41 protein-coding genes (1 of these 41 cut by a window edge) are annotated in these 46,726 nt (G+C 72.8%); 21 read left to right on the forward strand and 20 right to left on the reverse strand.

Annotation, left to right across the window (positions count from 1 at the left end):
• Nucleotides 1-2,055: the 5' portion of a chromosomal replication initiator protein DnaA gene (dnaA, locus tag ACWEPF_RS20825; protein ID WP_452173696.1), read on the reverse strand. It extends 12 nt beyond the left edge of the window; 2,055 of the gene's 2,067 nt are visible here — the first part of the coding sequence; its start codon is at nt 2,053-2,055; its stop codon lies off the left edge, out of view.
• A 505-nt stretch (nt 2,056-2,560) separates the two neighbouring features.
• On the opposite strand from dnaA, the gene rpmH reads away from it, so the two are divergent.
• From rpmH to ACWEPF_RS20870, 9 genes are all read left to right on the forward strand, one after another.
• A complete protein-coding gene (gene rpmH, locus ACWEPF_RS20830) occupies nt 2,561-2,698 on the forward strand; it encodes a 50S ribosomal protein L34 (RefSeq protein WP_148643823.1) in 138 nt (45 codons plus the stop codon).
• Nucleotides 2,699-2,720: 22 nt separating this feature from the next.
• Nucleotides 2,721-3,149 (forward strand): ribonuclease P protein component, encoded by a 429-nt coding sequence (gene rnpA / locus ACWEPF_RS20835; protein WP_345290531.1) that lies wholly within the window; start codon nt 2,721-2,723, stop codon nt 3,147-3,149.
• Nucleotides 3,146-3,466, forward strand: a complete 321-nt coding sequence (yidD, locus tag ACWEPF_RS20840) for a membrane protein insertion efficiency factor YidD (protein ID WP_345290530.1) — start codon at nt 3,146-3,148, stop codon at nt 3,464-3,466. The genes rnpA and yidD overlap by 4 nt, the downstream gene beginning before the upstream one ends.
• Nucleotides 3,463-4,638, forward strand: coding sequence for a membrane protein insertase YidC (gene yidC / locus ACWEPF_RS20845; RefSeq protein ID WP_452173697.1), 1,176 nt, complete (start codon nt 3,463-3,465; stop codon nt 4,636-4,638). Before yidD ends, yidC begins: the two co-directional genes overlap by 4 nt.
• An 84-nt stretch (nt 4,639-4,722) precedes the next feature.
• A complete protein-coding gene (locus ACWEPF_RS20850; protein ID WP_345290528.1) occupies nt 4,723-5,238 on the forward strand; it encodes a Jag family protein in 516 nt (171 codons plus the stop codon).
• A gap of 216 nt (nt 5,239-5,454) precedes the next feature.
• Nucleotides 5,455-6,246 carry a 16S rRNA (guanine(527)-N(7))-methyltransferase RsmG gene (gene rsmG / locus ACWEPF_RS20855; protein WP_452173698.1) on the forward strand — a complete coding sequence of 264 codons (792 nt, stop codon included), beginning with the start codon at nt 5,455-5,457 and terminating at the stop codon, nt 6,244-6,246.
• Between the two features lie 152 nt (nt 6,247-6,398).
• The gene (locus tag ACWEPF_RS20860) at nt 6,399-7,484 is read left to right on the forward strand and encodes a ParA family protein (RefSeq protein WP_452173699.1); all 1,086 of its coding nucleotides are present in this window, start codon (nt 6,399-6,401) and stop codon (nt 7,482-7,484) included.
• A complete protein-coding gene (locus tag ACWEPF_RS20865) occupies nt 7,481-8,584 on the forward strand; it encodes a ParB/RepB/Spo0J family partition protein (protein WP_345290525.1) in 1,104 nt (367 codons plus the stop codon). The genes ACWEPF_RS20860 and ACWEPF_RS20865 overlap by 4 nt, the downstream gene beginning before the upstream one ends.
• Before the next feature lie 146 nt (nt 8,585-8,730).
• Nucleotides 8,731-9,366 carry a GNAT family N-acetyltransferase gene (locus ACWEPF_RS20870; protein ID WP_345290524.1) on the forward strand — a complete coding sequence of 212 codons (636 nt, stop codon included), beginning with the start codon at nt 8,731-8,733 and terminating at the stop codon, nt 9,364-9,366.
• 128 nt (nt 9,367-9,494) lie between these two features.
• Here ACWEPF_RS20870 and trxA read toward each other — a convergent pair whose 3' ends face one another.
• The 7 genes from trxA to ACWEPF_RS20905 all read right to left on the reverse strand — a co-directional run bounded on the left by trxA (nt 9,495) and on the right by ACWEPF_RS20905 (nt 19,801).
• Complete coding sequence (gene trxA, locus ACWEPF_RS20875) at nt 9,495-9,821, reverse strand: thioredoxin (RefSeq protein ID WP_345290523.1); 327 nt, start codon at nt 9,819-9,821, stop codon at nt 9,495-9,497.
• Between the two features lie 65 nt (nt 9,822-9,886).
• The gene (trxB, locus tag ACWEPF_RS20880; RefSeq protein ID WP_345290522.1) at nt 9,887-10,855 is read right to left on the reverse strand and encodes a thioredoxin-disulfide reductase; all 969 of its coding nucleotides are present in this window, start codon (nt 10,853-10,855) and stop codon (nt 9,887-9,889) included.
• Nucleotides 10,856-11,063: 208 nt separating this feature from the next.
• Nucleotides 11,064-11,951, reverse strand: a complete 888-nt coding sequence (locus ACWEPF_RS20885; protein WP_452173700.1) for a zf-HC2 domain-containing protein — start codon at nt 11,949-11,951, stop codon at nt 11,064-11,066.
• On the reverse strand, nt 11,948-12,673 hold the full coding sequence (gene sigM, locus ACWEPF_RS20890; protein ID WP_452173718.1) for an RNA polymerase sigma factor SigM: 726 nt from the start codon (nt 12,671-12,673) through the stop codon (nt 11,948-11,950). Before sigM ends, ACWEPF_RS20885 begins: the two co-directional genes overlap by 4 nt.
• Nucleotides 12,670-14,646 (reverse strand): protein kinase family protein, encoded by a 1,977-nt coding sequence (locus tag ACWEPF_RS20895; protein ID WP_452173701.1) that lies wholly within the window; start codon nt 14,644-14,646, stop codon nt 12,670-12,672. The genes sigM and ACWEPF_RS20895 overlap by 4 nt, the downstream gene beginning before the upstream one ends.
• 221 nt (nt 14,647-14,867) lie before the next feature.
• Nucleotides 14,868-17,273 (reverse strand): murein biosynthesis integral membrane protein MurJ, encoded by a 2,406-nt coding sequence (gene murJ / locus ACWEPF_RS20900; protein WP_452173702.1) that lies wholly within the window; start codon nt 17,271-17,273, stop codon nt 14,868-14,870.
• Between the two features lie 44 nt (nt 17,274-17,317).
• Complete coding sequence (locus tag ACWEPF_RS20905; protein ID WP_452173703.1) at nt 17,318-19,801, reverse strand: DUF6049 family protein; 2,484 nt, start codon at nt 19,799-19,801, stop codon at nt 17,318-17,320.
• 487 nt (nt 19,802-20,288) lie between these two features.
• On the opposite strand from ACWEPF_RS20905, the gene ACWEPF_RS20910 reads away from it, so the two are divergent.
• Entirely contained in the window at nt 20,289-21,749 is a 1,461-nt protein-coding gene (locus ACWEPF_RS20910; RefSeq protein WP_452173719.1) for a CCA tRNA nucleotidyltransferase, read from the forward strand.
• Between the two features lie 214 nt (nt 21,750-21,963).
• On the forward strand, nt 21,964-22,647 hold the full coding sequence (locus tag ACWEPF_RS20915; protein WP_452173704.1) for a restriction endonuclease: 684 nt from the start codon (nt 21,964-21,966) through the stop codon (nt 22,645-22,647).
• On the opposite strand, the gene ACWEPF_RS20920 is transcribed toward ACWEPF_RS20915, so the two are convergent.
• The 3 genes from ACWEPF_RS20920 to ACWEPF_RS20930 all read right to left on the reverse strand — a co-directional run bounded on the left by ACWEPF_RS20920 (nt 22,620) and on the right by ACWEPF_RS20930 (nt 25,904).
• Nucleotides 22,620-23,906, reverse strand: coding sequence for an MFS transporter (locus ACWEPF_RS20920; RefSeq protein ID WP_452173705.1), 1,287 nt, complete (start codon nt 23,904-23,906; stop codon nt 22,620-22,622). The two genes, ACWEPF_RS20915 and ACWEPF_RS20920, sit on opposite strands and share 28 nt — an antisense overlap.
• A gap of 119 nt (nt 23,907-24,025) precedes the next feature.
• The gene (locus ACWEPF_RS20925) at nt 24,026-25,108 is read right to left on the reverse strand and encodes an inositol-3-phosphate synthase (protein ID WP_345290514.1); all 1,083 of its coding nucleotides are present in this window, start codon (nt 25,106-25,108) and stop codon (nt 24,026-24,028) included.
• A gap of 130 nt (nt 25,109-25,238) precedes the next feature.
• On the reverse strand, nt 25,239-25,904 hold the full coding sequence (locus ACWEPF_RS20930; RefSeq protein WP_345290513.1) for a PadR family transcriptional regulator: 666 nt from the start codon (nt 25,902-25,904) through the stop codon (nt 25,239-25,241).
• Nucleotides 25,905-26,224: 320 nt separating this feature from the next.
• Between ACWEPF_RS20930 and ACWEPF_RS20935 the strand changes: the two genes are divergently transcribed.
• Together ACWEPF_RS20935 and ACWEPF_RS20940 are read left to right on the forward strand one after the other, a co-directional pair.
• On the forward strand, nt 26,225-28,882 hold the full coding sequence (locus tag ACWEPF_RS20935) for a transglycosylase domain-containing protein (RefSeq protein ID WP_452173706.1): 2,658 nt from the start codon (nt 26,225-26,227) through the stop codon (nt 28,880-28,882).
• Nucleotides 28,883-29,084: 202 nt separating this feature from the next.
• Nucleotides 29,085-30,716 carry a glycosyltransferase family 87 protein gene (locus ACWEPF_RS20940; RefSeq protein ID WP_452173707.1) on the forward strand — a complete coding sequence of 544 codons (1,632 nt, stop codon included), beginning with the start codon at nt 29,085-29,087 and terminating at the stop codon, nt 30,714-30,716.
• 15 nt (nt 30,717-30,731) lie between these two features.
• Here ACWEPF_RS20940 and ACWEPF_RS20945 read toward each other — a convergent pair whose 3' ends face one another.
• From ACWEPF_RS20945 to ACWEPF_RS20955, 3 genes are all read right to left on the reverse strand, one after another.
• Complete coding sequence (locus ACWEPF_RS20945) at nt 30,732-31,757, reverse strand: alanine racemase (RefSeq protein ID WP_452173708.1); 1,026 nt, start codon at nt 31,755-31,757, stop codon at nt 30,732-30,734.
• 32 nt (nt 31,758-31,789) lie between these two features.
• Nucleotides 31,790-32,908 (reverse strand): lipid II:glycine glycyltransferase FemX, encoded by a 1,119-nt coding sequence (locus ACWEPF_RS20950; RefSeq protein WP_449797526.1) that lies wholly within the window; start codon nt 32,906-32,908, stop codon nt 31,790-31,792.
• A gap of 212 nt (nt 32,909-33,120) precedes the next feature.
• Nucleotides 33,121-33,423, reverse strand: a complete 303-nt coding sequence (locus ACWEPF_RS20955; protein WP_345290508.1) for a hypothetical protein — start codon at nt 33,421-33,423, stop codon at nt 33,121-33,123.
• A 282-nt stretch (nt 33,424-33,705) separates the two neighbouring features.
• Here ACWEPF_RS20955 and rpsF point away from each other — a divergent pair, with 282 nt between their 5' ends.
• The 4 genes from rpsF (at nt 33,706) to rplI (ending at nt 35,485) form a co-directional block, all read left to right on the forward strand.
• Nucleotides 33,706-33,996, forward strand: coding sequence for a 30S ribosomal protein S6 (rpsF, locus tag ACWEPF_RS20960; protein ID WP_345290507.1), 291 nt, complete (start codon nt 33,706-33,708; stop codon nt 33,994-33,996).
• A gap of 102 nt (nt 33,997-34,098) precedes the next feature.
• Nucleotides 34,099-34,716 carry a single-stranded DNA-binding protein gene (locus ACWEPF_RS20965; RefSeq protein WP_345290506.1) on the forward strand — a complete coding sequence of 206 codons (618 nt, stop codon included), beginning with the start codon at nt 34,099-34,101 and terminating at the stop codon, nt 34,714-34,716.
• A 68-nt stretch (nt 34,717-34,784) separates the two neighbouring features.
• Entirely contained in the window at nt 34,785-35,021 is a 237-nt protein-coding gene (gene rpsR, locus ACWEPF_RS20970) for a 30S ribosomal protein S18 (protein WP_030270170.1), read from the forward strand.
• A 17-nt stretch (nt 35,022-35,038) separates the two neighbouring features.
• Nucleotides 35,039-35,485 (forward strand): 50S ribosomal protein L9, encoded by a 447-nt coding sequence (rplI, locus tag ACWEPF_RS20975; RefSeq protein ID WP_345290505.1) that lies wholly within the window; start codon nt 35,039-35,041, stop codon nt 35,483-35,485.
• 83 nt (nt 35,486-35,568) lie between these two features.
• On the opposite strand, the gene ACWEPF_RS20980 is transcribed toward rplI, so the two are convergent.
• Nucleotides 35,569-36,894, reverse strand: a complete 1,326-nt coding sequence (locus tag ACWEPF_RS20980; RefSeq protein WP_345290504.1) for an MATE family efflux transporter — start codon at nt 36,892-36,894, stop codon at nt 35,569-35,571.
• A 271-nt stretch (nt 36,895-37,165) separates the two neighbouring features.
• Here ACWEPF_RS20980 and dnaB point away from each other — a divergent pair, with 271 nt between their 5' ends.
• A complete protein-coding gene (gene dnaB, locus ACWEPF_RS20985) occupies nt 37,166-38,758 on the forward strand; it encodes a replicative DNA helicase (protein WP_380149527.1) in 1,593 nt (530 codons plus the stop codon).
• Nucleotides 38,759-38,776: 18 nt separating this feature from the next.
• Here the strand turns inward: dnaB and ACWEPF_RS20990 are convergent, their stop codons facing one another.
• Together ACWEPF_RS20990 and ACWEPF_RS20995 are read right to left on the reverse strand one after the other, a co-directional pair.
• Nucleotides 38,777-39,985 (reverse strand): GNAT family N-acetyltransferase, encoded by a 1,209-nt coding sequence (locus ACWEPF_RS20990; RefSeq protein ID WP_452173709.1) that lies wholly within the window; start codon nt 39,983-39,985, stop codon nt 38,777-38,779.
• Nucleotides 39,986-40,107: 122 nt separating this feature from the next.
• Complete coding sequence (locus ACWEPF_RS20995; protein WP_345290502.1) at nt 40,108-40,827, reverse strand: GbsR/MarR family transcriptional regulator; 720 nt, start codon at nt 40,825-40,827, stop codon at nt 40,108-40,110.
• Between the two features lie 211 nt (nt 40,828-41,038).
• Here ACWEPF_RS20995 and ACWEPF_RS21000 point away from each other — a divergent pair, with 211 nt between their 5' ends.
• A complete protein-coding gene (locus tag ACWEPF_RS21000; RefSeq protein WP_345290501.1) occupies nt 41,039-41,704 on the forward strand; it encodes a DUF4097 family beta strand repeat-containing protein in 666 nt (221 codons plus the stop codon).
• 56 nt (nt 41,705-41,760) lie between these two features.
• Nucleotides 41,761-42,597, forward strand: a complete 837-nt coding sequence (locus ACWEPF_RS21005) for an alpha/beta fold hydrolase (RefSeq protein ID WP_452173710.1) — start codon at nt 41,761-41,763, stop codon at nt 42,595-42,597.
• 23 nt (nt 42,598-42,620) lie between these two features.
• Here ACWEPF_RS21005 and ACWEPF_RS21010 read toward each other — a convergent pair whose 3' ends face one another.
• Complete coding sequence (locus ACWEPF_RS21010) at nt 42,621-43,550, reverse strand: oxygenase MpaB family protein (RefSeq protein WP_452173711.1); 930 nt, start codon at nt 43,548-43,550, stop codon at nt 42,621-42,623.
• A gap of 123 nt (nt 43,551-43,673) precedes the next feature.
• Entirely contained in the window at nt 43,674-44,588 is a 915-nt protein-coding gene (locus ACWEPF_RS21015; protein WP_452173712.1) for an NADP-dependent oxidoreductase, read from the reverse strand.
• A gap of 136 nt (nt 44,589-44,724) precedes the next feature.
• Here ACWEPF_RS21015 and ACWEPF_RS21020 point away from each other — a divergent pair, with 136 nt between their 5' ends.
• Nucleotides 44,725-45,300 (forward strand): class I SAM-dependent methyltransferase, encoded by a 576-nt coding sequence (locus ACWEPF_RS21020; RefSeq protein WP_452173713.1) that lies wholly within the window; start codon nt 44,725-44,727, stop codon nt 45,298-45,300.
• A gap of 35 nt (nt 45,301-45,335) precedes the next feature.
• Here the strand turns inward: ACWEPF_RS21020 and manA are convergent, their stop codons facing one another.
• Nucleotides 45,336-46,532, reverse strand: coding sequence for a mannose-6-phosphate isomerase, class I (manA, locus tag ACWEPF_RS21025; protein ID WP_452173714.1), 1,197 nt, complete (start codon nt 46,530-46,532; stop codon nt 45,336-45,338).
• Nucleotides 46,533-46,726: the final 194 nt, after the last annotated feature.

Here is a 46,726-nt window from a genome sequence, read left to right on the forward strand (position 1 = left end):
GCGGTTGGTGAGCTCGGTGACCTGGTTGTAGATGGAGCGCCGCTCGGCCATCAGCGAGCGGATCTTCCGGTCCGCGTGCATCACCGTGGTGTGGTCCCGGCCGCCGAACTGCGCGCCGATCTTCGGCAGCGAGAGGTCGGTGAGCTCCCGGCAGAGGTACATGGCGATCTGGCGGGCCGTCACCAGCACCCGGCTGCGGGAGGATCCGCAGAGGTCCTCCACGCCCAGCCCGAAGTAGGCGGCGGTCTGCTGCATGATGACCTGCGCGGTGATCTCCGGCCCGGCGTCCTCGTCGCCGCCCGGGATCAGGTCCTTGAGGACGATCCCGGCCAGCTCCAGGTCGACCGGCGCCCGGTTCAGGTTGGCGAACGCGGTGACCCGGATCAGCGCGCCCTCCAGCTCCCGGATGTTCCGGGTGATCCGGGAGGCGATGAACTCCAACACGTCGGCGGGGGCGTTGAGTTGCTCCTGGATCGCCTTCTTGCGGAGGATCGCGATCCGGGTCTCCAGCTCCGGCGGGGTGACGTCGGTGATCAGGCCCCACTCGAAGCGGTTGCGCAGCCGGTCCTCCAGGGTGGTCAGCAGCTTGGGCGGCCGGTCCGAGGAGAGCACGATCTGCTTGTTCGCGTTGTGCAGGGTGTTGAAGGTGTGGAAGAACTCCTCCTGGGTGGACTCCTTCGACGCCAGGAACTGCACGTCGTCCACCAGCAGGATGTCCATGTCCCGGTACCGCTTGCGGAAGGTGTCCGCCTTGCCGTCCCGGATCGAGTTGATGAACTCGTTGGTGAACTCCTCCGAGCTCACGTAGCGCACCCGGGTGCCCGGGAAGAGGCTGCGCGAGTAGTGCCCGATGGCGTGCAGCAGGTGGGTCTTGCCCAGCCCGGACTCCCCGTAGATGAAGAGCGGGTTGTACGCCTTGGCCGGAGCCTCGGCGACCGCCACCGCGGCCGCGTGCGCGAAGCGGTTGGAGGCCCCGATCACGAAGGTGTCGAAGAGGTACTTGGGGTTCAGCCGGGCGGCCGGCTCGTCCTTGCGCGAGCTGCTGCCGGCCGGCGGCGCACCCGGCGGCGCGGGCACCGGCACGGGGGAGCGCTCGGCCGGCGAACCACCCGACTGCGGCCTGACGTCCGGGAGTTGACCGCCCGTCGGCTCCGGCCGTCCGTCCGGACGCGGCCCGCCCCGCCGGGCCGGGGGAGCCCCCGCCGCCGGGCGGTAGGCGCCGCCGAACAGGTCGTCCTGGCCCGAGCCGCCCTCGGACCCCTGGTAGGACGGGCCCTCCTGGTACGAGGTCGACTCGGGGTACGACGGGCTCTCCCAGGGGCGGCCCTCCGACCGGCCCTCGGCCTGCGCCCCCCAGCCACCGGACTGCTCCGTCCCCGCGCCGCTGCCGTACGGCGCGGGCCGCTGCTGGTACCCGGCGGTGTCGTACCGGCCGGGCCGCTCGTAGCTCTGCTCCGGGCCGGCCTCGTAGGAGGGCCGCTGCCCGGCCGGGCCGTACTCGGCGCCGGACGGCTGGTAGGACTCGGGCTGCTGGTAGTCGTCCTGGTACTGCTCCGGCGCGGACGGGTACGGCTCCGCCACCGGCCAGCGCCCGGGGCCCGACTGGCGCTCCGGGCGGTCCTGCCGGTCCTGGTGGCCCTGGCGGTCCTGGTGGTCCTGCCGCTCCGGGTAGCCGGACGGCTCGTCGCGGTACTGCGGCCGGGGCGGCCACTCCTCGGCCTGGTGCTGCGGCGGCTGCGGGGCCGGAGCCTGCTGCGGCTCGGCGGGGGAGGGGGCGGGCGGCGGCGTGGCGTTGGCGTCGACCATCACGGCGATCCGGACCGGGCGGCTGAAGGCCTTGCTCAGCTCCTCGGTCAGCGGCGGCAGCAGCCGGCCCTCCAGCACCTGCTTGGCCCGCTCGTTGGGGGCCGCCAGCAGGGCGGTGTCGTGCATCATCCACATCGGCTGGGTGCGCTTGAGCCACATCTTGTCGCTGTCACCGACACCCGGGTCGTTGACCAGCCGCTCGACGACCCTCGTCCAGACCGCGACGAGATCGCTGTTGACATCAGCCACTGGTGCACGCTTTCTCGTTCCCCGCGACGGGGGGTGTCAAGGGACTCCCGTGCCGGCCCGATCAAGACGAACAAACCCGACAAGTCCTGCAACGGTAGTCAGCCGACTGGGATGGTTCAAGTTTCTGTCCACAGGCTGTGGGCAGGCTCGCCGGGAGGGTGCCGGGTCGGCGACGGTGCCGGGACGGTCCTTGTGCCGCTTGGCCTCTATCATGATCGGGTCGCTTCCGGTGGGTACTTCCCGGAGCTCCCCGGGCGGGGTCCGGTTTGACCCTCCGCCCCCGTCCCGCGTACCGTAACCAGGTCGAGTTGTCGATGGCCGCTGCCGCATGTCCGCGGGTCCCCCCGCATTCCGAAGGCGCGCAGCACGGGCGCCGTGGATTGCCTCAACCCCAGCCGACCTGGGCGTTAGGGGCCGGATTTCCCAGCGAGGGGAGATCACGCGGACGCACGGTGACGGCCAAGCGACCTCCCGTCACCCTACGATTCACCTCAGGAGCCCCCGAGTGAGCAAGCGCACCTTCCAGCCGAACAACCGTCGTCGCGCCAAGACCCACGGCTTCCGGCTGCGGATGCGTACCCGCGCCGGCCGCGCCATCCTGGCCGCCCGCCGTGGCAAGGGCCGCAGCGCCATCTCCGCCTGATCCGCGTAGTACAGGGTCTGCAGTGCTGCCCTCCGAGAATCGGCTGCGGCGGCGCCAGGACTTCGCGACCGCGGTGAAACGCGGTCGCCGGGCCGGCCGGCCCCTGCTGGTGGTCCATCTCAACAGAGACGGATCCGCCGGGGGCCGCGCCGACCGGAACAGCGACACCAGCCCGCACGTCGCCGAGGGGTCTCCTTCGGCGCGTGCGGGTTTCGTCGTGAGCAAGGCCGTCGGCCCCGCCGTCGTGCGCAATCTGGTGAAGCGTCGGCTGCGCCACCTGGTCCGTGACCGTCTGGCGCTGCTGCCCGCAGGTAGCCTGATCGTGGTGCGCGCGCTTCCCCCCGCGGGGGCGGCCTCGTACCTCGATCTCGAACAGGACCTGGACGCGGCGCTCCGCCGGCTGCTCCGGGCGGAGCCGACCGGCAGCGCGCCGACGGGAGCAGGGCGATGAAGTACCTGCTGATGGGGCTGATCAGGCTCTACCAGTGGACCATCAGTCCCCTGCTCGGACCGGTCTGCCGCTACTACCCCTCGTGCTCGCACTACGGGTACGAGGCGGTCAGGACGCACGGCGCGATCAAGGGAAGCGGTCTGACCGCCTGGCGCATCCTTCGATGCAATCCGTGGTCCCCCGGTGGGGTCGACCATGTACCGCCGCGCAAGCACCCGGTCTGGCACCGTCGGCTGCGCGATCTGCTGAGCCCCCCGAGCGGGACCGCCGGGCCAGAGCCGGTGGCTAGCCCGATGTCCAAGGAGTCTGACCGGTGACCTTCGGTTTTCTGAGTCCCCTCTACACAGCGGTGTCCTGGATCATCGTCCAGTTCCACTCGCTGTACAGCCACGTCTTCGACCCGGACGGCGGCTGGGCCTGGGGCCTTGCCATCGTCTCGATGGTGATCGTCATCCGGATCTGCCTGATCCCGCTCTTCGTGAAGCAGATCAAGGCGACCCGGGCCATGCAGGCGATCCAGCCGAAGATGAAGGCCATCCAGGAGCGCTACAAGAACGACAAGCAGCGCCAGTCCGAAGAGATGATGAAGCTGTACAAGGAGGCGGGCACCAACCCGTTCTCCAGCTGCCTTCCCATCCTCGTGCAGGCGCCGTTCTTCACCGCCCTCTACGGCGTGCTCGCCTCGGTCGCCGACGGCAAGACCATCGGCGTCATCAACTCCACGCTCCTGGTGAGCGCCCAGAAGGCGCACATCCTGGGCGCCCCGCTCTCGGCGACCTTCCTGAAGAGCGACGAGGCCAGCGTCAAGGTCGTCACCGCCGGGATGATCATCCTGATGTCGCTGTCGCAGTTCATCACGCAGCGCCAGCTGATGACCAAGAACATGGACCTGACGGTCAAGACGCCGTTCATGCAGCAGCAGAAGATGCTGATGTACGTCTTCCCGATCATGTTCGCCGTGATGGGCATCAACTTCCCGGTCGGTGTGCTGCTCTACTGGCTGACCACCAACGTCTGGTCGATGGGCCAGCAGCTGATCGTCATCCGCAACAACCCGACGCCCGGCTCCCAGGCCTTCGCCGAGCGCCAGGAACGCCTGAAGAAGGCGGGCCGGCTCAACCCGGACGGCACCGTGAAGAAGGGCTCGCTGATGGCGATGCTCACCGGTGGCGGTGCGAAGAAGGGCGCCGAGGCGCAGGCCCAGACGGCGGTGCAGGACGCGGTGCAGGTCCGCCGGCAGCAGCCGAAGAAGACCACCAAGGCGCAGCGTCAGCACACCGGTGCCCAGACGGCCGCGGTCGAGGAGACCGAGCCGACCGCAGCGGGCGACGCGGCTGCGGCGGCCGAGCCGAAGGCCAGCCTGGAGAAGGACGCCGGCGCCGGCGCCAAGGGCGGTGCGGCCAAGCCGGCCGCAGCCCGCGGCGGCCAGCGGCAGCAGCCGAAGCGCGGTGGCCAGCAGGGCGGCCAGCGGCCGAAGAAGAAGTCCTGACCCGGCTCCATCCCCGGCCGTCAGCGGCCCCCTGAACTTCGTTCTCGGCCCCACCCGAGGGCCCATTCCCGAAGGAGTCCACCAGTGACGGAAGGCACCACCTCCGCCGCCGAGTCCTCGACCGACACCCTGGTCTCGCGCCTGGAGCAGGAGGGCGACATCGCGGCCGACTACCTGGAGGGTCTGCTCGACATCGCCGACCTCGACGGTGACATCGACATGGACGTCGAGGGCGACCGCGCCCTGGTCTCCATCGTCAGCGAAGGCAACGACCGCTCGCTGAGCCGGCTGGTCGGCCAGGACGGCGAGGTGCTGGAGGCGCTCCAGGAGCTGACCCGGCTGGCGGTGCACCGCGAGACCGGCGAGCGCAGCCGCCTCATGCTGGACATCGCGGGCTTCCGGGCGCGCAAGCGCGCGGAGCTGGCGGAGCTGGGGGCCGAGGCGGCCGAGAAGGCGAAGTCGACGGGCGAGCAGGTGAAGCTCCGTCCGATGACGCCGTTCGAGCGCAAGGTGGTGCACGACGCGGTGGCGGCGGCCGGCCTGAGCAGCGAGTCGGAGGGCGAGGAGCCCCAGCGCTGCGTGGTCGTGCTGCCGCGCTGACCGCGGCGCGCAGCTGGTCCGGTCCGACGACCCCGTCCGCCTCGTGCGGGCGGGGTCGTCGTCGCTGGGAGCGGCTGAGCGGCGGAGCGGGCGAGCGGCGGACTGGCCGAGCGGCTGAGCGAGTGTCAGAAGGGTGCTGTTTCACGTGAAACGGCGCCCTCGTGACAGAGTGTCCGGTAGCGCGGGTGAGTGGAGACGGTGAGCGGAGAGGCTGAGATGGACACGGACGGCGTGGCGACCGAGGGCACCCCGGAGGAGAACGGTCCGCAGGGACCGGGCGAGGCTCCGGCGGTGGCGCAGCAGATCTTCGGGGACCGGCTCCCGGTGGCCGTGCGCTACACCGAGCTGCTGGCCACCGCGGGCGTGCAGCGCGGACTGATCGGTCCGCGCGAGGTGCCCCGGCTTTGGGACCGCCACGTGCTGAACTGCGCGGTGCTGGCCGAGCTGCTGGCGCCCGGCGCCTCGCTCTGCGACGTCGGCTCGGGGGCCGGGCTGCCCGGCATCCCGGTGGCGATGGCCCGCCCGGACGTCTCGGTGACCCTGCTGGAGCCGCTGCTGCGGCGGACCACCTTCCTGGAGGAGGTGGTCCGCGAGCTGGGGCTGACCAATGTCACGGTGCTGCGCGGCCGGGCCGAGGAGATGGTCGGCAAGCTGGCGGTGGACGTGGTGACCGCCCGGGCGGTGGCGCCGATGGACCGGCTGGCCGGCTGGGGGCTGCCGCTGCTGCGTCCGTACGGACAGATGCTCGCGCTCAAGGGCGACACCGCGGAGCAGGAGCTGGCCGACTCGCGGTCGGCGCTGACCAAGCTCGGTGCGGTGAAGTGGTCGGTCATCGCGGTCGGCGAGGGCACCCTGGAGACCTCGACCCGGGTGGTCCGGGTGGAGGCGGGGGAGAGCCCGGGTGGCGTCAAGGCGGCCACCCGGCGGGCCAAGGCGGCCCGGGCCGGGCGCGGTGCCCGGGCCGGCGAGTCCGGTGGCCGGAGCGGCGGAGCGCGTCGCCGGCGCTGACACGGGGCCGGGGCGGGCCGGGGTTCGCCCAGTGTTCACTTCCGCGGAGCGGGTACCCGATTGGGTGCCCGCTCCGTCGCGTTCGGGGGGCGCACGGGGGCACGGGGCCGGGAGTCGGAGTGTCGCACCGTCAGATTTCCGACATTGCGGGCATGGTGTTTCACGTGAAACGTCGCTCACTGCTTTCCGGAATCCTCGGCCGCAGCCGGGCGGTGACTGTTGCCGCTCCGGTTTCACGTGAAACACTGACCCCCATGCAGGAGTCGGAGACCATCGATCACGTCGATGACACGCCCATCGCACGGGCCGCCATGGCTGCGGTGGAGGCCGCCGGACGGGCCGGCGAAGGACTGCCCCGCCCGGACACCACCCGCGTGATCGTGGTGGCCAACCAGAAGGGCGGCGTCGGCAAGACCACCACCACCGTGAACATGGCCGCCGGGCTGGCCATGCACGGGCTGCGGGTCCTGGTGGTCGACCTCGACCCGCAGGGGAACGCGTCCACCGCGCTGGGCATCGACCACCACGCCGAGGTGCCGTCGATCTACGACGTGCTGGTCGAGGGCAAGCCGCTGGCCGACGTGGTGCAGCCGGTCCGGGACGTGGAGGGGCTGTTCTGCGTGCCCGCCACCATCGACCTGGCCGGCGCGGAGATCGAGCTGGTCTCGCTGGTGGCCCGGGAGAGCCGGCTGCAGCGGGCGATCGCCGCCTACGAGCAGCCGCTGGACTACATCCTGATCGACTGTCCGCCCTCGCTCGGGCTGCTGACGGTCAACGCCCTGGTGGCCGGTCAGGAGGTGCTGATCCCGATCCAGTGCGAGTACTACGCGCTGGAGGGACTCGGCCAGCTGCTCCGGAACGTCGAGCTGGTCCGGGCGCACCTGAACCAGGCGCTGCACGTCTCCACCATCCTGCTCACCATGTACGACGCCCGGACCAGACTGGCCGCCCAGGTGGCCGAGGAGGTCCGGACGCACTTCGCCCAGGAGGTGCTGAGCACGGCGATCCCGCGCTCGGTCCGCATCTCCGAGGCGCCCAGCTACGGACAGACCGTGCTGACCTACGACCCGGGTTCCACCGGGGCGCTCTCCTACCTGGAGGCGGCACGCGAACTCGCCCTGCGCTCGGCGGGGCCGGCGGTGGCCGGGCAGCAGTCCGGCGCCGCCCTGGGCCAGCAGCGCACCGGCGCGCCGGCCCCGATGGCACAGCACGGCAGCACGATGGAGGACAACCGGTGAGTGGTGGGCGCAGGGGCTTGGGACGCGGGCTCGGAGCACTGATCCCGGCGGCGACGCCGGCGGCGGCTCCGGCCGTGGCGGCCGGTACCGGTGTCCCGGAGCGGTCGGCCGGGGCGCTCTCGCCGAGCGCGCTGCCGGCCCTGCCCACCGACCGGGGCACGGTGGCCGCCAAGGTCGCGGCCGAGCTGGCCCGGGACGCCGCCGTGCCCGCGGGCCGGAGCGCGCTGGAGGACGAGCTCACCGCGCTGGCCCCGGTGGACGGTGCCCGGTTCGCCGAGCTGCCGCTGGACTCGATCACGCCGAACCCGCGCCAGCCGCGCGAGGTCTTCGACGAGGACAAGCTGGCCGAGCTGGTCGCCTCCATCAAGGAGGTGGGCCTGCTCCAGCCGGTGGTGGTCCGTCAGACCGCGGTCGGCCGCTTCGAACTGATCATGGGTGAGCGGCGCTGGCGCGCCTCCCGGGAGGCCGGACTCGACGTCATCCCGGCCATCGTCCGGGCCACCGACGACGACAAGCTGCTGCTCGACGCGCTGCTGGAGAACCTCCACCGGGCCGAGCTGAACCCGCTGGAGGAGGCGGCCGCCTACGACCAGCTGCTGCGGGACTTCTCCTGCACCCACGACGAGCTGGCCGACCGGATCGGCCGGTCACGCTCGCACGTCTCCAACACCCTGCGGCTGCTCAAGCTCTCGCCCACGGTCCAGCGCCGGGTCGCCGCCGGGGTGCTGACGGCGGGTCACGCCCGGGCGCTGCTCGGCGTGCTGGACGCCGAGGCGCAGGACCAGCTGGCCCGCAGGATCATCGCGGAGGGGCTCTCGGTGCGCACCACCGAGGAGATCGTCGCGGTGATGGACCAGGACCAGAAGCCGCAGCGGGCGGCGCGGCCGCAGGCCGGCAAGCTGATCTCGCCCGCCTTCAACGACCTCTCGGCGCGGCTCTCGGACCGCTTCGAGACCCGGGTCAAGGTCGAGGTCTCGCAGCGGAACGGTCGGCTCGGCAAGGGCAAGGTGGTGCTGGAGTTCGCCTCGGTGGAGGACCTGAACCGGATCCTGGACAGCCTGGCCCCGGGCGAGGAGGGGCTCCGCCTCTCCGGCGGCTGACCCTCCCGGCCTCCGGGCGGAGACGGCGACGCGGGTGCATGTTTCACGTGAAACATGCACCCGCCGCCGTTTCGGGTGAGAGTGTTCCGGTGGGCTGACGGACCGTCGGGAGCGTGCCGGCGGGGGAGCGCTGAGGAGGCGTGGGCGTGGGGCGAAGGATCGTTCCGTTGACGCTGGACAATCTGGCGGACCTTCCGCTGCCCTGCCGCTCCTGCGTGTTCTGGGAGCTGGACCCGGTGAGTGGCAGGGCGGCCGAGGACGGCGGCAAGCCGGAGCTGGAGAAGGAGGGCTGGATCTCCGCGGTGCTGCTGGAGTGGGGCTCCTGTGGCCGGGTGGTCTACGTGGACGAGCGCCCGGTCGGCCACGTGCTCTACGCGCCGCCCGCGTACGTGCCGCGCTCGGCCTCCTTCCCGACCAGTCCGGTCTCGCCGGACGCCGTTCAGCTGATGGTCAGTCGGCTGCTGCCGGGCTACCAGCGGCAGGGGATCGGGCGGGTGCTGGTGCAGACCGTGGTGAAGGACGTGGTGGCCCGGGGCTTCAAGGCGGTCGAGGCCTTCGGCGCGGCCGGCCGGGACGTGCCCAGCTGCCTGCTGCCGGCCGACCACCTGAGGGCGGTCGGCTTCAAGACCGTCCGGCCGCACCACCGGTACCCGCGGCTGCGGCTGGAGGCGCGCTCCGCGCTCTCCTGGAAGGGCGACGTGGAGACCGCGCTGGAGCGGCTGCTCGGGGGCGCGCGGGCACGGGGCGGCCCGCGCAAGGAGCCCGCGCTGCGGCCGTTCTGACGGTCCTGCCGGACGGTCCGGGCGGACGGTCCAGGCGAACGGTCCGGGTGAACGGTCCGGGCGGACGGACGGCGAAGGGCCTCCCGGTGGGTACCGGGAGGCCCTTCGCCGTCAGGGCGTGGTGAGCCCTAGAGGTACTCGGCCAGCTCGCGGAGCAGCGCGGCCTTCGGGCGGGCGCCGGTGATGCTCTTCACCAGCTCGCCGTTCTGGTAGACGTTCAGCGTCGGGATGGAGATCACGCCGTACTGGGCGGCGGTGCCCTGGTTGGCGTCCACGTCCAGCTTGGCCACGGTGAGCTTCTCACCGTGCTCGGTGGCGATCTCCTCGAGGATCGGGGCGACCTGGCGGCACGGGCCGCACCAGGTGGCCCAGAAGTCGACCAGGACGGGCTTGTCGCTCTTCAGGACCTCGGCGTCGAAGGTCGCGTCGGTCACGTTGATGGTGGCGCCGGCCACGGGAACTCCTCAGGGTCAGAACGGGGGTGTGCTGGTGAGAACAACGCGCTGCGCTGTTCTGTTTCTCAGACCGCGACGGCGGCGGTGGCCTGGGCGGCCTCGTGGTCCAGGGCGGCCAGGTAGCGCTCGGCGTCCAGCGCGGCGGCGCAGCCGGTGCCGGAGGCGGTGATGGCCTGGCGGTAGGTGTGGTCCACCACGTCACCGGCGCCGAAGACGCCGGGGATGTTGGTCCGGGTGGAGGGGGCCTCGACCTTGAGGTAACCCTCGGCGTCCAGCTCCAGCTGGCCCTTGAACAGCTCGGTGCGCGGGTCGTGGCCGATCGCGATGAACAGGCCGGTGACCGGGAGCTCGCGCAGCTCGCCGGTGGTGGTGTCGCGCAGCGTCAGGTGGCTCAGCTTCGGGTCGCCGTGGATCTCCTCGACCGCGCTGTCCCACGCGAAGGTGATCTTCGGGTCGGCGAAGGCGCGCTCCTGCATCGCCTTGGAGGCGCGCAGGCTGTCGCGGCGGTGCACCACGGTGACCGACTTGGCGAAGCGGGAGAGGAAGGTCGCCTCCTCCAGGGCGGTGTCGCCGCCGCCGACCACTGCGATGTCCTGGTCGCGGAAGAAGAAGCCGTCGCAGGTCGCGCACCAGGAGACGCCGCGACCGGAGAGCTTGTCCTCGTTCGGCAGGTTGAGCTTGCGGTGCTGCGAGCCGGTGGTGACGATCACCGCGCGGGCCCGGTGCACGGTGCCCTCGGAGTCGGTGACGGTCTTGATCTCACCGGTGAGGTCGACCGCGACGATGTCGTCCGGGATCAGCTCGGCGCCGAAGCGCTCGGCCTGGGCCCGCATGTTGTCCATCAGCTCGGGGCCCATGATGCCGTCCCGGAAGCCGGGGAAGTTCTCGACCTCGGTGGTGTTCATCAGCGCACCGCCGGCCGTCACCGCGCCCTCGAAGACCAAGGGCTTGAGGGAGGCACGGGCGGTGTAGAGCGCAGCGGTGTACCCGGCGGGGCCGGAACCGATGATGATCACGTTACGGACGTCGCTCACTGCTTCTCCTGGTTCGCATCGCGGCCCCGCGCTGTGCGGGAGGGCGGTCCTGCCCCGCCGCCGGGGACAACGACTGACCAGTCTCCCTCATTCCCGCTCCCTGCCGTGACAGGCGCCCGGAGTGTGGGCGGTCCGGTGGGACAACGTCACCTGGGCGCGCGTTCTCCGGCGGACGGGAGCCCCGGGGCCGTCGGCCGTCCGGGGCCCGTCAGCGGGCCGGGACGGTGCGGTGCAGCAGGGTGCGGCAGTCGGGGGTGACCAGGTAGGTGTCGTAGCGGTCGGGGCCGAGCGGGAAGACCAGCGCCGTCACCCGCTCCGGCCCGTACCGGCCGGCGGTCCGGGCGAGCGGCTGCCCGGCGGGGAGGCCGGGGCAGGAGGGCTGCGCGGTGGCCCCGGTGGCGGTCTCGGCGCCGGTACCGCTCCCGGAGGCCTCGGGGCTCCCGCCGCCGGGGGAGGAGGGGAGCAGGCCGCCGTCGCCGGCGCCCGGGACCTCGGGGGGCCGGCTGGAGGGCGAGCCCTTCCCGCCGGCGATCGCGGGGGCCCCGGTGCCGACCAGCTGCCGCACCTGTGCGGCCAGCCCCTCGTCGGTGAACAGCGGACCGGAGCCGTCGGGCCCGATCGCCGCGGTGTCCGCCTTCGCGGCGCCGGAGGAGGCGGTCACGGTGCCGCCGTCCGTCGGCAGGCTCCGGAGCAGCGCGCCGGCCAGGCCGGTCCCGAGCACCGCCAGGACGGCGCCGACCAGCACCCGGCGGGGCAGCCGCGGTCGCCGCGGTGACCGGGGCCGCTGCCGGGTGCGGGCCCGGGCGTCCGACCGGCCGGACGGGAGCACCACCGGGGCGGCCGCCTCGGCGGCCAGCGCGGCGTCGAGCCGCCCGGCCACCTCGGGGGGCAGCTCCTCGGCGGGCAGGGAGCCCAGCAGCTCGCGCACCTCGTCCAGGGCGGCGAGGGTGTCGGTGCACTCCGGGCAGCCGGCCAGGTGGGCCCGGAGCTCCGCGGCCGGGGCGGGGTCGGTGAGGCCCTCGGCCAGGTCGGCCAGCAGGTCGACGTCGGGGTGGTCGGTGCCGGACCAGGGCTCGGTGGGGGAGGAGTGGTTCATCGCGGGGTCACGTCTCCTCTCATGGCCTGGCCGGGGCCCGGCTGCTCTGGGACGGGCGGGGCGGCGTTCCGGTTCCCGTCGGCCGTTTCACGTGAAACAGCGGCGCCGGGGGCGGGCTCGGTTTCACGTGAAACCGAGCGCAGGTGCCGCACCAGCGGCAGCAGCCTGGCCCGGCCGCGGGCGCAGCGGCTCTTCACCGTGCCGACCGGGACGCCCAGCACCTCGGCCGCCTCGGCCACCCCGTAGCCCTGCATGTCGACCAGCACCAGTGCGGCCCGCTGGTCCGGCGGCAGGGCGGCCAGCGCGGCGGTCACCTCCCGCCGGAGCTCGGCCCGGACCACCACCGCCTCGGTGGCCTCGGCGCTGCCCAGCAGGCGGTCCAGGCGGTGCTCCTCCTGGTCCAGCGGGGTGGCCGGGCGGCTGGCGGAGCGGCGGGCCCGGTCCAGGCAGGCGTTGACCACGATCCGGTGCAGCCAGGTGGTGACGGCCGAGCGGCCCTCGAAGGTGTGGGCGGCCCGGAAGGCCGACACCAGGGCGTCCTGGAGGGCGTCGGCGGCCTCCTCGCGGTCGCCCAGGGTGCGCAGCGCGACCGCCCAGAGGCGGTCGCGGTGGCGGCGGACCAGTACGCCGAAGGCGTCCGGGTCGCCGGCCGCGTGCCGTGCCAGCAGGGTGGCGTCGGGGAGCTCCTCCTCCGTCACCGCCACCCCCTCTCCGTCCGTCAGCCGGTGACCTTCACCTCGGCGATCCGGCCGCGGTACCGGCCGTCCGCCCCATCCTTGGGGATGCTGGTGAGCCAGAGCAAGAGGTAACGGGTGGTCAGCGGCTGGCCGGGCTTGAGCTCCACCTGGGGGCCCTGCTGGGTGGCCACCGGGCTGCCGAAGGAGGTCAGGCCGTTCCTGTCCACGCGCGGTGCGGAGGCGGTGCCCTTGGGCTGCGCGTAGAGCTCCATCTTGCTGCTGCCGCCGGCGAACTGGACCTCGACGGAGCTCACCTGCTGCTCGCTGCCGAGGTCGACCAGCAGGCCGGTGCCGGCCTTGTAGGCCCCGCCCAGGTCATCCTCGTAGCCCGAGGTGGACCAGTTGGTGGCCGGGTCGCCGTCGAAGGACCTGGGCACCTCACTGGTGTGCTCCGGGCCGGTGCCGAGCGGGTTGAAGTCGGAGACGCCGGCGATGGTGAGGGGCTTGCCGGGCGGGGCGGCCGGGTTGCCGGTCGCGGTCGGGCCGGTGGTCGTGCCCTTGTCGTGCACCTCGGTCCCGGACCGGTCGTTGTAGTAGCTGACGAGCTGCCAGGAGGCCACCCCGATGACGGCCAGCGCGACCACCGAGGCGGTCAGCCGGACCAGCCGCCGCAGGCGCGGGCGGCGGGGGCGGGGCTGCGGCGCCTCGTGCGGCAGCGGGTGCGGGTGCGGGGCGGTGTGGGCGGGGGAGTTCTGGGGGGCGTGCTGCTGGGCCCGGCCGTGCGGCTGCTGGGGCCGGTGCGGGCGGGGCGGCAGCGGCGGCGGCGCGAACGACGGTGCGGGCTGCTCGGGCTGACGGACCTTCGGCATCAGCGCGATCGCCTTGGCCAGCTCCTCCGGCGTGGTGATCGGGTCCAGGTGGTGCGGCGGGTGCTCGCACAGCGCCCGGGCGGCCAGCTCGGAGAGGCCCTTGTGGACGCCCGCCTTGACCTGCTCCGGCGGGGCGCAGTCCAGCCCCTTCGGCACGCCCTGGAGGTCGTAGCGGTCCTCGGGGTAGGGCCAACGGTGCGTCAGGGCGGCGAACAGCAGCGCCCCGATGGCCCGGGTGTCGGTCCGGGAGGCGTCCTCGTCCGGGAGCCCGCGCAGCGCGGCGTCCACCGCGATGCCGTTGATCCGGTACTGGCCGCTGTCGGTGCGCAGCACGCACCTCGGGGTGAGCCGCAGGTGCGCCTGGCCGCGGCGGTGCGCGGCCGCGATGGCGTCGGTGACCTGACGGACCATCTGGTAGGCCTCGTAGGGCTCCATCGGGCCCTCGGCGAGCAGCTGGGCCAGGTCGGAGGCGCCGGGCAGCCACTCCCGGACGACGTAGACGTGGTCGCCGTCCTGGACCGCGTCGAGCACCTGGACGAAGCGCGGATCGCCGAGCAGCGCGGCCGACTTGGCGGCGGCCAGCACCCCGCGGGCCCGCTGGTGGCCGGCCGAGAGCAGGTGCACGCCGACCGGACGGCGGAGCTTCTCGTCCACCGCCCGCCAACTGCTGAAGTGCTCGGACTGGGTGATGCACTCCTCCAGCCGGTACCGGTCGGCGATCCGGTCGCCGCTGTGCCGGACCGGGGCGGGGCGGAGCAGCGGCAGTTCGCCGGTGGGCTGGTCGATGGTGGCGGCCAGCTCCTCGGGGGTGGCCGCAGGCGGGTCGGTGGCCCGCACCGCCGCGCGGGCGGCCTCGGCGGCCGCCCGGGCGGGGTGCGGGGCCGCGCCCCGGGACGCGCCCGCCGGGACGTCGTCGTCGGCGTCCCCGTCCGGGGCGTCGTCCCCGTCGGGCAGGTCGGTGCGCTCCGACAGCGGTGGCCGGTCGGCGAGTTCGGCGGCGAGTTCGGCGGTGGAGAGCGGTGCGGTGGCCTCGGCCGCCCGCTCCCTCGTGCCGTCGGCGCGCAGGTCGGAGACGCCCCCGAGAGCGGTGGCCACCGCCGTGTCGTCAGCCGTGGACGTGTCGACTACCGCCTTGGTGCCATCAGCCACCGTTGTCCTGCCTCCCCTTGCGTCGCCCCGGGCTCCGGAAAGTCGGCCGTCGTCCCGGCCCCGGAGGGCGGCGGCGTGCCAGGACAATTGTGCCCACTCTTCCTCCCCTGCTACGACCGCTGGGCGAACCGACCGGTTGCGTTCCGGCCGTGTCGGGCCGGAGTTCACCGCTCGGTGGGTTGCGCCGTCGCCGGGAGGACCCCGGCCCGGCTGACGGTGGGTCAGCGTCCCAGCCTGCTGCGCACCATACCGATCATCGCGTTGAGCTCCTCGATCCGCATCCGACGGGCGATCAGACCGAAGACGGCCAGTTGCAGCCCGCCGGCCACCACCAGGGTGACCACCGAGCCCGGCCAGTCGCCGAGCACGCCGGTGAGCGCGTCGTTCAGCAGCAGTCCGGTGCCGGCGCCGACCGCGGCCGCGGGCACCGAGGCGATCGCCAGCCGGACGTAGGTCTTGGCGATCCGTCCGGTGTCCAGCCCGCCGATCCGGGCCTTCAGCTTGGGCACCGCCACCGCCACGCCGACGGCGTAGGCCAGCCCGTAGCCGAGGGCCATCCCGGTGACCGCCCACTGCGAGGGCAGGAGGTACCAGCAGAGCACCGCGAAGGCGGCCTGGCAGCCCGCCACCCAGACGGTGTTGGCGAACGGCGTGCGGGTGTCCTCGTAGGCGTAGAAGCCGCGCAGCAGCACGTACTGGACCGAGTAGGGGATCAGCCCCAGGGCGAAGGCGGAGAGCATGTAGCCGATCGCGGTGGTGCCGTGGGCGACCGCGCCGCCGTTGCCGAAGCCGTAGATCGCGCTGCCGATCACCGGGCCGAGGGCGAGGAAGAGGAAGGCGGCCGGCACGATCGCCACCGCGGAGGTGCGCAGCCCGTAGGAGAGGTCGTCGCGGACCGCCCCGGCGTCGCCGTCGGCGGCCGAACGGGAGAGCCGGGGGAGCACCGCGCTCATCACCGAGACGGTGATCACGGCCATCGGCAGCTGCCAGATCAGCAGCGCGTTGGAGTACGCGGCCAGGCCGACGCCCAGGTGTCCGGTGGCCTCGGCGGCCGAGCCGGCGGCGGTGGCCAGCTGGGTGATCACCAGGTACCCGGCCTGGTTGGCCAGGACGAACAGGAAGGTCCACTTGGCCAGCCGGGCGGCCTTGCCCAGGCCGTGGCCGCGCCAGTCGAAGCGCGGCCGGAAGCGGAACTCGGCGGCCCGCAGGTAGGGCACCATCGCCAGGGCCTGGACGGCCAGGCCGAGCAGGGTGCCGATGCCGAGCAGCCGGATGCCCTCGGGAGCGATGGTCCCCGGGGTCACCTCGCTGTGCTGGAAGGTGCCGTAGACCCAGATGTACATCCCGAAGGTGGCGATCACCACGACGTTGTTGAGGACCGGGGTCCACATCATCGCGCCGAACCGGCCCCGGGCGTTGAGGATCTGACCCATCACCACGTGGATGCCCATGAAGAAGATGGTGGGCAGGCAGTACCGGGCCAGTGCCACGGTGGTGTCCGCGCTGGCCGGGTCCTTCATCAGCGAGTGCGAGATCAGCTGCACCAGCAGCGGGGCGCCGAGCACGGCCAGGAAGGTCACCCCGGCCAGGCCGACCATCACCACGGTGAGCAGCCGGTTGGCGTAGGCGGTGCCGCCGTCCTCGTCGTTCTTCATCGCCCGGACCAGCTGCGGGACGAAGACCGCGTTGAGCGCGCCGCCGCCGATCAGGATGTAGAGCAGGGTCGGCAGGGTGTTGGCCGCGTTGTACGAGTCGCCCATGGTGCCGACGCCGATCGCGGCGGCGATCACCATGGTGCGCAGGAAGCCGGTGCCCCGGGAGACCAGGGTGCCGGCCGCCATCAGGGCACTGGAGTTGACCAGGCTGGCCACCTTGCCGCCGGCCGCCGGCCTGGCGGGGGCGGCCGCGGCGGGCTGCTCGGCCGCCACCGGGGGCGTGAGGGGGGTGGCCGGCGGGCCGATGGCCTCCGCCTCGGAGAGCGGCGGGTCGAACTCGATCGGCGGGACGTAGGGCTCCTCGCCGTCCGGGCCGCTGCCGCCGTCCCTGCCGGGCGCGGCGGCCGCCGTGGTCGCGGGGGTGCCCGCCGTCGTCGCTCCGGCGGTACCGCCGCCGGCGGCCGCGAGCAGGCCGTCCACGCCGACGTACTCGGCGGTCGGGTCGGCCGGGTCGGCGGCGGGGGCGGCCGGGGCAGACGGGGCGGCGGGGTCCGTGAGCGGTTCGGCGGCCAGCGAGGCCCAGCGCGGCGCGGGGGCGGTCAGGCCGGTCTCGGCCGGCCGCTGCCCGGACGGCTGGAGCAGCCGGAGGGTCTGCGGGTCGTCCGCGGCGGCGAGGGGGTGCAGGGGGTGGGCCGGGAGCGGCGGGTCGGCGTCGGTGGACGGTCCGGTGGCGGCGGCCTCGGTCCCGGCGGGTTCCTCGGGGGCCGGGTGCTGCGGCGGGACGGCGGCCGCCGGGGTGCGGGTCCCGTACGGGTCCGGACCGGGCTCGGTCGGGTACGGGTCCACCGCGTAGGGGTCCTGGGCGTAGGTGTCCGTCAGGTACCAGTCGGCGGGCTGCGCCGCCGGGCCGTCCTGCCCCGCGGCGCGTCCCTGCTCACGGCCCTGTGCTCGGTCCTCGCGCGGCCCGCTCATGCCACCTCATCGCTGGTCGGGTACGTCCGCCCGGGCGGGGCGGCTCAGTGACCCACCTTCTCATCACCGGAGGCGTGTTCCCCGGCACCTGCGCCGCTCTCCTGCGACGTGCCTCCGGCCGCCGGTCCCGTCCCGGCGGCCGCGTCGGAGGCGGTCCCGCCGGGCCCGCTGCCCGCGGTGTCCCCGGCCTCCGCGCCGTCCGTGCCGGAGGTGCCGTCCGTGTCGGAGGTGCCGTCCGTGCCGGAGGTGCCGTCCGTGCCGGACGGCGCGGTGGTCTCGTCGAGGAGGGCCTCGGGGTCCTCGTGCGGCTCGTCGGCCCGCTTGCGCCGCTGCAGGGTGAAGCGGACGGCGGCCAGCAGCATCAGGATCACGCCGCCGCCGATGACGTACAGCACGCCGGAGGTGACCGAGGTGACCTCCACGGTGAAGGACATCGGCTCGCCGTACGGGTAGCCGTTGGTGGTCTCCAGCTGGGCGGTCATCGGGACCGGCCCGTTGCTCTTGGCCCTGGCGTTGAAGCGGAGCGTGCGGCTGGTGACCGCCTCCACCACCACGGGGTCGGCGCCGCCGACGTGGACGCGGTTCGGCTGGCTGGAGGAGAGCCTGATCCGCAGGTTGCCGACCGCCTGGTTGAGGTCGTTCTTCATGCTCACCAGGACGATCCCGTTGTCACCTGCGAGGGTGACCGTGCTCTTGGGGGTGAGCTTGACCGCGCCGATCAGGCCGTCCAGGTAGTTCTGCACCCCGGCCCGGTAGGTGGAGCCGGCCGGGCCCTGGTCGCGCCACTGGGTGGACATCGAGCGGACCATCGCGGCGTTGAACGGCCCGCGCACCCGCTGCGGCTGGGTGAGGATGAAGAGCAGCTGGTCGAGCTTGCCCTGGATGCCCATCACCTGGGACAGGGTCTCCCGGGTCAGCTCGCCGGCCCGCAGGTGCTGCGGGTAGTCGCCCGGGTCCGGGACCGAGCCGTTGGCGTTGCGGTCGGCCGGGGCGGTGGCCACCGTGTCCAGCTTCACCAGCTTGGTCCAGCCGCCCTGCTGGGCGGCGCCCACCGCCTTGGCCAGGGTCTCGGCCGCGGCGCCGCTGAGGTTGCGCGGGGGCAGCACCAGCAGGGTGCGGGGGTCCGTCCGCTGGTGGTTGACCGTCACGGTCTCGGCGAGGAAGCGCTGGATCGCGGCGGACTGCGCCGCAGGGGTGCTCAGGTCCTGCTGGAACAGGGTGGAGATGGTGGCGTCGGCGACCACGGCGGTCTGCCCGTCGCCGATCGGCCGGGCCGCGTTCGGGGTGTAGTCCAGCCCGCTGTCGGAGAGCGCGGCGCCGCTGGTCAGCAGGACGTCGCCGCCCGTGGTGCGGGCCGTCGCCGCGATCTGCTGGTCCAGCTGGCCCTGGTAGGGCCAGGCCACGTTGGAGGTGACGTCCACCGAGAGCCGGCCCTCGGTGGTCACCTCACCGGCGGTGTGCGCCTTGCGCAGCGCGGTGTCCATGCCGGGCAGGCCCGAGCCCTCGTGGGCGATCGAGGCCAGGTCCGGGTCGGCGTACGGCAGCGAGACCACCTGGCTGCCGGCCGTGGCCACCGCCGCGCGCAGCAGCTTGAGCCACTCGGTGGCGGCGTCCCGACCGGTGCCGGCGACGGTGTTCTCCTCCTTCGCCGACTCCCCGGCGGTGCCCGGCTTCTGCACCCGGTAGCCCCGGGTCATCGCCAGCACGGTGTCCAGCAGGTCGGGGTCGACCACCCAGGTCAGACCGGGGAGCTCCTTGCCGGTCTGCACCATCTGGTGGAGCCGGCCGCCGGGGGCCAGCTCGGTGGCCAGCGAGTCGTCGCGCAGCACCGCGGTCTGGTCGTTCTCGGTGCCCATGGTCTGGGCGACCAGCTCCGGGGCGTGGGTGATCGGCCAGACCACCGCGACCTGGGTCGGCTGCGGCATCGGTTCGGAGTTGAAGGGGAGGAAGGTCCGGGCGATCCCCAGGGCGTGCGGGTCGTCGTCGTCCGGGGTCCTGCCCGAGGCGTCCACCGCCAGCTCCAGGACGCCGCCCTTGGTCGGCTTGAGCTCGCCGACCGGCAGGGTGACGGTGAAGGTGTGGCTCTCGCCCGGTGCCAGGTTGCCCAGGCCCTCCCGGCCGGCGGCGAGGGCGGTGCCGTCCGCGTTGATGGGGTCGGTGCGGCGGACGATCGAGTCGATGGTGCTGCGGTTGTTCACCGGCTTCGGGGTGCGCAGGCCCGCCGTGACGTCCCTGATCGGCGCGGGCCCCGCGTTGGTCACCTTTCCGGTGACCGTGACCGGAGTCTGCTGGGTGGCCACGTGGGGGGTCACCGAGTCGATCGTGACCACCGCCGGGTACTCCGCGGAGGCGGTCGGGGACAGCGCGGGCGGGCCACCGGCGGCCATGACGGGCCGGGCCGAGGCCGGCAGCGTGCCGCAGGCCAGCAGCGCGGCGGCGGTCAGCAGCCCCGACAGCGGCCGGACCCATCGGCGTCGCCGTGCCCCGCCCGCCGTGCCCTGCCCCTGGTGCCGCACCGGCTCACCCACGCGTGTCGACCTCGCCGTTCTGGATCGGAGGGCTCTGGATCGGATGACTCGATGGAACTCGATGGAACCGATCCAGACCTCGAAGGGGATCTGGAAGGGGATACCGCAGCGGCAGCCGAGGCCCGGGCCGGGATCTCACCACCGGCATGGTAACGAGGCCGGTGGCGCGCTGGTGTTGCGGGCCGGGAGCTCACGGGGCGTGACCGAACCGTCGGGCTCCGGGCCGACCGCGCGGCAGCTCCGTCCGACGGGTCGTCAGGCGCCTTCACGGGGTGGGAAGGTGGCCGTGCGGCCGGGGCCGTGGCGGGTCCGCGGCGGGTGCGCAGCGGGTCTGCGGTGCGCGTCCGGTGGCGCGGTGGACGGCCGGAGCCCGGCGCACCCCGGGTGAACCGGACGAAACCGGGCGGCGGACAGCCGGGGCGGGCACGTACCCTTGTGAGCCGTGTCCACTGCCAATGATCCCGGCGCCGAGCCCGCCCGCGCCCCGCTGTCCCGTACCGAAGCCGTCCGCGCCGCCGCTCCCGGCCTGACCGAGGCCCAGGCCCGCGGCCTGCAAGAGCTGCTCCGGGTCTCCCCGGTCGCCGACGAGATCGCCGGACGGTTCCGGGCGGCCGGGCACCGGCTGGCCCTGGTCGGCGGCTCGGTCCGGGACGCGCTGCTCGGCCGGCTCGGCAACGACCTCGACTTCACCACCGACGCCCGCCCCGAGCAGGTGCTGAAGCTGGTCAAGGGCTGGGCGGACGCGGTCTGGGACGTCGGCATCGCCTTCGGCACCGTCGGCGCCCGCAAGGACACAGCGGACGGGTCGTTCCTGATCGAGATCACCACCTACCGCAGCGAGTCCTACGACCGCACCTCGCGCAAGCCCGAGGTCAGCTACGGGGACAGCATTGAGGAGGACCTCGTCCGACGGGACTTCACCGTCAACGCGATGGCCGTCGACCTGCCCGGCCGCGGGTTCGTCGACCCGCACCACGGCCTGGACGACCTGGAGGCCCGGGCGCTGCGCACCCCCGCCACCCCCGAGGAGTCCTTCTCCGACGACCCGCTGCGGATGATGCGGGCCGCCCGGTTCGCCGCCCAGCTGGACTTCACCCCGGCGCCCGAGGTGGTCGCCGCGATGACCGCGATGGCCGAGCGGATCACCATCGTCTCCGCCGAGCGGGTCCAGGCCGAGCTCAACAAGCTGCTGCTCGCCGACCACCCCGTGAAGGGCCTGCGGCTGCTGGTCGACACCGGGCTGGCCGCGCACGTGCTGCCCGAGCTGCCCGCCCTCCAGCTGGAGAGCGACGAGCACCACCGGCACAAGGACGTCTACGAGCACTCGCTGACGGTGCTGGAGCAGGCCGTGGCCCTGGAGCAGGACGGCCCCGACCTGGTGCTGCGGCTCGCCGCGCTGCTCCACGACATCGGCAAGCCGCGCACCCGCCGCTTCGAGTCCGACGGGCGGGTCTCCTTCCACCACCACGAGGTGGTCGGCGCCAAGATGACCCGCAAGCGGATGCGGGAGCTCAAGTACTCCAAGGAGATGACCGAGGACGTCTCCCGGCTGGTCGAGCTCCACCTGCGCTTCCACGGGTACGGCGGCGGGGAGTGGACCGACTCCGCGGTGCGGCGCTACGTCACCGACGCCGGCCCGCTGCTGGAGCGCCTGCACAAGCTGACCCGCTCCGACTGCACCACCCGCAACCGCAAGAAGGCCGCCGCCCTCTCCCGGACGTACGACTCCCTGGAGGAGCGGATCGTCGTCCTGCGGGAGCAGGAGGAGCTGGACGCCGTCCGGCCCGCCCTGGACGGCAACCAGATCATGCAGCTCCTCGACCTCAAGCCCGGCCCGCAGGTCGGCCGCGCCTACAAGCACATGCTCGAACTCCGGCTGGAGAACGGCCCGATGGAGCACGACGAGGCGGTGGCCGCCCTCAAGCAGTGGTGGGCGGAGCAGGACTGACCTCCTTTCAGGAGGTCAGTGGGGGGCGTCCAGCGCGGACGCCCCCCACTGTCGTTCACCGGTGCTCGCTCCAAGATCGCCTGAACACTTGTCGCTTTAGCGGATCCGCTCGATGGTGTGCTCCAACTCGTCGGCCTTGGTGGGTGGTTGGGTGGACGTGGTGCCCTGTTGTTCGGGAGCGGGAAGGACCCGGCTTCCGGAGAGGAGCACGGCCATGGCGGTGGACGCGGTGTTGTTGGAGTCCCCGACGATGCGGGCGGTGGTCGCGGAGCGCGTCGAGGTGCTGGAGCGGGTGAAGGCGCTGGTGCTGATGCCGGACGGGGTGCACATCACGACGGAGGGTGTGGCGCGGTACTTCGGGGTCGGGGAGACGGTGATCAAGGCCGTTGTGCATGACCACCGGCAAGAGTTGGAGGACAGCGGCTACCGGACGATCACGGGTGCCCAACTGAGCTGTTTCAAGCAACTCTGTGGGATCCAGTCCCGCGCCAGGTCGCTCGCGCTGTTCAGCCGGCGGGCGGTGCTGAATGTGGCGATGCTGCTGCGGGACAGCGAAACCGCACGTCAGGTGCGGTACCACCTGCTGGACACGGAGGAGACCTACCGCCTGCGCCCTGTGGATAACTCTGTGCAGCGGCCTGTGGACAACCGGTCGCCCTACCCCGAGGGGTCGGTGGACGCGGCGGTGGCGCGGGTGGCGGGGGAGGTGGTGCGGGACGTGATCGGGACGGCGGTGGTGCCGGTGTTGAACGCGCTGGTGCTGGAGGTCGGCCGGAACAGCCGGAAGCTGGACGAGCTCGGCGGCCGGGTGGAGCGGCTGGAGCGGGTGGTGCTGGGGGCGGTACCGGGCCGGGGTGGGGTGAGGCGGCGTCAGCGGGTGCGGGCGGAGCGGCTGTAGAGGGCGGCGGTGGCGGCGTAGAGGAGGGCGGTGCCGAGCATCAGGGCGGGGGAGCGGCCGTCGAGGGGGAGGAGGGCGGCGGTGACGGCGGCGGCGGCGACGAAGGCGAGGTTGAAGAGGACGTCGTAGAGGGCGAAGACCCGGCCGCGGTAGGCGTCCTCGACGGACTCCTGGACCACGGTGTCGGCGCAGATCTTGACGGACTGGGTGACCAGGCCGAGCAGCAGGGCCGCGATCAGGCAGGGGACCAGGGCGTAGGTGAGGCCGAGGGCGGGGACGAAGACCGCGGCGGCGCCGGTGCAGCCGGTGAGCCAGCCGGCGATGCCCAAGCGGCGGGTGCACCAGGGGCTGATCAGCGCGGCGAGGAAGAAGCCGACCGCCGAGACGGCCACCGCCTGGCCGAGGGTGGCCATGCCGCCGGGGATGTCCTCGGGGGAGTTGAAGGTGTAGCGGGCGAGCATCAGCACCGTGACGACCAGGATCCCGTAGCAGAACCGGGCGGCGGTGACGGCGGCCAGTGCGTGGGTGGCGGGGCGGCAGTCCCGCACCAGGTGCCGTACGCCGTCGGCGAGTTCGCGGGTGGCCAGGGCCAGGGCGAGGTGCAGCGGGGGACGGTCGGGGTGGTGGTCGGGGCCGAGCAGGTCGGGGCTCATCCGCAGGGCGGAGAGGCCGGCGCAGAGGTAGAGCACGGCGGCCGTGGTGACCAGCAGGGCGTCGGCGCCCGCGCCGGCCGGGACGACCAGGTGGACCAGGAAGCCGAGGCCGCCGCCGCAGGTCGCGGCGACGGTGCCGAGGGTGGGGGAGAGGGCGTTGGCGGTGACCAGCTGCTCGGGGCGGACCACCCGGGGGAGCGAGGCGGAGAGCCCGGCCAGGATGAAGCGGTTGAGCGCGGTGACCAGCAGGGCGGCGAGCAGGAAGAGCCACTCGGGCGCCCGGGCCAGCAGCAGTCCGGCGGTGGCGAGGCCGAGGCCGCAGCGGGCCAGGTTGCCGAGGTAGAGCACCTGGCGCCGGCGCCAGCGGTCCAGCAGCACCCCGGCGAACGGGCCGACCACGGAGAACGGCAGCAGCAGCACCACCAGCAGCGAGGCGATGTCGGCCGGGCTGGACTGCCGCTCCGGGGAGAACACCACGTACGAGGCCAGTGAGACCTGGAAGACCCCGTCGGAGAGTTGGGAGAGCACCCGGGCGGTGAGCAGTCGCCGGAAGTCCGCACCCCGGAGCAGTGCGCTGAGCGATGTGCCGTTCCCCGTCCGATCCACCCGCCAAGGGTGCCACGGGCCCGGGCGGTGTTTCACGTGAAACATCACCCGGACATGCGAACGGGGGCCCTGACGGAACGTCAGGGCCCCCGTTCAGGGGCTCAGGAGGGGAGCCGTGGTCAGCGCTCGACCTCGCCGCGGATGAACTTCTCCACGTTCTCCTTGGCCTCGTCGTCGAAGTACTGCACCGGCGGCGACTTCATGAAGTACGAGGAGGCGGACAGGATCGGGCCGCCGATGCCCCGGTCCAGGGCGATCTTCGCGGCACGGACGGCGTCGATGATGACACCGGCCGAGTTCGGCGAGTCCCAGACCTCGAGCTTGTACTCGAGGTTCAGCGGGACGTCGCCGAAGGCGCGACCCTCGAGGCGGACGTACGCCCACTTGCGGTCGTCGAGCCAGGCGACGTAGTCCGACGGGCCGATGTGGACGTTCTTGGCGCCCAGCTCGCGGTCGCGGATCTGCGAGGTGACGGCCTGGGTCTTGGAGATCTTCTTGGACTCCAGGCGCTCGCGCTCGAGCATGTTCTTGAAGTCCATGTTGCCGCCGACGTTCAGCTGCATGGTGCGCTCGAGGATGACACCGCGGTCCTCGAACAGCTTGGCCATCACGCGGTGCGTGATGGTCGCGCCGACCTGGGACTTGATGTCGTCACCGACGATCGGCACGCCGGCCTCGGTGAACTTGTCCGCCCACTCCTTGGTGCCGGCGATGAACACCGGGAGGGCGTTCACGAAGGCGACCTTGGCGTCGATGGCGGCCTGGGCGTAGAACTTGGCGGCCTTCTCCGAGCCGACCGGCAGGTAGCAGACCAGGACGTCGACCTGGGCGTCCTTCAGGGCCTGGACGACGTCGACCGGAGCGGCGTCCGACTCCTCGATGGTCTCCAGGTAGTACTTGCCGAGGCCGTCCAGGGTGTGGCCGCGCTGCACGGTGACGCCGGTCGGCGGCACGTCGCAGATCTTGATGGTGTTGTTCTCGCTGGCGCCGATGGCGTCGGAGAGGTCGAAGCCGACCTTCTTGGCGTCGACGTCGAACGCGGCGACGAACTCCACGTCACGGACGTGGTAGTCGCCGAACTGCACGTGCATCAGCCCGGGGACCTTGCCGGCGGGGTCGGCGTCCTTGTAGTACTCGACACCCTGAACCAGCGACGCGGCACAGTTGCCGACGCCCACGATGGCTACGCGAACCGAACCCATTCCGGTTGCTCCCTACTGATCTCATGAGGACGGCCCGATCGGGCCGCCTCGCTCAACTTCTCTTCTCTGGCGGGCGCGACGCGCCCAGTCCCGCCGCACACGCTCCGGGCGCGGCGGGTTCGGCGCTCCGTCAGGAACGCCCCGGGCGGTCGTGCGGTGGCCCCGGCGGGTCCGAGGACCCGGCCTCCTGGCCACGGCCGTCCGAAGTCTTCTCGTTCGGGCCGGGGCTGCGCCCGGCCCGGTTGGCCCGCTCGGTCTCGATCAGCTCGTTCAGCCAGCGGACCTCGCGCTCCACCGACTCGAGCCCGTGCCGCTGCAGTTCGAGGGTGTAGTCGTCGAACCGTTCGCGGGTGCGGGCGATCGAGCTGCGCATCCGCTCCAGCCGCTCCTCCAGCCGGCTCCGTCGCCCCTCCAGCACGCGCATCCGGACGGCCTTGTCGGTCTGTCCGAAGAACGCGAAGTGCACGCCGAAGTGCTCGTCCTCCCAGGCGTCCGGCCCGGAGTCGGCGAGCAGCTCCTCGAAGCGCTGCTTGCCCTCGGGGGAGAGCCGGTAGGTGATCTTCGAGCGCTTGCCGTTGAGCGCGGTGGCCGGGACGTACTCGGCCTCCGGGTTGTCCTCCACCAGGAAGCCCTGGGCCACCAGGCTCTTCAGGCAGGGGTAGAGCGTGCCGTAGGAGAAGGCGCGGAACGAGCCGAGCAGGACGTTGAGCCGCTTGCGGAGCTCGTAGCCGTGCATCGGGGCGTCGTGCAGCAGGCCGAGGACGGCGAACTCCAGCACTCCCGAGCGCCTGCTCACTGTGTCCCCCGCCTCCTTCCACCCGTGCGCTTATGTCGTGCCGATGTATCGGCTCGATATATCGAGAACAGTAAACCTGGGTCACGGAACGAGCAAGAGCGACTCGGGTGAACGAGGTCACAGGATTTCGCCGGTCCGTGCTGAGCATCCGTCAAGGGCCGTTCGGGGCCAGGTTGGCAACGGGCATGTAATGATCTGGCGGCGTTATGCGCAGCTTGTCATCTGATGCCCGATTAGGTGCGTTTTTCGGATGCGTACTCTGTCGCGTGTGCACGGGCTCTCTGTACGCCTGCGCACGAGGACCGAGGAGTGGCTGGAAGATGAGCGAACGACGCCGAAGGTCGCCGAACCCGGACGGTGGTCAGGGGCCGCAGGGGAACCCGGCCGACGGCGGCCGTCCGTACGCGTACGGGTCCCCGCCCGAGGGCGCGCCGGTCTACGGCGGCGACCGCGCGGGCGCCGGCCCCCGTGCCGCGGGCCCCCGGGCCGGTGCGGCCAGGGCCACCGCCCAGCAGCCCCGTCTGACCAGGGCGGAGATGCGCAGGCAGGCCCAGAAGGGCGGGGCCAAGGGTGGCGCCGAGTCCGGCCCCGGCCGGGGCGCCAAGGGCGGCGGGCCCGGGAAGCCCGGCAAGAAGCGCTTCATCGACTACCCGCGGTTCGGCAAGACCGGCGTGCGGCGCTGGATCCCGTCCTGGAAGCAGCAGCTGACGGTCTTCCTGCTGTTCGTCGGCAGCGGCGTCGCGGTGGTCGGCGCGGCCTACGCGCTCACCCCGGTGCCCGACCTGAACGCGGCCGTGGACCGCCAGAACAACATCTACTACTGGGCCGACGGCTCCGAGATGACCCGCCAGGGCGACACCAACCGCCAGGTGGTCGGGCTCGCCGACATCAGCAAGGACCTGCAGAACGCGGCCATCTCGATCGAGAACGCCAGCTTCTGGAACGACACCGGCATCGACCCCAAGGGCATCGCCCGCGCCGTGTACAACATGGCCACCGGCGGCGAGACCCAGGGCGGTTCGACCATCACCCAGCAGTACGTGAAGAACGCGTACCTGAGCCAGGACCAGACCCTGAGCCGCAAGGCCAAGGAGCTGATCATCACGCTCAAGGTGAACCAGGACAAGGGCAAGGAGGAGATCCTCACCGGATACCTCAACACCAGCTGGTTCGGCCGCGGCGCCACCGGCGCGCAGGCCGCCGCCCAGGCGTACTACGGGGTGGACGCCAAGAACCTGAACCTCTGTCAGAGCGCCATGCTGGCCGGTCTGCTCAAGGGCGCCTCGTACTACGACCCCTCGATCAAGGCCAACCACGACCGCGCGGTCTCCCGGTGGAACGAGGTGCTGGACCGCATGGTGGTCACCGGCGCCATCACCAAGGAGAAGCGGGCGGGCTGCACCGAGTTCCCCGAGCCGCAGCCCAAGAAGATCTCGGCCAGCATGAACGGCCAGGTCAGCTACATGGTCGAGCTGGCCAACAAGTACCTGATGGCCAAGGACAAGAACATCACCGAGGCCGCGCTCGGCCGGGGCGGCTACCAGATCTACACCACCTTCCAGAAGGACAAGGTCGACGCCCTGAAGAAGGCCGTGGACGACTTCCGGACCGAGACCCTGGACGAGAACAAGCGCCCCGACACCGACAGGTTCGTGCAGGTCGGCGCCGCCTCCGTGGTGCCCAACGACGGCGCCATCATCGCGATCTACGGCGGTGACGGGGTCGAGAAGGGCCACCACACCGACAACGCCGACACCTTCGGCGTGCCGGTCGGCTCGACCTTCAAGCCCTTCGTGCTGGCCGCCGCCATGCAGGACGGCGTGCAGACCGAGACCGGCCCCGACGGCAAGCCGAAGCGGATCAACGCCGACAGCCGCTACCTGGCCGACGACAAGTCGGAGATCCGCGGCCTGAACGGCCAGCCGGTGCTGGAGGACGGCAAGCCCTACCGGCAGAAGAACAGCGGCAGCAGCAAGCCCGGCTACGTGACCCTGCGCAAGGCCATGGAGCAGTCCTACAACGTGCCCTTCGTCCAGCTCGGCCAGGACGTCGGCACCAAGAAGGTCGGCGAGCTGGTCGAGCAGATGGGTCTGCGCAAGGAGAGCCTCGCCGACTCCTCCACCACCACCTTCCCGCTCGGCACCTCCACCCCGAGCGCGATCCGGATGGCCTCGGCCTACGGGGTGTTCGCGGCCCGCGGCATGCAGACCGACCCGTACTCGGTGAGCAAGGTGGTGCACCAGGGCGCCGAGCAGAAGCAGTTCACCCGGGCGGCCCCGAAGCAGGTGCTGGAGCAGCCGGTGGCCGACAACGTCACCGACGTGCTGGTGAACGTCGCCAAGAACGGCACCGGCAGCAAGACCAACGCGCTGAACCGGCCGATCGCCGGCAAGACCGGCACCACCGACGGCGGCAAGTCGGCCTGGTGGGTCGGCTACACGCCCTCCCTGGTCACCTCGGTCGGCATGTGGCGCGAGGAGCCGGGCAAGCCCGGTCTGCTCACCCTGAACGGGACCGCCAAGAAGGACGAGGTCCACGGTGGTGACTTCCCGACCGACATCTTCACCCGCTACATGAAGACGATCCTGAACGGCCAGCCGAAGGAGACCTTCCCCAAGCCGGAGGAGATCGGCGAGCAGGTGGACTCCTCGGGCGCCCCGTCCACGGCCAGCCCGTCGGCCAGCGCGACCGAGACCGCCCCGGTGGTTCCGCCGACCACGATCGCCCCGACCGTGCCGGACACCACCAACTCCCCGACCGGACCGGCCACCACGAGGCCGAGCGAGTCCCCGACCGGCACCGACGAGCCCTGCCTGGTCCCGGCGCTCTGCCCCACCGGCGGCCCCTCGTCGAGCGGCAAGCCGAGCGGCAAGCCCACCGGACGGCCGAGCCCCGGCGGTCCGAGCTCCAGCGGGAGCCCGTCCGGCGGCGCGAGCGGTCCGGCCGGCGGCAACAACGCGGTCGCCCCGCAGGGCTGACGGAACGTCGGCCCGACCCGCACCACCCGGTGGCGGTCCTCCTCGGAGGGCCGCCACCGGCGCGTTCCGGCCGCGTTCCGCTCGGGCGCGGGGGCTCGGCCGGGCCCCGAGGGGGGCATTCCGGGCGCCCGCCGGCCCGCGGCCGAAACCCGTGGGCGGGGGCACCTGCTGTGGAGTGGACCAGTGCGGCATCATGTCCGCCATGACGTCGAGCGCACGTGACGAGAACGGCAGCAGCACGGCCACCGTCCCGGACCCGGAGGCCGCCCCGGGGCCGCCGCCGAACACCGTGGTCGTCCCCGCGGACGAGGACCCGGTGGCCGCTGCGGGCAGCGAGCTGTTCGGCGGCCCGCCCGGCCGCCGCGCCCTGCTCGGCGTCAACTGGTGGGTCCCCGCCCGCTTCCTGGCCCTGCTGGTGATCGTCACCTGCGTGCTGGGCATGGCGCAGAAGCTGCCCTGCTACGACGGCGGCTGGTTCCGCGGCGCCACCACCCAGTACACCCACGCCTGTTACAGCGACATCCCGCACCTGTACACCTGGCGCGGCTTCGCGGCCGGGCTGACGCCGTACGTGGACATGCTGCCGCAGCCGAGCGCGGACATGCAGTACCTCGAGTACCCGGTGCTGACCGGCCTGTTCATGCAGGTGGCGGCCTGGCTCACGCCGGGCACCGGGGACACCGAGACCCAGGAGCAGTGGTTCTGGCTGATCAACGCCGGGATGCTGACGGCCTGTGCGGTGGTCACCGTGGTGGCGCTCACCCGGGCGCACCGCCGCCGCCCCTGGGACGCCCTGCTGTTCGCCCTGGCCCCCGCACTGGCGCTCAACCTCACCATCAACTGGGACCTGCTGGCGGTCGCCTTCTGCGCCGTCTCGATGGCCTTCTGGGCCGGCCGCCGCCCGGCCTGGGCCGGCGCCTTCATCGGCCTGGCCACCGCGGCCAAGCTCTACCCCTTCCTGCTGCTCGGCCCGCTGCTGGTGCTCTGCTGGCGGGCCGGCAGGTGGCGCGCCTTCTGGCAGGCGGTCGGCGGCGCGGCCGGCGCCTGGCTGCTCGTCAACCTCCCGGTGATGGTGGCCAACTTCAAGGGCTGGGCCACCTTCTACACCTTCAGCCAGACCCGCAAGGAGGACTTCGGCTCCTTCTGGCTGATCCTGATGCAGGACCGCGGCGAGCAGCTGGAGACCCTCAACACCTGGATCGCCGGCCTGCTGATCGCCGCCTGCCTGGGCATCTGCTGGCTGGCGCTCTCCGCGCCGCGCCGCCCGCGCTTCGCCCAGCTGGCGTTCCTGATCGTGGCCGCGTTCATCCTGACCAACAAGGTCTACTCGCCGCAGTACGTGCTCTGGCTGATCCCGCTCGCCGCGCTGGCCCGCCCGCGCTGGCGGGACTTCCTGATCTGGCAGGCCTGCGAGGTGCTGTACTTCCTCGGCGTCTGGTCCTACCTGGCTTTCACCGGCGACTCCAAGCAGCACGGCATCAACCAGGACTGGTACCACCTGGCGATCGTGCTCCACCTGCTCGGCACGCTCTACCTGTGCTGGATGGTGGTCCGCGACGTCCTGCGCCCCGAGCTCGACCCGGTCCGCTGGGACGGCAGCGACGACCCCTCGGGCGGTGTGCTCGACGAGGCCCCGGACGTCTTCGTGCTCGGCGCCGCCCGCCGCCTGCGCGAGGACCGCAGCTACGCGGACTACGCCCTGCCCGAGCAGACCGACTGGCTGCCCGAGCGCTTCGAGCCCGGCCACACGGTGGGCGAGCCGGACCCGGACCCGGACCCGGCGGCGGCTGCGGCTCCGGCCGAGGAGCTCCGCAACGGCAAGGAGCAGTCCTAGGGGCTGTCTCCTTCCCTAGGCGTCCACCACCCGGTCGAAGTGGGTGGTGGTGTGACGGGTGTTCAGCTCCAGCTCGTCGCCGATCGCCGGGGGCTTGGCGCCGCCGCCGGGCAGGAAGAGGATGCTCACCTGCATGTGCGGCGGCTCGGCGAACCAGAGCTGGCGCCCGTCCCAGGCGTAGGGCGAGAGCGTCCGGTTGACGGTCGCCAGGCCCGCCCGGGCCAGGCCCTTGGCCCGGGGGAGCATGCCGTGCACGTACTTGGGCGCCTCCAGGCCGACCCCGTGCGCGGTGCCGCCGGAGACCACCAGCAGGTGGCCGTCGGAGGGCGCGCGGTGCTGCCGGTAGCCGTACCGGTCGCCCTTGGCCACCGGGGTGACGTCCATGACGGTGGCCAGGGCGGTGAGCGCGCCGACGTCGCCGAGCCAGAGCCGGGTGCCGATCCGGGAGCGGAACTCGGTGTCCGGGTACCGCCGGGCCAGCCGGGCGAGGTCGGCCGAGCCGAGGTGGCTGAGGAAGAACCGGTCGGTGGGCAGCCCGGCGGCGGCCACCGCCGTCACCCAGTCCGCCACCTCGGCCACCGGGTCGGAGCCGTCGGGCCGGTCCAGCGGCAGGTGCAGGGCGAAGCCCTCCAGCCGCAGGCCGTCCACCGGGAGCCGGGCCAGGTCGGCGGTGGAGACGCCGTGCCGCCGCATCGAGGTCATGCACTCGACCACGGCCCGGCTGCCCGGCGGCAGCGCGCGGGCCGCCTCCAGGTGGGCGACGGTGCGGATGACCCCGGCGGGCAGCGGCTCCTCGCCGGGCCGGTACGGGGTGAGCACCAGCAGCTCGCCGTCGAAGGCGCCGGCCAGGGCCCGGGCCTCGTCGGCGGTGCCGACCGCGAGCAGCCCGGTGCCCAGGCGGTTCGCCTCCTCGGCCAGCCGGAGGTTGCCGAGGCCGTAGCCGTTGCCCTTGGCCACCGGCACCAGTCCGGGGAACTCGGCCAGGACGGACCGCTGGTGGGCCCGCCACCGGGCGGTGTCCAGCTGGAGCGAGAGGGTCATCGGAACGTTCTCCCCGGGGTGGTGAGGATGGGTCAGCGGCGCGACATGTAGAGGTCGAGCGCCTTGTGCAGCAGCTTGTTGAGCGGGAAGTCCCACTCGCCGACGTACTCGGCGGCCTGGCCGCCGGTGCCGACCTTGAACTGGATCAGCCCGAACAGGTGGTCCTCCTCGTCCAGGGTGTCGCTGATCCCGCGCAGGTCGTAGACGCTCGCGCCGAGCGCGTAGGAGTCGCGCATCATCCGCCACTGGACGGCGTTGGACGGCTTGACCTCGCGCTTGTGGTTGGCGGAGGCGCCGTAGGAGTACCAGACGTGCTCACCGACCGTCAGCATCGTGGTGGCGGCCAGCGGTTCGCCCTCGTGGTAGGCGAGGTAGAGCCGCATCCGGTTGGGGTCCTCGGTGGTGAGGGCGGTCCACATCCGCTGGAAGTAGGAGAGCGGGCGCGGGGTGAAGTGGTCCCGCTCGGCGGTCACCACGTAGAGCCGGTGGAAGACCGCGAGGTCCTCGTAGCCGCCCTGGACCACCTCGACGCCGCTCTTCTCGGCCTTCTTGATGTTGCGCCGCCAGAGCTGGTTGAAGCCCTTCTGGACGTCGTCCAGCGAGCGGTCGGCCAGCGGCACCTGGAACACGTAGCGCGGCTGCACGTCGCCGAAGCCGGCCCCGCCGTCCTCGCCCTGCAGCCAGCCGGACTTCCGCAGCCGGTCGGCCAGCTCGAAGGCGCGCGGCTCGTACCAGTCGGGCTCCAGGTCGCGCAGGCGCTTGGCGCTCTTGCCGGCGATCGCCTCCTTGATGCTGGGCGCGTTCCACCGGCGGATCACCACCGGCGGCCCCATCTTCACCGAGAACGCGCCCTGCGCCTTGAGGTGCGCCAGCATCGGGTCCAGCCAGCGGTCCAGGTCCCGGTCGAACCAGTCGATCACCGGGCCCTCCGGGAGGTAGGCCAGGTAGCGCTTGAGCTTGGGCAGCTGCCGGTAGAGCACCAGCCCGGCGCCGACCAGCTGGTCGGAGGCGTCGAACCAGCCGATGCTCTCGGTGCGCCACTCGCTCTTGACGTCCCCCCAGGACGGAACCTGCATGTGACTGGCGGAGGGGCGGGCCCGGACGAAGGCCAGGTGTTCCTCGCGGGTGATCGTCCTCAGACGCAGGCTCATGCTGGGGTGTTCCTCCTAGGTCGGGCCGGTCCAGGGTGACCCTATCGCCCGAATGGTCCGTTTCGGGCGCAGTGCTCCGGGCCGGTCGGGCGGCCGGGGGCGGGCGGGGTCGGGCAGCGGGACGCCCCCCTCGCGGTGTGTACGCGGGGAGGGCGTCGGAGGTTACGCGGTCGGACCGGACGGATCGTGCCGGACCAGCGCGCGGGGGCCGGTCACGCGCCCCAGAGTCCGCCGTGGGCGACGCCGAGGTAGAAGCCGACCGCCGCGGCGACGATCGAGATCATCAGGACGAAGCGCTCGGCCGTGGTGACCGAGACGAACTGCCCCCAGAGGCCGACCACGATGCCGAACAGGCCGGTCCAGGAGCTGATCAGGTGCAGGTTGTGGAAGAACGCCGTCGTGAAGGCCACCAGGCCCAGGACGGCTGCCACCCCGACCAGCGCGTTCTCCTTGGGGTGTGCGTGGCCGTCGGTGTTGAGGGTGAACGGCGGCGTGCGGCGCACGGTCTGTGCCATGGGGCCCACCTCCCGGGTGAAGAGCCGTTCTGTCCAGATTGCGGCGATTGGGTGGTGGATCACAACCCCTATGCATTTTGTTCGGCCGTCCGGGTGCGGGTAGGCTGTGCGGTCTGCACTGGTGTACTTGTGCCCCCGTCTGCCCTTCACCGGGCCGGGGGCGGATGTCAGTGCCGAGGACTAGCGTCCTCGGTGCGTCGTCCGGACACCGGTGCCGACGCTGCACAACCCTCCTGCCACGGAGAGACCGTGGCCGTTGAGTCCAAAGGAGGTGGGTTACCCATGCGTCACTACGAGCTGATGCTCATCCTCGACCCGTCGGTCGAGGAGCGCGCCGTCGCCCCGCTGATCGAGTCGTTCCTGAACGTCGTCCGCAACGGCGGCGGCAAGGTCGAGAAGATCGACACCTGGGGTCGTCGCCGCCTGGCGTACGAGATCAACAAGCAGTCCGAGGGCATCTACTCGGTCATCGACCTGAAGGCCACGCCCGAGGTCGTCAAGGAGCTCGACCGCCAGCTCAGCCTGAGCGAGTCGGTTCTGCGGACCAAGGTCCTGCGCCCGGACACCCACTGAACCACGGCCTGACGCCCTAGGCGTCGGGAGGGTTCACGCCCGCTGTTTCACGTGAAACAGCGGACGAGCACCGCAGAACTTCTTTCCGAGAGGTCACCATCCATGGCAGGCGAGACCGTCATCACCCTCGTCGGCAATCTCGTCGACGACCCCGAGCTGCGCTTCACCCCGTCGGGTGCGGCGGTCGCGAAGTTCCGTATCGCGTCCACTCCGCGCACCTTCGACCGCCAGACCAACGAGTGGAAGGACGGCGAGAGCCTCTTCCTCACGTGCAACGTCTGGCGTCAGCCGGCGGAGAACGTGGCCGAGTCGCTGCAGCGCGGCATGCGCGTCATCGTGCAGGGCCGACTGCGCCAGCGGTCTTACGAGACCAAGGAAGGCGAGAAGCGGACGGTCTTCGAGGTCGAGGTCGACGAGGTCGGCCCGAGCCTGCGTTCGGCGACCGCCAAGGTCACCCGCGCCAACCGCTCCGGCGGTCCCGGCGGCGGCGGTGGCTACGGCGGCGGCGGTCAGCAGGGTGGCGGTGGCCAGGGCGGTTCCTGGGGCGGCGGTGGCGGCCAGCAGGGCGGCGGCAACTGGGGTGGCAACTCCGGTGGCGGCCAGTCCGGCCCGTCCGACGACCCGTGGGCGTCCAGCGCTCCGTCCTCTGGTGGCAACCAGGGCGGCGGCGGCTGGGGTGCCCCGGCCGGTGGCGGCTACTCGGAAGAGCCCCCGTTCTAACAGCGGTGCGTGCCGGGCCCTCGGAAGCCCGGCGATGCTGACAGATCTCGTATTCACAGGAGCACACAATGGCGAAGCCGCCTGCTCGCAAGCCTAAGAAGAAGGTTTGCGTCTTCTGCAAGGACAAGGTCAACTACGTTGACTACAAGGACACGAACCTGCTGCGGAAGTTCATCTCCGACCGCGGCAAGATCCGTGCCCGCCGGGTCACCGGCAACTGCACCCAGCACCAGCGTGACGTCGCCACGGCCGTGAAGAACAGCCGTGAGATGGCGCTGCTGCCCTACACCTCCACCACGCGCTAAGAGAGGGTGACCGAAGAATGAAGATCATCCTCACTCACGAGGTCCCCGGTCTCGGCTCGGCCGGCGAGGTCGTCGAGGTCAAGGACGGTTACGCCCGCAACTTCCTGGTCCCGCGTGGCTTCGCCATCCGCTGGACCAAGGGCGGCCAGAAGGACGTCGACGCGATCCGTCGCGCTCGCAAGATCCACGAGATCCAGACCCTCGAGGCCGCCAACGAGGTCAAGGGCAAGCTCGAGGGCGTCCAGGTCAAGCTGGCCGTCCGTTCGGGTGACGCCGGCCGTCTGTTCGGCTCGGTGACCCAGGCCGACGTCGTCGAGGCCATCAAGGCCGCCGGCGGCCCCGCCGTGGACAAGCGCGCCGTCGCGATCGCCTCGCCGATCAAGACCGTGGGCACCCACAAGGTCTCGGTCAAGCTGCACGCCGACGTCCAGGCCAACCTCGACGTCGCCGTCGTCGCCGCCTGAACCACGCGTTAGCGTCAACGGCCCGGTTCCCCCTCGGGGGAGCCGGGTCGTTCGCCGTGCGGGGCGGCGGTCCTGAGCGGCCGTCAGGTGCGGACCGCGCCGGTCACCAGCCAGCGGTCGGTCCTGACCCGCAGGCAGAGGAAGGCGCAGCGGGCCAGCATGAACAGGTTGATCGCCCACCAGAGCGCGGTCAGCCCGCCGCCCAGGGACGGCACCAGCAGCGCCGCCGGGGCGAACACGGCCAGCGTGCCGAGCCCGGCCCAGGCCAGGTAGCGGCCGTCCCCGGCGCCCATCAGCACGCCGTCCAGCACGAAGACCACCCCGCCCACCGGCTGGGCCAGCGCGATCACCAGCAGCACCCGGGAGACCTGCTCGCGGACCACCGGGTCCTCGGTGAACAGCGGCACGTACAGCGGGCGGGCCAGCACCAGCAGCAGGCCGAGCAGCACGCCGACGGCCAGGCCCCACTCGATCATCCGGCGGGTGGCCTCCCGGGTGCCCGGCACGTCCGAGGCGCCCAGGTAGCGGCCGACGATGGCCTGGCCGGCGATGGCGATGGCGTCCAGCGCGAAGGCCAGGAAGCTCCAGATGGTGAAGACGATCTGATGGGCCGCCATCTGCACGTCGCCCAGGCCCGCCGCCACCGCGGTGGCCAGCATCAGCACGGCGCGCAGGCTGAGGGTGCGGACCAGCAGCGGGCCGCCGGCCCGGGCACTGGCCCGGATGCCCGCCGCGTCCGGGCGCAGGCCCGCGCCCTCCCGCCGGGCGCCGCGCACCACCACGGCGACGTACACCGCCGCCATGCCGGCCTGGGCCAGCACGGTGCCCCAGGCCGAGCCGGCCACGCCGAGGCCGGCGCCGTAGACCAGCAGGAGGTTGAGCAGCAGGTTGACGGTGAAGCCGGCGATCGCCACCCTCAGCGGGGTGCGGGTGTCCTGCAGGCCGCGGAGCACGCCGGTGGCGGCCAGCACCAGCAGGATCGCCGGGATGCCGAGCGCGCTGATCCGCAGGTAGGTCACCGCGTACGGCGCGGCGGTGTCGGAGGCGCCGAGCAGTTCGGCGGCCTGCGGGGCGAACAGCAGGGTGAGCAGTACCAGCCCGGCCGAGATCATCAAGGCCAGCCAGATCCCGTCGATGCCCTGCTGGACGGCGGCCCGGCGGTCCCCGGCCCCGATCCGGCGGGCCACCGCGGCGGTGGTCGCGTAGGCGAGGAAGACGAAGACGCCGGTGAGGGTGGCGAGCAGCGAGGTGGCGACGCCCAGGCCGGCCAGCTGGGCGGTGCCGAGGTGGCCGACGACGGCCGAGTCGGCCATCAGGAAGAGCGGTTCGGCGACCAGGGCGCCGAAGGCCGGGACGGCGAGGGCGAGGATCTCCCGGTCGTGCCGGCGGCGGGGCGTGGCGGATCTCATTCAGCCAAGGCTACTCATCCACAGGTAAGTGGCACAAGGGGTCATGGATCATTACTCGAAACGGTGATCGAACGGCGGCGCGGCCGCCCGGGGAAGTGTGTGAACGATTTCTCATCACTCGACGAGCGGTCCGTTCTCGCAGGTCAGCGCGGGGGTGGCGGGGGTCACTCCAGGGTGTCCACAGGGTTGTGCACAGGAATCGGTGAGTTCTCCACAGCATGGGGACGGTTGTCCACACGCCCTGTGGATAACCGCTTGGTAGCGTTGGCTGGTGACCGGCCCCCAGTACGACGACCACGATGCGCCCCCGCCCCCGGAGGACGACTGGCAGCCGTCCGACGACGCCTTCCCGCCGGGGCCGTTCCCGGACGGGCCCGGTGACCGCCTCCCGGTGAGCCGCCGCAACGACGAGCGCGGCGAAGGACGGGGCGAGGGCCGCGGCGAGGGCGGCTTCGGCAAGGGCAAGGGCTCCTTCGGCAAGGGCGGCGGACGCCGCCGCGACGGGGACGGCGAGGACCGCGCGCAGTCCGAGGGCTTCGAGCGGGTGCCCCCGCAGGACCTGGCGGCCGAGCAGTCCGTGCTCGGCGGCATGCTGCTCTCCAAGGACGCCATCGCCGACGTCGTCGAGGTGCTCAAGCCCGCCGACTACTACCGGCCCGCGCACGAGCTGATCCACGGCGCCATCCTCGACCTCTACGCCCGGGGCGAGCCCGCCGACCCGATCACCGTGGCCGGTGAGCTCACCAAGCGCGGCGAGCTGACCCGGGTCGGCGGCCCCGGCTACCTGCACACCCTGGTCAACTCGGTGCCCACCGCGGCCAACGCCGAGTACTACGCCGAGATCGTGCACGAGCGCGCGGTGCTCCGCCGCCTGGTCGAGGCCGGGACCAGGATCGCCGGCATGGGCTACGCCGCCGAGGGCGACGTGGACGAGATCGTCAACGCCGCCCAGGCCGAGATCTACGCCGTCACCGAGCAGCGGACCAGCGAGGACTACGCGCCGCTGGCCGACATCATGGAGGGCGCGCTCGACGAGATCGAGGCGATCGGCTCCCGGCAGGGCCAGATGTCCGGCGTGCCGACCGGCTTCGCCGACCTGGACGCGCTCACCAACGGGCTGCACCCCGGCCAGATGATCGTCATCGCCGCCCGTCCCGCGATGGGCAAGTCCACGCTCGCGCTGGACTTCACCCGGGCCTGCTCGATCACCAACGGGCTGCCCAGCGTCATCTTCTCCCTCGAAATGGGGCGCAACGAGATCGCCATGCGCCTGCTCTCGGCGGAGGCCCGGGTTGCGCTGCACCACATGCGCTCCGGCAACATGACCGACGACGACTGGACCCGGGTCGCCCGGCGGATGCCGGACGTCACCGCCGCCCCGCTCTTCATCGACGACTCGCCCAACCTGTCGATGATGGAGATCCGGGCCAAGTGCCGCCGCCTGAAGCAGCGTCAGGACCTCAAGCTGGTGGTCATCGACTACCTCCAGCTGATGCAGTCCGGCGGCTCCCGGCGGGCCGAGAACCGTCAGCAGGAGGTCTCGGACATGTCCCGTAACCTCAAGCTCCTCGCCAAGGAGCTGGAGCTCCCGGTCATCGCGCTCTCCCAGCTGAACCGTGGCCCCGAGCAGCGCACCGACAAGAAGCCGATGGTCAGCGACCTCCGCGAGTCGGGCTCCATCGAGCAGGACGCCGACATGGTCATCCTGCTCCACCGCGAGGACGCCTACGAGAAGGAGTCCCCCCGCGCCGGCGAGGCCGACCTGATCGTCGCCAAGCACCGCAACGGCCCCACCGCGACCATCACGGTGGCCTTCCAGGGCCACTACTCCCGCTTCGTCGACATGACCCGCGACGTGACCTGACGGACCGCCGGCCCCCGCTCAGAACCAGTGCAGGCAGTGCGGGGCCCGCTCGGCCCGGAAGAGGGCGTCGGCGGTGGCGGCCGCCTCCGGGGTGCGGGCCAGGACGTGGCCGGCCCGGACCAGGGTGGTGGGGGCGGTGCCGCCCAGGAGGACCGAGCCGAGGTCGCTGATGTCGAGCGTGAGGTCGGGGGCGCGGTCGGTGGGGGTGCAGCGGGCCTCGCCGGCCTTCACCGTGAGGGCGTGGCGGTGGTGTTCGCCGAGGAAGGGGTCGGTGACGTCCAGGACGAGCTCCCCGTCGGCCGGGTAGCCGCGCGAGGTGAGGGCCCCGGGGACGTCGAGCAGGCGGACCCAGAGCCAGTCGTCGTAGTGGGTGGCCTCGGCGGCACGGAGGTCGCCGAGCTGCCAGCGCAGCGGGTGGTCGGGGGCGAAGTGCTTGAACACCACCGTGGAGACCAGGTCGTGCCGGAGCAGGAAGGCGGCCAGGGCGGCGACCACGGCGTCGTCGGCGGCGACGGTCTCGTCGACCACCAGGGTGTCGGGCTCGGCGAGGGAGTAGGTGGCGTAGCCGTCGGGGGTGCCGTCGGCGTCGCGGTGGACGGCGACGTAGCGGGCGGCCGGGGCGACGGGGGGCTGGCCGGCGCCGCGGTCCCACCAGCGCTGCGGGCGGGAGAGCGCGCCGGGCCGGGTGCGGCGGTAGCGGTCGTAGACCTGCGCCAGGAGCTCGGTGCACTCGGAGCGGCGCAGCAGTTCGACGGTGCCGGTGTCGCCGAGCCCGGCCCGGGAGGGGGCGGGCGCGGCCTTGGCGCGCCGGACGGTGAGGCGGCCGGTGTAGGTGGCGGGGCCGTAGCCGAAGCGGCGGTAGATGGTGGCCTCGGAGGCGAGCAGGACCGAGAGGTGCTCGCCGCGGGCGCGCAGGTCGGCGAGTTGACGGCGCATCAGGGCGGTGAGCACGCCCCGGCGGCGGTGGGTGGGCAGCACGCCGACCGCGCTCACGCCGGAGACCGGCGCCAACGCCCCGCCGGGCAGCGTGAGTTCGAAGCCGTAGGCGCTCGCGGTGCCGACCGGCCGGCCGTCCTCGTCCAGCGCGAGCAGGCCGCGCTCCGGCTCCAGCGCGGAGAACCAGCCTCCGGGGGCGTCCGCCGGCCCGTCCGGGAAGCGGGCGAAGGCCGCGTACATGGTGTCCACGAAGAGGTCGTGGTCCTCGGCGGTGGTGGGTCGGATCTGCATGCCTGCCACGGTCTCCCCGGTCCGGTGCGGGGCGCTGCCGTGCGCGGTGCCCCGCCACAGTGCAGCCGGGGCGGCCGGGGCGGTCAATCGATTTACCCGGCACCCCGGCGGGGGAGGGGCGCTCAGTCGGCCTCCGGCTTGGTGTGGAGGATCTCCCGGGCCTGTTCGGCGGCCCGGACGATGCTCTCGGAGACGAAGTCGACGAAGCGGGCGATGTTCTCCAGCCGGGTGCCGGCGGGGGTGCCGTGGCCGAGCACGGTGACGCCCTCGCGGGCGGCGGAGGCGAGCCGGGTGGTGCCCTCGGCGCTGGCGATCATCGACTGGTACCAGACGTCGTCGTCCACCACGTAGCGCTCGCGGCGCCGCTCGTCGCGCTCGCGCCGGACCAGGCCCTGCTGGTCGAGGTAGGCGATGGCCTTGGAGATCGAGGCGGGGCTGACCTGGAGGCGCTGGGCCAGGTCGGCGGCGGTGAGGCTGCCGGAGTCGGTGATGTAGAGGCAGGACAGCACCCGGGCCATCATCTTCGGCGTGCCGGAGGCCATCAGGACGGTGGTGAGCAGCTCCTCGAAGGCGCGCACCGCCTCGGCGTCCCGCCCGTGGGCCTGGGGGAGGTCGGTCCGGGCCTTGGGCGCGGCGGGGCTGCGGCGGCGGGTGCGCTGCTCGGTGGCGCGGTGGGCGAGGTCGGCCCGGTAGGAGGTGGGGCCGCCGTTGCGCATGACCTCGCGGGTCACGGTGGAGGTCGGGCGGTCCAGACGTCTGGCGATCTCCGCGTAGGCGAGGCCGTCGGCCAGGCCGAGGGCGATCTGCTGGCGTTCCTGCTGGGTGAGCCTGCCGCCCGGCATCGCGGTCTCCTTCTCTCGACGGAGCGTCAGCATAGCGTTAGCCGCCAATCCATTGCAACGTTTCGTTGCATTGCGCTGGAGAACGTTGCAATGATTTCCCGGCTCTGAGCTGCAAAAACGGCCTAACCATGCAATGAAGACGTTGCCAGATCAGTGAGTGCAACGTAGCTTTTGCGAAGTCAGAAACAACAACGACGCAGGAGCAGACACCATGCAGAAGTTCGCCGCCACCGCCCCGATCACCGCCGTCCTGGACGTCGCCGCCGGCCGTGTCCAGCTGATCGCCGCCGACCGGGCGGACGTCGCCGTCGAGGTCCGCCCGGCCACCCCCGGCCGCGGCCGCGACCTGAAGGCCGCCGAGCAGACCCTGGTCGAGTACCGGGACGGGGTGCTGCGGGTCAGCACTCCGGAGGCCGCCAAGCGGGCCTTCGGCCCGAGCGGGTCGGTCGAGGTCACCGTCCAGCTGCCGGCCGGCTCCCGGGTGGAGGCCACCGCCGCCGCGGCCGACCTGCGCGGCGTGGGCCGGCTCGGGGAGGTCGTCTTCACCGGCGCGGCCGGCACCGTGAAGCTCGACGAGGCCTCCGCCGCCCGGCTCACCCTCCAGGCCGGGGACATCCACCTGGCCCGCCTCACCGGCAGCGCCGAACTCACCACCACCAAGGGCGACCTGACGGTCGCCGAGGCCCACGGCGGTGCCCTCGCGCTGCGCACCGAGGCCGGTGACATCACCGTCGGCGTCGCCCGCGGCGTCTCCGCCTCGCTGGACGCGGGCACCGCGTACGGCCGGATCGGCAACGCCCTGCGGAACGAGGGCGCCCCCGCCCTCACGATCCGCGCCACCACCTCCTACGGCGACATCGCCGCCCGCAGCCTCTGACCGCCCGCCGCCCGCAGACCCTGACCGTCCGTCACACACCGAGGGAGAACCCAGCCATGAGCACCGCCACCACCACCGCCGCCACCAACGCCGCCGCCGTTGACACCACCACCGCCTGGACCGGCACCGTGCGGGTCGAGGACACCACCCTGGCCGTCCGTGACACCGGCGGCCCCGGCCGCCCGGTGGTCTACCTGAACGGCTGCTACGCCGACACCTCGCACTGGCGCCGGGTGATCGCCGAACTGGGCGACGGCTACCGGCACATCACCTTCGACGCCCGGGCCCGCGGCCGCTCCGGCCGCTCGGCCGACCACTCCTTCGACGCCTGCGTGCGGGACGTGAGCGCGGTCCTCGCCGCCCGCGGCATCACCGAGGCGGACCGGCCGGTGCTGGTCGGCTGGTCCTACGGCGCGGCGATCGGGATCAACTGGGCGGACCGCAACCCCGGCCGGGCCGAGGGCGTGGTCTCGGTGGACGGCGCGCTGCCGAACGACTGGCTGGACGAGGCCGGCCGGGCGCACATCCGCAGGCTGTTCCGCAAGCTCGGCCCGCTCTTCCCGATCGCCCGCCGGCTGGGCATGGCGGCGAAGATGAGCGCCGCCGAGCACGCCGAGGTGAACATCGAGGCCAACGAGGTCTGCGCCACCGGCGTCCTGGTGCCGGTGCTGGAGCGGATCACCACGCCGGTGCGCTACGTGCTCGCCTCCGGCGGGAACCTGGGCGCCGCGGCCGAGGTGATGGAGGGGATCCGCGCGGACTTCCGGAAGGTGGCCGAGGCCGCCCCGCAGGTGGAGATCAGCGCCAAGGTGCCGAGCAACCACTCCAAGATCCTGCGCAACGACTACCGCGCGGTGGCCGACGCGGTCCGCGGGCTGGCCCCGGCGGCATGACCGCCGGGAGGCCGGACGGACCGTCAGGCCGCGTCCGAGCCGGGCGCGGCGGCGGCCCGCCGCACGGCCGCGGCCCGGATCTGGGACGGACCGCAGGCCCAGACCATCACCCGCCCGAGCGCCCGGGCCAGCGGCAGGTCCCAGCCGGAGCGCACCACCGCCGGGCGCCGGACGCCCAGTTCGGCCCGGGCCCAGGGCGGCAGCACCGCCAGGGCGGCGTTGGTGAGCACCCGGACGGCCAGGCGCTCGCGCGGGGAGCGCCCGAAGGTCCGCAGCAGCCGGAGCACCTCGAAGGCGGCCGGGACGGCGCGCAGGTCGGGACGCACACCGGCCAGGTAGGAGCGCACCCCGGCGCGCGAGGCCGGCACGCCGGTGGCGCCGAGCAGCTCGGCCACCAGGGCGTACTCGGCCAGGTAGGAATCGCACTCGGCCGGGGTCAGCCGCTCGGCGGCGAAGGTCTGGTACCCCGTCAGGAAGCAGGCCACCTCGGCGGTGTGCACCCAGGTGAGCAGGGCCGGGTCGTCGGCCCGGTACGGCCGGCCGTCCTCGGCGGTGCCCCGGATGTGCGGGTGGATCCGGCGGACGGCGGCTATCGCCCCCTGGGCCGCCTCGGTGGAGCCGAGCGTGGTGGTGGTGACGAAGCGGGCGGTGCGGTGCAGCCGGCCGGTCGGGTCGTCCCGGAAGTCGGAGTGGTGGTCCACCCCGGCCATCGCCAGCGGGTGCAGGGACTGCAGCAGCAGGGCGGCGAAGCCGCCGACCAGCATCCCGGCGGGGTGCGCGTGCACCCGCCAGACCACGCTGGAGGGCCCGAACAGGCCGGGGTCGCCGGCCGGACGGTCGTACCGTTCGAGGTGCAGGTCGGGGCCGTGCACGGTGGCGTTGATCTGCGCCAGCAGGTGCTCCCGGAGCAGCTCCAGGGGGGTGGGCCGGACGGCCGTGCTCGTTGCGGTCATGGACAGCTCCCCCCGTCGCCGGTCATTCCGTCCCACGGTACCGACCGGCTCGCCGGAGGTCACCGGCGCCTCCCGCGAGACCTGCTGACGGTCGGTCAGGACGGCGCCCCCGCCGACACCCCGTCAGAAGGTGAGCACCACCGCGCCGCGCACCCCGCGCTCGGCCAGCCGGGCGTGGGCCTTCGCCGCCTCGGTGAACGGGACGGCGGTGTCCACCCGGACGGTGAGCGCGCCGCCGGCCACCAGCGCTGCCAGCTCGGCCAGCCGGGCGCCGTCCGGCACCACGTCCACCACGGTCAGCAGGGTGTCGGCCGGCAGGTCGTTGGTGGGGCGGACGGCGACGAAGACCGTGCCCGGCAGCAGGTGCGGGAGCAGGGCCGGGCCGAGCAGGGCGGTGTCCAGCACGGCGTCCACGCCGTCGGGGGCGAGCAGGGCCAGCGAGGCCAGGTCGTCCCGGTCGACGAAGCGCGCGCCGTGCGCGGTGACGAACGCGCGGTCGCCCGGGCCGGCCAGCGCCAGCACGTCCAGGCCACGGGCGGTGGCCAGCTGGAGCGCCAGGCCGCCCAGGTTGCCGGCGGCGCCCGTGATCAGCAGGGTCCGACCCGCCGTCAGCCCGGTGGCGTCCAGTGCCTGGGCGGCGGTCAGGCCGTTCAGCGGAAGGGCGGCCGCCACCGCGGCGTCCACCCCGGCGGGGGCCGGGGCGACGGCGGAGGCGGGCAGCACCGCGTACTCGGCGTGCACGCCGTTGTGGCTGCGGAACCAGTGCGAGAGGCCGATCACCTCGTCGCCCGGGCGGAAGCCCGTCACCCCCTCGCCCACCGCGTCCACCGTGCCCGCCAGGTCCCAGCCCAGCCGGTGGGAGGGCAGCGGCGGCAGGTAGGCGGCGACGGCGCCGGAGCGGACGGCCGCGTCGGCCGGGTGGACGGCGGCCGCCCGGGTGCGGATGCGCAGCTCGCCGGCGGCGGGCCCGGGCAGCGGGGCCTCGGTGATCTCGACGTTCTCGGGGCCGCCGAAGGTGGAGACGGTGACTGCGCGCATGGTGGGAACTCCTGGTCCGTTGCCGTTCGTGATCTCGCTGACGTGAACGAGGTTTCCACCGCGCGGCCGGCGGTGGCAGAGGACGGCTCAGCCTGGGACCGGCGGTCCCAGGCTGAGCCGGGAAGGGGCGGTGGGCGTGCACGGAACCGACGGGTACCGGGAGGCGGCGGCGGAGCTGATCACCCAGTACGAGGAGGTCACCTTCGAGCAGCTGCACGCGCAGGTGCTCCACCTGCTGCCGCAACGGCCGGTGCGGGTCCTGGAGTTGGGGGCGGGAACCGGCCGGGACGCGGCCTGGCTGGCGGCCCGCGGCCATCTGGTCACGGCGGTGGAGCCGGTGGTGGAGCTACGGGTGCACGAGGGGCCCGGGATCACCTGGCTGGTCGACGAACTGCCCGGCCTGGCCCGGGTGACGGGGCGGTTCGGGCTGGTGACGGCGGTCGCGGTGTGGATGCACCTGGACGAGGGGCAGCGGCGGGCGGCGATGCGCCGGGTGGCCGGACTGCTGGCGCCCGGCGGGCGGTTGGTGCTGACGCTGCGGCACGGGCCGGTGCCGGCCGGGCGGCGGATGTTCCCGGTGACGGCGGAGGAGACCGCCCTGCTGGGCGGCGGGTCCGGGCTGGCCGAGGTGCACCGCAGCAGCCGGGCCGACGGGCACGGGCGGGCCGGGGTGAGGTGGGAGCAGCTGGTGCTGGAAGCACCGGTGTCCTGAGCCCGGCCGGGCTCAGGACACCGGGTGACGTGGCGTCAGAGGGTGACGGTGGCGCGGAAGACGGTGGCGTCCGCGCCCGAGAGGACGGTCTCGGTGCCGTCGGCCGGGAGGAAGGCCGACTGGCCGGTGGCGAGGGTCAGTTCGGTGCCGTCGGCGGCGGTGAGCACGGCGGTGCCCTCGGTGCAGAGCAGGATCTGCGGGGCCCGGCCGGACAGGGTGCGGGGGACGCCGGTCAGCGGGTAGCGGGAGAGCCGGAACTCGTCGATCGGCACCGGGTAGAGCTGCTCGCCGGAGGCGTCGGCGGCGGGCCGCAGCACCTCGGGGCGGGAGGCGGTGAAGTCGACCACCTTGAGCAGCTCGGGCACGTCCACGTGCTTGGGGGTGAGGCCGCAGCGCAGCACGTTGTCCGAGTTGGCCATGATCTCGACGCCGGTCCCGCGCAGGTAGGCGTGGACCAGGCCCGCGCCCAGGTAGAGCGCCTCGCCGGGCTGGAGCCGGACGTGGTTGAGCAGCAGGGCCGCGATCAGCCCGGTGTCGCCGGGGAACTCCTGCGCGGCGTAGGCGTACCCGGCGAACTGGCCGGTCGGGTCCTCGCCCGCGGCGGCCCGCTCCACGGCGGCGGCGGTGGCCGCCACGGTGCGCGCGGCGGTCTCGCCGGTCATCGACAGGATGGTGGCCAGCGCGGCGCTGAGCGCCTCCGACTCCGGCTTGCCGCGCAGCAGTTCGACCAGCGGGGCCAGCTCGGGGACGCCGAGCGACTCCATCAGCGCGGCCGCCTCGGCCGGCGGGCGGAAGCCGCACAGGCCCTCGAACTCGTCCAGCGCGCAGATGAGTTCGGGCTTGTGGTTGGTGTCCTTGTAGTTGCGGTGCGGGGCCTCCAGCGGCACCCCGCGGGCCTCCTCGTCGGCGAAGCCGGCCTTGGCCTGCTCCAGCGTCGGGTGGGCCTGGATGGAGAGCGGCAGCCCGGCGGCCAGCACCTTGAGCAGGAAGGGCAGCGCGGGGCCGAACTTGGCCACCGACGCGGGCCCCAGCTCGGCCTCCGGGTCGGCCTCGATCAGCTCGTTCAGCGCGGCCGGGCCCCCGCCGCGGTTCACCCGGGAGGAGTCGCCCGGGTGCGCGCCCATCCAGAGCTCGGCCTGCGGTGCACCGGTGGCCGGGACACCCAGCAGCGCGGGGATCGCGTGGACGGACCCCCAGGCGTAGGGGCGGACGGTGTTGGTGAGCCGGTCCATGAGCTGTCGTCCTGTCTGGTGCCGAGTGCGCAGTGAGGTGACGACCCTAACCGACCGCCCGTACCGGCCGGAGAACGGCGGGACACGGGCGGTCGGTGCGGTGGTGTCAGGCGCGGACGATGCCCAGGACGGTGTCGCGGACCTGCTCCATGGTGGCCTGGTCCTTGGCCTCCACGTTCAGGCGCAGCAGGGGT

It is taken from the genome of Kitasatospora sp. NPDC004289, assembly GCF_053602875.1.

Excerpts from the sequence above, each read along its gene's own strand:
- murJ (WP_452173702.1), bottom strand. The coding sequence starts at position 17,273 with ATGAGCGGGCCGCGCGAGGACCGAGCACAGGGCCGTGAGCAGGGACGC.
- ACWEPF_RS21000 (WP_345290501.1), top strand. The coding sequence starts at position 41,039 with ATGCAGAAGTTCGCCGCCACCGCCCCGATCACCGCCGTCCTGGACGTC.
- rpsF (WP_345290507.1), top strand. The coding sequence starts at position 33,706 with ATGCGTCACTACGAGCTGATGCTCATCCTCGACCCGTCGGTCGAGGAG.
- ACWEPF_RS20935 (WP_452173706.1), top strand. The coding sequence starts at position 26,225 with ATGAGCGAACGACGCCGAAGGTCGCCGAACCCGGACGGTGGTCAGGGG.
- ACWEPF_RS20990 (WP_452173709.1), bottom strand. The coding sequence starts at position 39,985 with ATGCAGATCCGACCCACCACCGCCGAGGACCACGACCTCTTCGTGGAC.
- ACWEPF_RS21015 (WP_452173712.1), bottom strand. The coding sequence starts at position 44,588 with ATGCGCGCAGTCACCGTCTCCACCTTCGGCGGCCCCGAGAACGTCGAG.
- ACWEPF_RS20995 (WP_345290502.1), bottom strand. The coding sequence starts at position 40,827 with ATGCCGGGCGGCAGGCTCACCCAGCAGGAACGCCAGCAGATCGCCCTC.
- ACWEPF_RS20945 (WP_452173708.1), bottom strand. The coding sequence starts at position 31,757 with ATGACCCTCTCGCTCCAGCTGGACACCGCCCGGTGGCGGGCCCACCAG.
- ACWEPF_RS20915 (WP_452173704.1), top strand. The coding sequence starts at position 21,964 with ATGGCGGTGGACGCGGTGTTGTTGGAGTCCCCGACGATGCGGGCGGTG.
- ACWEPF_RS20965 (WP_345290506.1), top strand. The coding sequence starts at position 34,099 with ATGGCAGGCGAGACCGTCATCACCCTCGTCGGCAATCTCGTCGACGAC.
- ACWEPF_RS21005 (WP_452173710.1), top strand. The coding sequence starts at position 41,761 with ATGAGCACCGCCACCACCACCGCCGCCACCAACGCCGCCGCCGTTGAC.
- ACWEPF_RS20950 (WP_449797526.1), bottom strand. The coding sequence starts at position 32,908 with ATGAGCCTGCGTCTGAGGACGATCACCCGCGAGGAACACCTGGCCTTC.
- rsmG (WP_452173698.1), top strand. The coding sequence starts at position 5,455 with ATGGACACGGACGGCGTGGCGACCGAGGGCACCCCGGAGGAGAACGGT.
- ACWEPF_RS20860 (WP_452173699.1), top strand. The coding sequence starts at position 6,399 with ATGGTGTTTCACGTGAAACGTCGCTCACTGCTTTCCGGAATCCTCGGC.
- ACWEPF_RS20925 (WP_345290514.1), bottom strand. The coding sequence starts at position 25,108 with ATGGGTTCGGTTCGCGTAGCCATCGTGGGCGTCGGCAACTGTGCCGCG.
- ACWEPF_RS21010 (WP_452173711.1), bottom strand. The coding sequence starts at position 43,550 with ATGACCGCAACGAGCACGGCCGTCCGGCCCACCCCCCTGGAGCTGCTC.
- manA (WP_452173714.1), bottom strand. The coding sequence starts at position 46,532 with ATGGACCGGCTCACCAACACCGTCCGCCCCTACGCCTGGGGGTCCGTC.
- ACWEPF_RS20885 (WP_452173700.1), bottom strand. The coding sequence starts at position 11,951 with ATGAACCACTCCTCCCCCACCGAGCCCTGGTCCGGCACCGACCACCCC.
- ACWEPF_RS20980 (WP_345290504.1), bottom strand. The coding sequence starts at position 36,894 with ATGAGATCCGCCACGCCCCGCCGCCGGCACGACCGGGAGATCCTCGCC.
- ACWEPF_RS20940 (WP_452173707.1), top strand. The coding sequence starts at position 29,085 with ATGACGTCGAGCGCACGTGACGAGAACGGCAGCAGCACGGCCACCGTC.
- rpsR (WP_030270170.1), top strand. The coding sequence starts at position 34,785 with ATGGCGAAGCCGCCTGCTCGCAAGCCTAAGAAGAAGGTTTGCGTCTTC.
- rplI (WP_345290505.1), top strand. The coding sequence starts at position 35,039 with ATGAAGATCATCCTCACTCACGAGGTCCCCGGTCTCGGCTCGGCCGGC.
- ACWEPF_RS20955 (WP_345290508.1), bottom strand. The coding sequence starts at position 33,423 with ATGGCACAGACCGTGCGCCGCACGCCGCCGTTCACCCTCAACACCGAC.
- yidD (WP_345290530.1), top strand. The coding sequence starts at position 3,146 with ATGAAGTACCTGCTGATGGGGCTGATCAGGCTCTACCAGTGGACCATC.